The organism is Streptomyces sp. NPDC001902 (assembly GCF_042891295.1).
GTDB lineage: Bacteria > Actinomycetota > Actinomycetes > Streptomycetales > Streptomycetaceae > Actinacidiphila.
This window is the reverse complement of record NZ_JBIATA010000003.1, coordinates 352,492-407,165: the sequence shown is the minus strand read 5'-3', so window position 1 is coordinate 407,165 and position 54,674 is coordinate 352,492. Positions and strand designations below refer to the sequence as shown.

Below are 54,674 nucleotides of genomic sequence, written 5' to 3'. Positions count from 1 at the left end.
CTGCGGTGCCTGACGCACCGCCCACGAAAGGGAAGACACGCATCATGACGCAGCACGGACCGCTCGGGGTCGCCGTCATCGGCACCGGCAAGATGGGTGCCGACCACGTACGCCGCATCAACGACGTCGTGAGCGGCGCCCGGGTGACCGCCGTCGTCGACGTCGACGCCGAGCGGGTGAAGGCGGTCGCCGACGGCATCGAGGGCTGCACGGCCTACACCGACCCCGCCGCGGCGATGGCCGCGGCCGACGTGGACGCCGTCCTCATCGCCTCCCCCGGCCCCGCCCACGAGGCGGCGCTGCTCGCCGCCTTCGAGCACGACCTGCCGGTGCTGTGCGAGAAGCCGCTCACTCCCGACGCCGCGTCGGCGCTGCGCGTGATGGAGGCCGAGCAGAGGCTGGGGCACCGACGGGTGCAGGTCGGCTTCATGCGGCGCTACGACGCGGAGTACACGAAGCTCAAGGCCCTGCTGGACAGCGGTGAGCTGGGCCGGACGCTGATGCTGCACAACCGGCACCGCAACGCGAGCATCCCTCCCGGCTTCACCAACGCCAACCTCGTCAACGACTCGCTCGTGCACGAGATGGACGTGACCCGCTGGTTGCTCGGCCAGGAGATCACCGCCGTGACGGTGCTGCGCCCGCGCCCGTCCTCGAACGCGCCCGAGGGCCTGGACGACCCGCAGTTCGTGGTCTTCGAGACCGACGGAGGGGCCGTCGTCGACGTCGAGGTCTTCCTCAACTGCGGCTTCGGCTACCAGGTGCAGGCCGAGGCGGTCTGCGAGCGCGGCAGCGCCCGGATCGGCGACGCGCACGACCTGCTCGTCAACACCGCGGGCCGCTGGGGCGGCACGATCGCCCAGGACTTCGTGGAGCGCTTCGCCGACGCCTACGACCGCGAGGTCCAGGCATGGGTCGACGCCACCCGGCGCGGTGAGGTCACCGGCCCGAGCGTGTGGGACGGCTACGCCGCGGCGGCGATCTGCGAGGCCGGTGTCCGCTCGCAGAGCACGGGCGGACGCGTCGAGGTCGAGCTGGTCGACCGACCGGCGTTCTACCGCTGAGGGACGCACGTCCCCGGTCACCCCGGATCCGGCGCGGGCGGGGCGGTTACTCCCTGGCCGCCCTGCCCGCGCCTCCACCGCACCCGTGAGAAAGGCACCCCGTACATGCGCGTCGTCCTCTTCGGTGTCGGGCGCCTCGGTTCCTTCCACGCGGCCACCCTCCACGCCCACCCCGAGGTCTCCGAGCTGGTCCTCGCGGACGCCGACGCCGCGCGGGCCGCCGAGGCCGCCGCGCGGCTCGGTGCCGGTGCGCGGGCGGCGGCCTCGGTCGACGCGGCGTTCGCGGGCGGCGCGGACGCGGTCGTCATCGCCTCGGCGACCTCCGCCCACGCCGGGCTGATCTCCCGCGCCGTGCGGGCCGGGCTCCCCGCGTACTGCGAGAAGCCGGTCGCCCTCGACCTGGAGTCCACGGTCACCGCCCTGCGTGAGGTCGAGGAGGCCGGCTCCGTCCTCCAGATGGGATTCCAGCGCCGCTTCGACCCCGGCTACCGCGCAGCCCGCGAGGCGGTCCGGGCCGGCCGCCTCGGAAGGCTGCACACCGTACGGGCCCTGACCTCCGACATGGCGCCCCCGCCGCCGGAGTTCGTGCCGCTGTCCGGCGGGCTCTACCGGGACTGCCTGATCCACGACTTCGACGCGGTGCGGTGGGTGACCGGCCGTGAGGTCGTCGAGGTGTACGCCATGGGCGCCAACGGCGGGGCCGGCTTCTTCCGTGAGGCCGGCGACGTGGACACCGCGGCGGCGCTCCTCACCCTCGACGACGGCACCCTCGCGACCGCCACCTCCACCCGCTACAACGGCGCCGGCTACGACATCCGCATGGAACTCGCCGGTTCACTGGACCAGATCGCGGTCGGCGTCGGCCCCCGTACGCCGGTCACGTCGGTGGAACCGGGCGCGGCGCCGGGCGTGCCGGATCCGTGGACGGGGTTCGTGGACCGCTTCGGGGACGCGTACCGGGCGGAGATCGACGCCTTCGTGCAGGTGGTGGCGGGCCGGTCGGAGAACCCCTGCGAGGGGCGCGAGGCGCTCGACGCGCTGCTCGTGGCGGAGGCGTGCGAGGTCTCGCGCAGGGAGCGGCGGCCGGTCACGATCGCCGAGATGACCGAGGTCGCGGAGCGCGCCCGCAAGCGCGCGGGGTGACCGCACGCGGCACCGCGGGCACGTCACCCCCGCGGTCCGCCCCGGGTGGCGTGATCACGTACGCCGGTGCTTCCTGGGATGAGTCGGTCCCGGCTGTCCACGAGGGAAGAACCTTTCATGGCGATGAAGGTCCAGGCGCTGCGCACGCCTCGAGCGGCGGGGCTGGTGGGGATCGCGTTCGCGGTGCTGATCGGCGCCGCCATCGTCCTGGTCCGGGCCTCCATCCCCAGCGGCGAGGGCGCGCTGACCAGCTCGCCCCTCACCCTCTCCTCGCGCAGCGGGGTCCACACGGCGCTGGCCCTCATCCCCTTCGCCGGCATCTTCTTCCTCTGGTTCATGGGCGCGGTGCGCGCGCACGTCGGCCCGGGCGAGGACAAGTTCCTCTCGACGGTGTTCCTCGGCAGCGGCCTGGTGTTCGTCGCGACGCTCTTCGGCGCCGCCGCGGCGGCCGGCAGCCTGCTGGCCACCACGGAGGTGGCCTCGCCCGGCCCTCCGCGGGCCGAGTTGTCGTACTTCGGGCAGCACCTCACCTACAGCCTGCTGACGACGTACTCGATGCGGATGGCCGCGGTGTTCGTGCTGTCGGCCTCCACCGTCGCGCTGCGGCTGGGGACGTTCCCGCGCTGGCTGGTGCTGCTGGGGTACCTCGTCGGCGTCACCCTGCTGTTCGTCGTGCCGAACGTGCGGTTGGCCGAACTGGTCTTCCCCCTGTGGGCACTGGTCGTCAGCCTCCACATCGTGGTGGCCAGCTTCCGTGCCCGGCCGGCCGAAGCGCAGGCCTTCTGAGCGGTGCCGCTCAGGAGGTCGTGCGGCGCAGCAGCAGCGTGACGAAGCCGAGCGCGTCCCGGTAGCCGTGCAGCCACTCGGCGCGGTGGACGGCGGCGGCTTCGAGGGCGGCGCCGCTGTCGGGATCGGCGGGGTGGTCCAGGGCCCACTCGGCGAGGGAACCGGTCCAGGACCACTCGTAGTCGTCCCACTCGCGGACGGTGCTGACGTGGGCGAGGACCGGGGTCCAGCCGTCCGCGACGATCCGGTCCACGGTGCTCGCCAGGTCCTCGTACTCCCCCAGCATCTCGACGAGTTCCGGGGTGGGTTCGCGCTCCCAGAAGACGTCGCCGACGATCACGGTGCCCCCCGGGGCGAGGCGGGCTCGGGCCGCGTCGAGGGTCGGCAGGAGGCCGCCGAAGGCGTGTGCGGCGCCGACGCTGAGCACGACGTCGAAGGGGTGCGGCGAGGTGAAGTCGCCCGCGTCCTGTTCGTGGAGGGTCAGCCGGTCGCCGACGCCGAGCGCGGCGGCCTCGCGGACCGCCTTCCGCAGTGCCCCGGTGTCCAGGTCGACGCCCTCCGCGGTGACGTCCGGGCGGCCGTCGAGGGCCCGCAGCAGCCAGGCGCCCTCCCCGCAGCCGAGGTCGAGGACGCGTTCGTCGCCGCGGCGCAGCGCCCTGCCGAGCAGACTGCGCACGGTCGCGTCGTCCAGCGGTGCGGCGATGGGGTGGTGGGTGTGCGCGATGCGCGAGATGCGGCGTCGGTCCATCGGCGCAGCTTCGCAGGGCGGGCCCTTCACCGCATCCGGTTAATTCCGCGTGGCCGTGCAACGCGATCCGCGGCGGTGGCGGTTTCCCCGTTCGAAGGGCCGTCACGGGAGCACGGCCATCGCAGCCGTCAGGGCCGTCACGGGGAGAGGACGACCGAGATGGACAGCAAGACGGACACGAAGACGGACCGGAAGGTCCTCACGGCGGCGGGCCGGTGCGGTCCGCGGCTACAGGCCCCACTCCTCGCGCAGCGCGCCGAACACCTCGTGGAACTCGGGGAAGGTCTTCTTCACGCAGCCGGGTTCGTCGAAGGTCACCCCTTCCGTGCGGAGCGCGGCGACGGCGAAGCTCATCGCGATGCGGTGGTCGCCGTGGCAGGCGATCTCGACCGGGGCGGGGGTGCCGGGGTGGATCTCGATCCAGTCGCGGCCGGTCTCCACCCGGATGCCCTGCCGGCGCAGGTTGGTCGCGCAGACCTCCAGGCGGTCGCACTCCTTCACCCGGGTGTTGTAGACGTCCTCGATGCGGACCGGGCCGTCGGCGAACGGCGCGATCGCGGCGAGCGTCGGCATCGTGTCGGAGATGTCCCGCATGGTCGTGGTGATCCCGCGCAGGGTGCCGGTGCCGGAGACGGTGGTGGCGTCGGCGCCGGTCTCGACGCGGGCCCCCATGCGGCGCAGGACGTCGACGAAGCCCAGGTCGCCCTGGAGCGCTCCTGTGCCCAGGCCGGGAACGGTGACCTCACGGCCGGTCAGGGCGGCCGCAGCGAAGAAGTAGCTCGCGGTGGAGGCGTCGGGCTCGACGGCGTGGTCCGCGGCACGGTAGCCGCCGGGCGGGACGACGAGCACGCTGCCCTCGCGGCCGACCTCGACGCCGAAGGATCGCATCATGGCGATGGTGATCTCGACGTAGGGGACGGAGACCAGCCCGGTGACGTTGACGCGCAGTCCCTCGCGCATGAGCGGGCCGGCGAGGAGCAGTGCGGTGAGGAACTGCGAGGACAGGCTCGCGTCGAGGTCGAGCGCGCCGCCCTCGATGCCGTCGGCGGCGACGGTCAGCGGCAGGTGGCCCTCCGCCTCCTCGTGGCGCAGGGTCGACACCGAGCGTCCGCAGGGCGGTGGTGAGCGGGGCGACGGGGCGGCGGCGCATCTGGGCGGAGGCGTCGAAGCGGTAGGTGCCGTGCCCGGCCGCGGCGAGCGCCGGCAGGAACCGGGCCGCGGTGGCGGCGTCGCGGCAGTAGACGTCGGCCTCGGGGACCGCGGGTCCGGTCGGGCGTCCTTCGACGCGCCATACGTCCGGGCCGCGGTCCACGCGGTAGCCGAGCCGGAGCAGCCCCTCCGCGAAGCCGTCGGTGTCGTCGGAGAGCAGCGGCCGCCGCAGTGTGGTCGTCCCCTCGGCCGCCGCCGCCAGGAACAGCGCCCGGGCGGTGACGGACTTCGAACCGGGGACGGCGACGACGGTCACGGTGTTCTCCTGTGCTGCCTGACGTGCGGGGACGCCCTGGTGAGGGGCACCGACATTCTAGGCGCCGGGCGAGCCGGGGACCGTGGGCGTGAAGCGCACGGGGAGCCGGCGCACACCGCGCATGAGCATGCCGGGCAGCCAGTCCAGCTTCTCCGGATCGGCGTCGAGCGCGAGGTCGGGGCAGCGCTCCAGGAGGGCGCGGACGGCGATGCGTCCTTCGAGGCGGGCGAGCGGGGCGCCGAGGCAGTAGTGCAGGCCGTGCCCGAACGCGACGTGGCCCCGGGTGTCCCGGCGGATGTCGAAGCGGTCGGCCTCGGTGAAGCGGTCCGGGTCGCGGTCGGCGGAGGCCAGGGCGACGAGAACGGGTTCGCGGGCCGGTATGACGGTGCCGGCGACGTCGACCGGTTCGGTCGTGAAGCGGAAGGTGGCGGTCTCGACCGGGCCGTCGTAGCGGAGCATCTCCTCCACCGCGCCGTCGATGAGGCTCATGTCGGCCCGCAGGAGGGCCAGTTGGTCCGGGTGGGTGAGCAGCGCGCGGACGCCGTTGGAGACCAGGTTGACCGTCGTCTCGTGTCCCGCGATCAGCAGCAGGAAGGCCATGCCGCCGAGTTCGGAGCGCGAGAGCCGGTCGCCGTCCTCGGAGGTGGTGCGGATGAGCGCGCTCATCAGGTCGTCGCCGGGCGCGCAGCGCTTGTCCTCGATCAGCTCGTGCAGGTAGGCGGCGAGTTCCTCGAAGGCCCTGCGCTCGGCCTCCGGCCCGGTCGGTGCGACGACCTCGTTCGACCAGGCGCGGAAGGCCGCCCGGTCCAGGTCGGGCACCCCGAGCAGCTCGCAGATGACCGTGATGGGCAGCGGGTAGGCGAGCGCCTCGACGAGGTCGGCGGTGCCGTCCGGACGGGCCAGCATCGCGTCGAGCAGGGCTGCCGTGATCTCCTCCACGCGCGGCGCCAGCTCCTCGACCCGGCGCCCGGTGAACTCCCGGGCCACCAGTTTGCGCAGCCGGGTGTGCTCCGGCGGGTCGGAGACGAGCATGTGGCGGCCGAGGAGTTCCTCGTCGTAGGAGGTCCACCCGAGTGCGCGGGAGTCCTTGGCGAACCGGGTGTCGGCGAGCGCGGCCCGGGCCTGGTCGTGGCCGACGATCAGCCACAGCTCCCCGACGTCGGCGGTGCGCACGCGGTGCACGGGCCCCTTCTCGCGGAGCCTGGCGTAGACGGGATAGGGATCGGCGGTGAACTCCTCGCCGTAGACCGTGAGATCGACCGTGTCCATGTGCCGCACGGTAACCCGGGGGCCCGCCGCGACACGTCACCCTGCGGGACGAGACACCCCGGACGGTCTCATCCGAAGGGTTCAGCCGATCGTGGCGGTGCGCCAGGTCTCCTCGTCCGCCTCCAGCAGCGCGGCCAGGACGGCGGGGTCCGGCAGCGGCCCGTGGTCGGCCGGGACACGCAGGGCCGAGGCCGCGGTCAGATGGCCGAGCCGAAGGGCCCGCTCCACGGGCAGGTCCCGCAGCAGACCGCTGAGGAAGCCCGCGGCGAAGGCGTCCCCGGCGCCGACCGGCTCGGCCACCCGGACGGTGAGGGCGGGCACGCGGTGCGCGTCTGTCCCGGTGAAGGCCGTGGCCGCACGGGACCCGTCCTTGACGACGAGGACACCGGGCCCGGGCAGCAGCTCGCGGACCGAGCGCGCGTCGGTGATCCCCCCGCCCCACAGGGCCTGGGCCTCGTCGAGACCCACGAGGACGATGTCGGCCCGGTCGGCGAGCGGCCGCAGGACGTCCGCGGCGGAGCGGCCGGTCCACAGCGCGGGACGGTGGTTGACGTCGAAGCTGACGGGCCACGGGCGGTCGGGGCGCAGCGCCCGTTCGACGAGGGCGTGGCAGCCGGGCGAGAGGGCGGGCGTGATGCCGCTGAGGTGGACGAGCGCGGCTCCGTCCAGGGCCGGGTCGTCGAGCACGTCGGGGGTGAGCGCCGAGGCGGCCGACCCCGCGCGGTGGTAGTGGACGCGGGTGCCGTGCGCTCCCGGGTCCTTGAGCAGGAGCCCGGTGGGCCGTGCGGGGTCGGTGCGCACCCCGGTGACGTCGACGCCGCCCGCGGCGATCCGCGCGCGGACCCGCCGGCCGAAGGGGTCGTCGCCGAGCGCGGAGACCCATCGGGCGGGGATTCCGTGGTCGGCGAGGTACAGCGCGACGTTGGACTCGGCGCCCGCGATGTCGACGCGCAGCAGGTCCGCGTCGTCGAGCGGCCCGAGGGGGTCGGGGGCGAGGGCGGCCATGGTCTCGCCGACGCAGACCACGGGTCCGGGTCGCAGCGGCCGGGGGGTGCTCATGGGGGCTTCCTAGGGGGTGTCGGCGCGGTCCGCCGGGCGGTACGGGGCGGCCGGTGTGCCGGGGACGTCCACCCGGACGGCGAACACGGCGCCGTCGAGCGGTCCCGGGGCGGCCAGGCCGATGTGCGCGCTGGTGACGAGGAGGGTCCGGCCGTCGGGGCCGCCGAGGCAGAGTCCGGCGGGCTGTCCGGCGGGCAGGTCGACGATCCGGTCGAGGCTGCCGTCCGGGAGGTAGCGGTGGACCTGTCCGGTGCCCCAGACGGCGGTCCACAGCCCGCCCTCGCTGTCGGTGGTCATGCCGTCGGGGCTGCCGTCGGCGAGGGTGACGAAGGTGTCCGGCGTGCCGGGGTCGCCACTGGCGGGGTCGACCGGATAGCGACGGATGACGCCGCGGGCGCTGTCGGCGAGGTACATGACGGTGCCGTCGGCGGTGAAGGCCGGCCCGTTGGGGATCGTGATGTCCCGCAGCACACGGGTGACACGTCCGTCGCGGTCCAGGCGGTAGAGCGAGCCGGCGCCCTCGGTGGTGTCGTAGGCCATGCTGCCCGCCCAGAAGCGGCCGTGCGGGTCGGCGACGCCGTCGTTCATCCGCATCGGCACCAGGGCGTCGTCCTCGGGGCGGGCGATCCACTCGGCCCGGCCCGCGGGGTCGATGCGGCAGATGCCGGTGCCCGCGGCCGCGACCCAGTGGCCGGGGCGGCCCTGGACCGGTGCCACCGCACCCAGCGGGCACGGCAGTTGGGCGATCAACGTGTGCGGGGCGGCGGGGCCGTCGGAAGCGGCCAGCAGCCGGCCGCTGAGGATGTCGGTGAGCACGGCGCGGCCGTCCGTCCAGCGGATGCCCTCGCCGAGTTCGAGGCGGTCGGTCCCGAGCACCGCCGGGGACGCGGTGGCGGTCACGGGCGGTCCTCCGCGCGGACGACGTCCAGGAAGGTGCGGGCCCGTTCGCGCAGCGCGGTGACGCTGCCGCCCTCGGCGGCGTCGCCGATCAGGGGCGATCCGACGCCGACGGCGAGGGCGCCGCCCCGCAGGTACACCGCTGCGGCCTGCGCGTCCACTCCGCCGACGGGCACGAAGGGCAGGTCGGGGAAGGGGCCGCGCAGGTCCTTCAGGTACCCGGGGCCGCCGGCGCTGCCTGCCGGGAAGAGCTTGAGGGCGTCGGCGCCGAGCCGCAGTGCCTGGAGGATGTCGGTGGGGGTCATCACCCCGGCGAGGACCGGGAGTCCGAGCTCCCGGCCGGTGGCGATGCCCTCGCTGACCGCAGGGGTGACGAGGAAGGCGGCGCCGGCCTTGTGGGCGTCCCGTGCGTCCTCGGCGCTGAGCACGGTTCCGGCCCCGAGGGTCGCTTCCGGGCCGAGCGCTGCGCGCGCCCGGGCGATGACGTCGAGCGCGTCACGTCCGCTGAGGGACACCTCGATGAGGGTGATCCCCTCCTCGGCGAGGGTGAGCACGGTGGTCAGCGCGGCGTCCGGGTCGCTGCCGCGGACGATGGCGAGCAGCCGGTGGGCACGCAGCGCGGCGAGCAGGTCCATCCGACATCCCTTCTGGTGATGGGTGTTCAGGGGCGGCGGGTCGCGGTGACGGTGAGCCGCCAGGCGACCTCGCCGGAGGGCGGGACGACGACCGTGTCGTCGTCGTCCGCCCCGGTGCGGTCGAAGACGTGGCCGAGCATCGGCTCGACGCCGATCGAGCGGTACGACGCGTCCTGCGGGAAGCCGCCGAGGTTGCGCCACAGCGCGACCGCGACGGGCCGGCCGCCGGCCTCGACCGCCAGGTGCAGCGCGTCGGGGCCGTCGTGCACGGTCACCCGCGGGGTGAGGACGACGGCCCCGACGGCGGTCCCGTCGTCCGGGCCGAGCCGGTCGAGGGGGATGCCCTCGACGCGCGGCCACCGACCGGTGATCCACCCCGCGCCCTCGTCCGGGTAGAGCCGGGTCTCCGCTGCCGCGTCGATGCCGAGCCACGCGCCCGGGGAGAGTTCCAGCAGGGCGTGGGCGGCCCACACGAAGCGGTAGCCGGGCTCGGCGGTGAGCGTGTAGTCGACGACGGCGGCTCCCGCCTCCGTGCTCAGGCGCCGGGTCAGCCGGAAGTCGGGGCAGTCCACGACCTCCGCCTCCGCCTCCCGGCGCCAGGGCCGTGACCAGGCGTCCCCGTGGTCGGGCAGCCCGCGCACGGTGGGTACGCACTCCTCCAGGCCGCCGGCGTCGGCGAAGGGGTCGCCGGGCCGGACCCGGGGGCGGCGGGGCTCGTCGCGGTGCCAGAGCCACTCACGGCCGCCGGCGGTCAGCGAGGTCCAGCGCCCGCCGTGGTCCAGGTCGGTGACCACGGAGACCGGGATCCGGTTCCCGGTCACCATTCGGCGAAGGAGCCGTCGGCGTGCCGCCACACCGGGTTGCGCCAGGCGTGGCCGGAACGGTCCGCGGCGCGGACCGAGTCCTCGTCCACGGCGACGCCGAGTCCCGGCAGGTCGGTGCGGCGCGCCTGGCCGTCGACGAACCGGAAGGGCTCGGTGTCGACCAGGTAGGACAACAGGTCGGCGTCCTTGTTGTAGTGGATGCCCCGGCTCTGCTCCTGGATCAGGAAGTTCGGGGTGGCGAAGGCGACCTGCAGGCTCGCGGCCAGCGCGATCGGTCCGAGCGGGCAGTGCGGTGCCAGGTGCGCGCCGAACGTCTCGGCGAGCGAGGCGATCCGGGTGACCTCCGATATCCCGCCGGCGTGCGACAGGTCCGGCTGGGCCACGGCGATGCCGGCCGTCAGCACCGGGAGGAAGTCGGCCCGCCCGTAGAGCCGTTCACCGGTGGCGAGCGGCACGGACGAGGCCGCGACCAGGCCCGGGAGCAGGTGCGCCTGCTCGGGCAGGACGGGTTCCTCGACGAACAGGGGGTGCAGCGGGGCTATCTCGTGCAGCACGCGCCGCGCGTTGGCGGCGCTGAACCGTCCGTGGAAGTCCACCGCGACGTCCCGGTGCGGGCCGAGGGCCTCCCGGGCGGCGGCGACGCGCTCCACGACGGCGGCCGTCTCGGCGGGGCTGCCGAGCGGCGGGGTGCGCCCGGCGGCGTTCATCTTGACGGCCGTGAAGCCCGCCTCCACCTGGGCGGTGACCTCCTCCTTGAGCCGGTCCGGCTCGTCGCCGCCGACCCAGGCGTACACCCGGACCGAGTCGCGGACGGGGCCGCCGAGCAGGGTGTGCACCGGTACCCCGAGGGCCTGGCCGGCGATGTCCCACAGGGCCTGGTCGATGCCGGCCACGGCGCTGGAGAGCACGGGCCCGCCCCGGTAGAAGCCGCCCTTGGTGAGCACCTGCCAGTGGTCCTGGATCCGCAGGGGGTCCTGGCCCACGAGGTGTTCGGCGAGCACCTCCACGGCGGCCCGCACCACCTCGGCCCGGCCCTCCACCACCGGCTCGCCCCAGCCGACGACGCCGTCGTCGGTCTCGATGCGGCAGAACAGCCAGCGGGGCGGGACGAGGAAGGTCTCGACGCGCGCGATCTTCACTGTGCCTGGCCGTCCTTCTGTTCGGTGGAGCCGTCCGCGCCCTTGGGCGCCTGCGGGCCGCTGACCTTGTCGAGGTCGCGCGTCGCCTGGTCGAGCAGGGCGCGCATGGCGTGTTCCGCGGCGTCCGGGTCCCGGTCGCGCACGGCGTCGAGGACGGCACGGTGACTGGGCACCGGGTCCTCGCTGTGCGGGGCGCTGTGCACGAGCTGGTCGCGCTGGGCCAGGCCCGACTCGATGACCATCTCCATGCGTTCCAGCAGTTCGTTGTGGGTGGCCGCGAGCAGCGCCCGGTGGAAGGCGAGGTCGGCCTCGACGGCGTGGTTCGCGCCGCCCTCCTCGCCCATGGCCGTCAGTGCCGTCTCCAGCAGCTCCAGATCCGCGTCGGTGCGGCGGGCCGCGGCCAGCCGTACGGCGGCGGGTTCGATGATGCCGCGGACCTCGCCGAGGTTGCGCAGCAGCGCCAGGTCGGCGCCGGTGTCGCTGCCCTCGGAGAACTGCCAGCGCAGCACATCGGCGTCGAGCAGGTTCCAGTCCGAGCGGGGCCGTACGAAGGTGCCGCGCTTCTGCCGGGCATCGACCATGCCCTTGGCCGCGAGGACCTTCAGCGATTCGCGCAGGGCCGTCAGACTGACGTCCAACTCGCTCTGCAGGGCCGCCATGTCGAGCGTCGCTCCCTCGGGGATCTCGCCGCTGAGCACTCGGCGGGCGAGGGTCTCCACGGTCTGGCCGTGCACTCCGCGGCGCGCGTATGGCGTCATGTGTATGCCTTTCTTGCTGGTCGGTGGGGCTGGACCGTCGTCTCGGCCGTCTCCGTCGGGGCGTACCCGTCAGGCGGAGGCTTTGACGACGCTCCAGCCACCGTCGACGAGCAGGCTCGATCCGGTGATGTACGAGGCTTCTTCGGCGGTGAGGAAGGCGACGGCGGCGGCGACCTCCTCGGGGGTGCCGAAGCGGCCGGCCGCGGTCTCGGCGACGCTCTGTTCGCGTTCGGCCTGCGGCACCCGGTCCCAGGCGGCGGTCAGGATCGGCCCGGGGATCACCGCGTTGACGCGGACCTCCGGTCCGTACTCGACGGCGAGCTGGCCGCACAGCGACAGCAGCGCGCCCTTGCTGGCCGCGTAGGCCGGGTGACCGGGGATGCCCCGGTGGGCGTGGACGGAGGAGGTGAGCGCCACGGCGCCGCGCTGCTCGCGCAGGTCGGGCAGCACCGCCTTGAAGCCCAGGAAGGCGCCGGTGAGGTTGACCGACAGTTGCCGTTCCCAGGAGGCGAGGCTCGTCTCGTGCGCGGGGGCGACCTGCACCGTGTACGCGTTGCTGACCAGGACACCCACGGGCCCGAAGCCGTGGGCGGCGTCCGTGACCCGCCGCCAGTCGTCCTCGCTCGCGACGTCGGCGGCGACGAAGACGGCGCGCGCGCCGTCCTTGCGCAGCCGCGCGGCGGTCTCCTCGCCCCGGTCGGCGGCGATGTCGACGAGCACTACGGCCGCTCCCTCGGCGGCCAGGCGCGCCGCGGTGGCGGCGCCGATGCCCGAGGCGGCGCCGGTGACGACGGCGACGCGGTTGGTGAAGCGGGCCGCTGGGTTCATGGTGCTGGTCGTCTCCTGTTTCATCGCTGGTGTGCTGATTCTCGCCGTGCCGTCACTGCCGGGCCAGGACGACGAGTTCCGCGTCGTACTCCGCCGTCCACGCGAACGGCAGCCCGGAGTGGGCCAGATGGGCGCCGCTGTAGCGGGTGCCGGTGGCGGTGTCGGTGTAGACGGCGTCCGCTCGCAGACCGCGCAGGCGGAGCCGGGCGGCGCGGCCGGGCACCAGGGGCGCCCCGTCGAGGGGGCCGGTGTTCCAGGCCGTCACCACCATGCGGTCGCCGCCCGGTTCCTCGTACTGGATCCCGCACGTCGGGTCGGCGGGGCCGCCCAGCAGGTGGACCTCGCCGTGGTGGACGACGTCGCGGACCTCCTTGTAGCGGGCGATCCACCGCGCGGCCTCGGCCCGCTGTTCCGGCGTCCAGTGGCGGATGTCGGCGCCGATGCCGAGCACGCCCGCCATGGAGTTGACGAAGCGGAAGGCGAGCGAGCGGGGCCGCGGGTCGAAGACGCCGGGGGCGTCGGTGACCCAGGAGCTCATGGTGTGCGGGGCGTGCGCGTGGAGGTAGCCGTACTGGATGCGCAGCCGGTCCATGGGCGCGGTGTTGTCGCTGGGCCACACCACGTCGGTGCGGGCGATGGTGGCGTGCTCGACGCGGCCGCCGCCGCCCGCGCAGCCCTCGACGGTGACGTGCGGGTGCGCGGCGCGCAGGTGGTCCAGGACGCGGAGGTAGCCGGCGACGTGCGCGGCGTCGAGGTCCTGGCGCTCGGGGTCGGCGCCCGCCCGGTGGCCGGGGCGGCCGCGCTCGGTGGGCGGACGGTTCATGTCCCACTTGAGATAGCTGATGGCGTGGGAGCCGAGCAACCGGTCCAGGGTGCCGATGACGAATTCCTGGACGTCCTCGCGGCCGAGGTCGAGCAGCAGCTGGTTGCGCACGAGCGTCGCGGGCCGGCCGTCGATCCGGTACACCCACTCGGGGTGCTCGGCGTAGAGCTTCGAGCGGGGGCTGATGCCCTCGGGTTCGACCCACAGGCCGAAGTCCAGGCCGAGGGCGCGCACGTCCTCGACGAACCGGTCGAACCCGCCGGGGAATTCGGCCGGGTCCGGGTCCCAGTCGCCGAGGCCGCCGGTGTCGTCCGGCCGTCCGGTGAACCAGCCGTCGTCGACGACGAAGAGTTCGGCGCCGAGTTCGGCGGCGACCTTGGCGAGCTCCAGCTGGTTCCCGGCGTCGACGTCGAAGCCGGTGGCCTCCCACGAGTTGTAGAGGACCTTGCGGGGCCGCTCGATGCGCTCGCCGGTCAGATGCCGCTCGTAGCGGTGCCAGACGCGGGCCAGGCCGTCGAGCCCGTCCGGGCTGAACGCGCAGGCCAGCCGCGGCGTGACGAGGGTGGCGCCGGGGGCGAGGCGGACCGCGCCCTCGTGGGGCACCCGGCCGGCTCGGACGCGCACCGCGCCGCCGGGCTCGGCGTCGGCGGTGATCCGCCAGTTGCCGGACCACTCCAGGGCGATGCCGTAGGTGGGGGTGGCGCCCTCGGCGGGGGCGGCGGCGTCCTGGACGGCGAGCCACGGGTGGTACGCGTGCCCGGCGGAGCCCTGGGTGCTCTCCATCTCGAAGCGCCCGCGTTCCATTGCCACCTCCTTGAGCTGGAACTCCTGGGACCACTGGCCGGCCAGGTAGGTCAGCCGTGCGCCGCCCTGGACGGGCACGTTGACGGCGGCGGAGTCGAAGCGCTCCAGCCGCACCTCGTCCTCGCCGGTGCAGGTCAGCTCCGTCCAGCGCAGGACGACGTCGGTGCCGGGCACCGTCTCGTAGCACAGCGTGGTGCGCAGCCCGAGGAGGTCGTCGGCGAAGTCCAGGCGCAGGGCCCGGTCGCCGTCCTGGGTGGCGCCGTCGAACCGCCACCAGCTCCCGCGGTCGCCGCCGGGGCGGGAGGCGACCAGGTCGGCGCCGGTGAACGGCCGCAGTCCGTACGGGATGTACTCGGCCGGGGCGGCGTCGGCGGGGGTGATGAAGTGGGTGCGGCGCGACCACTCCATGGGCGACGGGCCGTCCTCGGCGCCGTGCGGCCCCCAGGCGGCGAGTTCGGCCCAGCGGCCGTCGCCGCCCAGGGTGACGGCGTAGGTGGTGGCGTCGGTGCGCAGCAGCCACCGGTCGTGCGTGGTCACTTGACGGCTCCGAGGTTGAGTCCCGCCACGAAGTGGCGCTGGAAGCGGAGGAAGACGGCCACCGTCGGGGCGGCGGCGATCACCGAGCCGGCCGCGATGACGTTCCACATGGAGACGTACTGGCCCTGCAGACCGATGAGGGACGCGGTGATGGGCATCTGGCTGTCGGTGCGCAGCACCGTGATCGCCCACAGCAGGTCGTTGAAGATCCAGGTGAACGACAGGGCGGTCAGTGCGGCCAGCGCCGGGCGGGCCAGCGGCAGGATGATCCGCCAGTAGATCTGCCAGGGGCCCGCTCCGTCGATGACGGCGGCCTGCTGGATCTCGCCGGGGATCGACCGCATGAAGCCGTGCAGCACGAAGACGTAGAAGCCGACGCCGAAGCCGACCTGCACCCCGATCAGGGCGTACAGCTGGTCGTAGATGCCGAGCACTTCGCTCAGCTTGGACACGGGGATCAGCAGGATCTGCGGGGGCAGCAGGTTGCCGCCGAGCATGAGCAGCAGCAGGACGCGCCGGAAGGGCAGGTCGTAGCGGCTGAGCGCGAAGGCCGCCATGGAGGCGAGGCCGAGCGAGAGCGCCACGGTGGGGATGGTGACCAGCATGCTGTTGATGAGCGCGCGCTGCTGGCCGCCGTCCACCCACGCCTGACGGAAGCTGTCGAAGGTGAAGGAGTGCGGCCAGCTGCCGACGCCGTGTGCGGCGATGTCGTCGAAGGTCCGGGTACTGGTGACCAGGACGAGGGCGATCGGCAGCAGCCACAGCGCGGACAGCAGACCCGCGGTGAGGTGGAAGCCGGTGGTGCGCAGGGCGCGGCCGCGCAGCGCGGGCCGACGGGGCGCCGCGGCCGGGAGCTTGGCGGTCCCGCCGTCGCGGCCGGCCGGGTCCTCGACGCGCGCCGAGGCTTGGGTGGCGGTCATCAGTCGGCCTCCCGGAAGGCGCGCACGAGGTAGCCCACGATGACGCCGAACGCCAGCACGAAGATGACGACGGCGAGCGCGGAGCCGTATCCCAGGCGCAGGGACTGGAACGCGGTGGAGTACATGTAGGTGCTCAGCAGTTCGGAGGAGTGGTAAGGGCCGCCGCGGGTGAGCGCCCACACCACGTCGAACGAGCGCAGCGAGTCGATGACGATCACCGACAGGACGACCGCATTGACGCTGCGCAGCTGCGGCAGCGTGATGTGCCGGAACTGCTGCCAGCGGGTGGCGCCGTCGACCTTGCCGGCCTCGTAGAGGGCGGGGTCGATGCCCTTGAGGCCGGCCAGGTACAGCACCATCACGTAGCCGACCTGGCGCCACAGCGCGGGCACGATGACCGCGTAGAAGGCGGTGTCCTGGTCGGCCAGCCAGGCGTGCTTCAAGCTGCCGAGGCCGACGCCGTCCAGCACGTTGTTGATCAGGCCGTCCGGCTGGTACATGGCCTGCCACACCAGGGCGGTGGCGACCAGCGAGAAGACCACCGGCAGGAAGAGCGCCGCCCGGTAGAACCCGATGCCGCGCCGCTCCTGCTGGAGCAGCAGCGCGGCACCGAGGCCCAGGGCGGCGGACAGCCCGCCGAAGAGCAGAAGCCACAGCACCGTGTTGATCGCCGCGGTGCGGAAGACCTCGTCGTGCAGCATCTCGCTGAAGTTGCCGAGGCCCACGAACTTCGGGGCCCCCAGGCCGTCCCATGACGTCAGGGAGAGGTAGAAGCCCTGGAGGGCCGGCCAGAAGACCCAGAAGGCCTCGGCGAGCAGCGGGATGAGGACGAAGGCCAGGACCACCGGGGGCACCCGAGTGGCCCTGGACCGTCGTGTGGAGCCGATCAGCGCCATCGTCACTGGCTCCAGATCTTCTGTGCGCTGCGCTGCCACGTGGTGAGGATGGAGCCGATCTCCTTGGGCTTGGCCAGGTAGTGCACCAGCGCCGTGTCGGCGGTCGGCTGGAGCGCGTCGCTGGAGTCCCGGTTGAAGAACTGCGTCACGTCGGCGGCGCTCTCGATGAGCTTGCGGCCCTTGACCACCAGCGGGGTGCCGGCGTCCTTGGCGTCCGGGTGGGTGGGCAGTGCGGTGCCGGAGGAGTTCTTGAGGTAGAGCTCCTGCGCTTCGGCGGTCGCCAGGTAGCTCAGCAGCTCCTTGACACCGTCGGTGTGCTTGCTGCGGGCGCTGGCGAAGTAGCCGTCGGTGGGCGCCTCCTCGGCGACCGGCACCTTGGGGTCGATGATGGGGAACTGGAAGAAGTCGATGTCGCCCAGGGCGTCCTTCGGCGCGGCGTCGGCGAAGAAGGTGCCGATGAGCATCATGCCGGTACGGCCCTGGAGGAGGGCGGTGGTGGCGTCCTGGAACGGTATCGCCGTGCCGTTGGGGTCGAAGAACGGCCGGGCCTGGTCCCACGTGTCGAAGACCTTGCGGACCTCGGGGTCGTCGAAGCGGTGCTGGCCCGCGAGCAGTTCGCGGTGGTACGTGGCACCGTTGACGCGGATGTTGAGGTAGTCGAACCAGGCGGAGGCGACCCACGGGGTGTCGCCGCCGGCGCCGAGGCCGATCGGGGCGACGCCCTTGCTCTTGAGCTTGTCGCACAGGTCGAGGAACTCGTCCCAGTTCTTCGGCTCCTGGACGCCCCACTTGGCGAAGTTGGACTTCCGGTAGAACATGCCCCACCAGTAGTAGCTGGTGGGCACGAAGACCTTCTTGCCGCTGGAGGCCGAGGTGCACAGCTTCTTCAGGGCGTCGCTGTAGCCGGACAGCTCGGGCTTGCCCCAGATGTCGTCCAGGTCGAGGAGCAGGTCCTTCTTGGCGTACGACTCGGCGACGGAGCCCGGGTACCAGGTGTAGATGTCCGGCGGGGTGGCCGAGGTGAGGTACGTCGGCAGCTGCGTGCGGAAGGTCTCCGACGCGACGGTGTTGAGCTCCGCCTCGGCGCCGCCGCGCTTGTTGAAGGCGGCCACGAGCTGCTGCATCGAGGTCTTCGCCTGCGGGGAGGAGAGGTTGGACTGCAGGGTCACCGGGCCGCCGGACTTTCCTCCGGAGGCGGACGGGCTCTGGGTGACGCAGCTGCTGAGCAGCGCGCCGGCGCCGACGGCGCCGGACACGGCGAGGAACCGGCGGCGGCTGGCGTTGAAGGCGGTCATCTGTGAACTCCCTTAGTGCCCACGGAACGGAGCTGAGGCCCCCTGACGGCCCGGCTCTGGGTGCGGCAGGCACAGCCTGTCGCAGGGGTCAGCGTCCCGTCAAGATTAATTAGTAATTTATTTTCGAGAGGGATGTGCCCTCGGCCGAACAAGGCCCGGGGGCACCCCTGTTGGCGCCGGATGGCATCGGTTGACGCAGGTGGAGCGGGATGGAACGGGGTGGAGCGCTGCGCTGCCAGACGCAGCGGACGGGTCGCGCACAGGGCTCGGAGCGCGGCCCGACGGACGCGGCCGTCCACCCCGCGGAGGGCGACGTGCCGGGCGCCGGTGCCACGGCGGAAACTGTGGCCGGGCCCCCGAAGCCTGTCAATATTAATTGCTAATTAACTTAAAAACGCGATCTTCCGGTGACCTGGACGGCGTCGCGGCACCGGCTTCCGTAGGATGCGGCGATGCCCCACCCCCGCCTGGTCGCCACCGATCTCGACGGCACGCTCCTGCGGAACGACGGCACGCTTTCCGCCCGCACGCTGGACGCCCTGCGCGCCACGGCCGGCGCGGGCGCGGAGGTCGTCCTCGTGACCGCCCGGCCGCCCCGCTACCTCGACGCGCTCGCCGCCGCCACCGGCCTCACCGGGACGGCGGTGTGCGCCAACGGCGCGATGGTGTACGACATCGGCAGCCGCACGGTCACGGGGTCCACCCCGCTCCCCGTCCCCGTCGCACGTCGGGTGGCCGCAGCCCTGCGGGACGCGGCGCCCGGCGTCGGCTTCGCCGTCGAGACGGGCCACCGGCTGCACTGGGCCCCGGGATACGGGCACCACCTGCCCGAGGACTCCGGTGCCGAGGTCCCCGTGCCCTCGCTCGCGCAACTGTGGGCGACGCCGGGCCCGGTCGTGAAGCTGCTCGCCTGGTCACCCGCGCTCGACGCGGACGCCCTGCTCGCCGTGGCCGAGCACGCGGCGGGCGGCCGGGCCCAGTTCACCCACTCCGGCGGCCGCGGGCTGCTGGAGGTCAGCACCCGGGGCGTCACCAAGGCGGCCGCCCTCGCGGCCCTGTGCGCGTCCCGCGGCATCGCCGCCGAGGAGGTCATCGCCTTCGGCGACATGCCCAACGACCTGCCGGTCCTCACCTGGGCGGGCACGGGCTGCGCCGTCGCCAACGCGCACCCGGCCGTGCTCGCGTCGGTCGCCCACCGCACGGCCTCCAACGAGGACGACGGCGTGGCCCGCGTCCTGGAGCGGCTCTACGGGACGCGGGCACGGGAACGCTGACGGGGCGCTGACGCACCGAAGGGCGGCGCCCGGTGGGACCGACCGGGCGCCGCCCCGAGGACGGTGGACGGGGCCGCGTCAGCAGCCGTGGTCGATCAGGTCGAAGGTCACGTAGTGGTCGGCGGTGTAGTAGTCCTCGTCGGCTCCCTGGCCGGTGACGATCCGCCGGGCGCCCCGGGTCGAGGAGCCGGGCGTCTTGACCGTGTACTCGTGGTAGTAGCCGTTCGCGTGGGCGGGCAGCACACCCTCGCGGTTCTGGAAGACCGTCCCGTCCTGGGGGTACGGGAACGGGCCGCCCTGGTCGATCAGCCGGAGCGTGGTGTAGGCCTGGGACGGCAGGTCGGAGTAGCAGATGTCACCGACCGACGCGGCCCGGACGACAGCCGCGGCCGCGGCGCCGGCGGGCGCCGGTGCGGCGGTCGCGACGGCCGGGCCGCCGACGAGAAGGGCCGAGGCGAGGGCGCCCAGGGCGCCGATGCGAAGGATCCGTGGGGGGATTCTCATGGCTCCAGGATGACGCGCGTAGAGCCTGTCATGTCAACGACAATCACGGGATGTTCCCCGGGAGTTCACACCTTCCGGTCACCCGCCGGATGGCGGCGCGCCCCGACGCGACCGTGGACGTGAGAGCCGCGGGCAATGTCCGCGGCCGAATCCGGAAAGCCGGTGGCAGCCTGCGGACGAATGGGCACCGGCGCACCCGTCCCTCGAACTTCTCGGCCGGAGAGGAATTTCCTCCGCCGTCCCCTTGCGATCGGCCTCGAGGATGACTCCGCGAGAGGGTCGGGTGAGGCGCTGACCTGCGCCGCGGCCGCACCCCAACTCCCCCACGGGGCGGGCCCCGGAGATGACGGAGGAGGCCGAACACGCGATGGCGGAACACTTTCCCGCAAAGGGCCGAATTCAGGGACCGGCTCTCCAGGGAATGGGGTGAATCAGGACCCTGCAGTGCCTTCGGCGTCGCCCGCGCCCTCGGCCGCGTCGCGCAGGGCGTCGAGGACCGGGCGGAGCAGGGGGTGGTCCTCGGCGCCGCGGCGGACGGCGGCGAAGACGCGGCGGGTGGCGACGACGTCGTCGACGGCGCGGACGGCGACGCCGGACAGGTCCATGTCGCGCAGGGCGCTGCGCGGGACGAGGGCCACGCCCGCGCCCGCGGCGGCGAGGGCGACGACGGCGCGGAAGTCGTCGGAGGAGTGCTCCAGGCGTGGCTGGAAACCGGCGTACTCGCAGGCGAGGACGACCACGTCGTGGCAGGGGTTGCCCGGGTAGGGGCCGATCCAGGTCTCGTCGGCGAGTCCCGCGACGCGCACGGTGCCGGTCCCGGCGTCGGCGAGGGGGTGGCCGGCCGGGAGCACCGCGTCGAAGGGCTCGGCGTACAGGGGGACGCGGGAGAGCCGCTGGTCGTCGGCGCTGGGGGCGCCGCGGTACTCGACGGCGACGGCGATGTCGGCGCGGCCGTCGAGCACCATGGGCAGCGACTCGTCGCCTTCGGCGTCCCGGACGCGGATGTGGATGCCCGGGGCGGTGCCGCCGAGCGCGGCGATGGCCGGGGCGAGCACGAGCGCGATGCCGGTCGCGAAGGAGGCCACGGTCACCTGGCCGGCGGCGCCGGAGGTGTAGGCGGCCAGCTCGGCCTCGGCGCGTTCGAGCTGGGCGAGGACCGTGTTGGCGTGGGCGAGCAGGATCTCGCCGACGGGGGTGAGCTGGACGCCGCGGCCGCCGCGTTCCAGCAGCCGGTGGCCGGTCTCGTTCTCCAGGGCGGCGAGCTGCTGGGAGACCGCGGAGGGGGTCAGGTACAGCGCGGCGGCCGCGGCGGTCACCGTACGGTGGTCCGCCACGGCCCGCAGGGTCCGCAGCCGTCGTGCGTCAATCACCCATTCATCCTGCCAGGGCCGCGCGCGCGGCGATGAATGCGTCCACCGCCTTGTCGACGTCCGCGGTGGAGTGGGCGGCCGACAGCTGGACCCGGATGCGGGCCTTGCCGTGCGGCACGACGGGGTACGAGAAGCCGATGACGTAGACGCCGCGCTCCAGCAGCAGCTCCGCCATGCGGCCCGCCTCCGAGGCGTCGCCGATCATGACCGGGGCGATGGGGTGCTCGCCGGGCAGGATCTCGAAGCCGGCCTCGGTCATCCGGGAGCGGAAGAGGGCGGTGTTCTCCGCGAGGCGGGTGCGCAGGTCCTCGGAGTCCTCGATCAGGTCCAGGACCTTGAGGGAGGCCGCGGCGATGACCGGCGCGAGGGAGTTGGAGAACAGGTACGGGCGCGAGCGCTGGCGCAGCAGCGCGACGATCTCCGCGCGGGCCGCGACGTAGCCGCCGGAGGCGCCGCCGAGGGCCTTGCCGAGGGTGCCGGTGATGATGTCGACCCGGTCCATCACCCCGTGCAGGGCGTGGGTGCCGCGGCCGCCGGGGCCGGTGAAGCCGACGGCGTGGGAGTCGTCGACCATGACCATCGCGTCGTAGCGGTCGGCGAGGTCGCAGATCTCGTCCAGCGGCGCGATGTAGCCGTCCATCGAGAAGACGCCGTCGGTGACGATGAGGCGGCGGCGGGCGTCGGACGCCTCCTTGAGGCGGGCCTCCAGCTCGGCCATGTCGCGGTTGGCGTAGCGCAGGCGGCGGGCCTTGGACAGCCGGATGCCGTCGATGATGCTGGCGTGGTTGAGCGCGTCGGAGATGACGGCGTCGTTCTCGTCGAGGAGGGTCTCGAAGACGCCGCCGTTGGCGTCGAAGCAGGAGCTGTAGAGGATCGTGTCCTCGGTGCCGAGGAAGGCGGACAGCCGGGCCTCGAGCTCCTTGTGGACCTCCTGGGTGCCGCAGATGAAGCGGACGGACGCCATGCCGTAGCCCCAGCGGTCCAGGGCCTCCTTGGCGGCGGCGGTGACCTCGGGGTGGTCGGCGAGGCCGAGGTAGTTGTTGGCGCAGAAGTTGAGGACGTCGCCGGGGACGCCGCCGGCAGTGACGGAGACGGAGGCGCTCTGCGGGGTGCCGATCACGCGCTCGGGCTTGAAGAGCCCGGCCTCGCGGATCTCGTCGAGGGTGCCGCGCAGGTCGTCGCGGACGGAGTCGAACATCGGGGTTCTCCCTGGGAAGCTGCGGGTGGTGCGGTGGGCCGTGCCTCGGGGGCCGGGAGGGGTCAGACGGTCCAGTCGAGGACGACCTTGCCGCAGCGGCCGCTCGCGGCGTCGTCGAAGGCGGCGTCGAAGTCGCGGTAGGAGTAGCGGCCGGTGACCACGGGGGCGATGTCGAGACCGCCCTCCAGCAGCACGGACATGGCGTACCAGGTCTCGAACATCTCGCGGCCGTAGATGCCCTTGATGGTGAGCATCGACGTGACGATCTTGGCGAAGTCCACGGAGAAGTCCTCCGCGGGCAGGCCGAGCATCGCGATGCGGCCGCCGTTCGTCATGTTGGCGATCATGTCGCGCATGGCCTCGGGGCGGCCGGACATCTCCAGGCCGATGTCGAAGCCCTCGCGCAGGCCGAGCTCGCGCTGGCCGTCGGCGATGGTGGTCTCGGCGACGTTGAGGGCGAGGCTGACGCCGACCTTGCGGGCGAGCTCCAGGCGGTACTCGCTGACGTCGGTGATGACCACGTTGCGCGCGCCGGCGTGCTTGGCGACGGCGGCGGCCATGATGCCGATCGGGCCGGCACCGGTGATCAGCACGTCCTCGCCGACCAGGGGGAAGGACAGCGCGGTGTGGACGGCGTTGCCGAAGGGGTCGAAGATCGCGGCGATGTCGAGGTCGACGGGGACCCGGTGCACCCACACGTTGGAGGCGGGCAGCGCGACGTACTCGGCGAAGGCGCCGTCACGGCCGACTCCGAGGCCGATCGTGTTGCGGCACAGGTGGCGGCGGCCGGCCAGGCAGTTGCGGCACTTGCCGCAGACGAGGTGGCCCTCGCCGCTGACGCGGTCACCCGGCTTGATCTCGTCGACGTCCGAGCCCACGGCGGCGACCTCGCCGACGAACTCGTGGCCGAGCACCAGGGGGGTGCCCACGGCCTGCTGGGCCCAGCCGTCCCAGGCACGGATGTGCAGGTCGGTGCCGCAGATGCCGGTCCGCAGCACCTTGATGAGGACGTCCCCGGGACCGATCTCCGGCTCCGGGACGTCCCGCAGCCACAGGCCGGGCTCGGCCTTCTCCTTCACCAGTGCCTTCACTCTTGCGACTCCTGCCGGCAGACGATGTGGCCCGGCCCGCGCGGGGGGACGCGGACCGGGCACGAGGGAGCCCGGGCGGAGCGGTGGCGCCCGTCGGCGCCGGCTCGCGCGATGCGCCGGGCACACAGCAATCTGCCCGGCTTCGAGCGTTCAGTCCATCGATCTTTTCTTAAGCTCGGCAACAGCGCAGCTTCACGCTCGGCCGGAAGGGTGGCGCGGGCCGCTCCGGCCCGGCGTCGCCCGGCTCAGCGCGGGGCGAGCGCGGGGCGAGCGCGGCCAGCTGCGCGGTGATGGTGTCGGTGTCCTGGAAGGTCAGCCCGATGCGGGCGACGTGCTTCCAGCGCACGATGCCCTCCGCGTCCACGATGAAGACCGAGCGCTTCAGGCCGAGGCCGGGCATGGTGATGCCGTAGGCCTTCGCCACCGTGCGCTCGGTGTCGGCAAGCAGCGGGAAGCGCAGGTCGCGCTTGCGGGCGAAGTGCTCGTGGCTGTCGAGGTCGCTGAAGTTGACGCCCCACACCGTCGCCCCGAGGTCGCGGAAGCGGTCCAGGTCGGAGGTGTAGGAGCAGAGCTGCTTGGTGCACACCGCCGAGTCGTCCCCGGGGTAGAAGGCGAGCACGACGGGGGCGCCGCGGTGCGCGGACAGGGAGTACTCGCCGCGCTCGGCGTCGCCCGAACCGGTGAGCAGGACTCCCGGGAGGGTGAAGTCGGGGGCGGGGGCGCCGGTCTCGGGCACGGGCATGGCGGGGTCCTCTCACAGGGGGCGGGCTCAGGTCGTCGGGGAGTGACGATACAGAACGTTCTTTCTTGCCGCGACGCTACGCGGTGCCGTCCGCTACCGTCAAGGACATGAGTGCCGCCGTTCCCCTGGTCACGTACGCCGCCGCGGACGCGCCGCCGCGTGACCGCATCCTGGCCACCGCGGCCCGGCTGTTCTACGCCGAGGGGATCCACGCGGTGGGCATGGACCGGATCGTCACGGAGGCGTCCACCACCAGGGCCACGCTCTACCGGCACTTCCTGGGCAAGGAGCAGCTCGTCCTGAGCTACATCCAGGCCACCGACGAGCAGATCCGCACCTTCACCGGGGCCGCGCTGGAGGGCCTGGGCGCACGGGAGGCCCTGGCGGGGGTGGCCGGAGCGCTCGGCGACCAGCTCTGCTCACCGGGCTTCCGCGGCTGCCCCTTCCTCAACGCGGCCGCGGAGTACCCGGACCCGGCCGACCCCGTCTCGCGCGCGATCGTGGCCCACCGGGACTGGCTGCGGGAACTGGTCGCCCGGCTGCTCGCGGAGGCGGGCGCCCCCGAGCCCGCCGAGGACGCGGCGACGCTGATGATGCTGCGCGACGGCGCCGTGATGACCGCCGCGCTCGGCGACCCGGACGCGGTGCGGGCCTCGCTGGACCGGGCGGTGCGGCGCGTGCTGGAGGCCGCCGGGGTGGCGTGAGGGGGGCCTGCCACGCCCTCGCGGCACCCGACGCTCGGCGTGCGTCCCGCCGCTGCCGCGCGCACGCCTCCTATGTGGGCGCGGGACGGCGTCAGCCGGCGTGGGTGGAGAAGAGGCCGCCGGTGGGGCCCTGCTTGTCGCCGCCCTGGGCCTTCTTGAGCGCGTTGGCCAGGCCCTCGATGGTCATGGACTGCAGGATGACGCGCCCGTTGCCCTCCAGGGTCGCCAGCGACAGCCCCTCGCCGCCGAAGACGGCGTTCATGATCCCCTGCCGGTTGAGCCCGCCGATGCGCTGCACGCCGTAGCGGACCCCGTCCTCGAAGGCGACGATGCAGCCGGTGTCGACCTCGATGCGGCCGCCGAAGTCGGCGGGGTTGAGGTCGATGAAGTTCCCCGCGCCCGCGATGATCACCGTGCCGCGGCCGGTGAACTTCTCCAGGACGAAGCCCTCGCCGCCGCTGGTGCCGGTGCGGCCGCCCTGGAAGGCGATGCCGAAGTCGACGGTCGATTCGGCGGCCACGAAGGCGTCCTTCTCCGCGTACCAGGCGCGCGATCCGTCCAGTTCCAGGGCGCGCATCTCCCCGGGCAGGACGCCCGCGAAGCCCACGGTGCCCTCGCCGCCGCTCGCGGTGAAGTACTGGAAGGCGATGCTCTCGCCCGCCAGCATCCGCTGGCCGACCTGCATCGCCGTGCCCATCGCCTGGCGGAGCATGCCGCCCATGCCGCCGCCCGCCGCGCCGCCCTGGGCCTCGCGCTGGGCGCCGGGACCGGCCAGGCGGGTGTCCATGCTCACGTTCGCGGTCTTGAACAGGAACTTCCCCGCCTCGCAGTAGACGGTCTGGCCGGGCTGGAGGGTGCACACGGCCATCTGCATGGCGTTGCCGACGATCTGCTGCTTCAGGGTCACTGCGGTGCTCCGGGTGGTCTCGGGACGTCCTCGTTCAGACGGATGTACCCGACAACGAACGACCCGGACGATTCGGTTCCGCTTGCTCCTCCGGGCGTGCGGCGGGGGCGGTCGGGCGGCCGCCGGCGTCGAGGAAGCGGGCGAGCGGCAGGGTGGCGGCGCCGACCGTGACCGCGTCCGTCCCGAGCCGGCCCAGCTCGATGGAGGTCTGCGCGCAGGGGTGGTGCAGCGCGTAGGCGGCGGTGGCCTCGCGGACCGCGTCGAGCAGCCGTGGGCCGATCATCAGGCCGGTCCAGCCGGACAGCACGATGCGCTCGGGGTTGAAGAGGTTGACGAGGTCGGCGATGCCCGCACCGAGGTACTCGGCGGTCTCGTCGAGCAGCGCGACGGCGGCCGCGTCGCCGGCCTCGGCGGCGTCGAGGAGGGCGGCGATCGCCGCCTCCTCGCTCACCCCGGTGGGCGCGTCCCAGCGTTCGATGAGCGCCTCGGCGCCGACGTAGGCCTCCAGGCAGCCACGGGCGCCGCAGCGGCAGCGCCGCCCGCCGACCTGGAGGGTGGTGTGGCCCCACTCCCCCGCGCTGCTGCTGGCGCCGCGGTACGGCTTGCCGTCGGCGACCACGCAGGCGCCGACCCCGGAGCCGAGCAGCGCGATCACGGCGTTGCGGGCGCCGCGCCCGGCGCCGAACCACATCTCGGCCTGGCCGAGGGTCTTGGCGCCGTTGTCGATGTGGAGCGGCAGGGCGGTGCCCTCGGCGAGCAGCGCGCCGAGGGGGACGGCGTCCCAGTCGATGGTCTGGCCGTGGACGACCGCGCCCGCGCCGCCGGTGCCCTGCTCGACGATGCCGGGCACGCCGATGCCCACGCCGAGCACGAGGGCGGGATCGACGCGGCTGTCCTCCAGGACGACGGACAGGCCGTCGAGGATGAGCTGGACGACCAGGGCGACGTCGTGACCGCTGTCGGCCAGCGGGCGGTCGGTGGAGGAGAGTTCGGTGAGGGCGAGGTCGAAGAGGGTGACGCGGACCCGGGTCTCGCCGACGTCGACGCCGATGAGGAAGCCGTGGCGGGGGGCGACCTTGAGCATCACGCGGGGGCGTCCGCCGTCGGACTCGACGGAGCCGGCCTCCTCGACGACGCCGTCGGCGATGAGCTCGGCCACGACGTTGCTGATGGAACCTGTGCTCAGTCCGGTGTCCCTGGCCAACTCCTGACGGCTGAGGGGTCCTTCGAAGTACAGGTGACGCAAGAGCGCCGAACGGTTGCCCCGCCGCAGGTCGCGTACGGTCCGCTTGCCTCGGTCTGCCATGGTGCTCCCTCCCCGGCTGAATCTATCGCTGCGCCAAGTCTTGACGCCAGGTTTTCTCAGACGTTAAATCACGCCTTGAATTAAGGCGTGACGTTCTTCACTTCCCGAAGGCACCCACCCTGGAGAGGGATCCCCGGTCATGCACATCACCCGTACCACGGCCGCCGTGACGCTCGCGGCCGCGCTCATCGCCTCCGCCACCGCGTGCGGCGGCGGCTCCTCGACCGACGGCAGCGGCAACGGCAGCCCCAAGGAGCTCACCTACTGGGCCAGCAACCAGGGCGCCAGCCTCGAGGCGGACAAGGCCACCCTGACGCCCGAGCTCAAGAAGTTCGAGAAGCAGACCGGGATCAAGGTCAAGCTCGAGGTCATCCCGTGGTCCGACCTGCTGAACCGGATCCTCGCCGCGGCCACCTCCGGCCAGGGCCCCGACGTGCTCAACATCGGCAACACCTGGTCCGCCTCGCTGCAGGCCACCGGCGCGCTGCGCCCCTTCGACGCCAAGGCCTTCGACGCCATCGGCGGCAAGGACCGCTTCGTCTCCTCGGCCCTGGGCGCGACGGGCGCCGAGGGCAAGGACCCGGCCGCGGTCCCGCTGTACTCGCTGGCGTACGGCCTGTACTACAACAAGAAGATGTTCGCCGACGCGGGCATAGCCAACCCGCCCGCCACCTGGGACGAGCTCGTCGCCGACGGCAAGAAGCTCACCAAGGGCGGCAAGTACGGCCTCGCCGTCGAGGGCGGCAACCTCTCCGAGAACGTCCACCACGCCTTCGTCTTCGGCAAGCAGCACGGCGCCGACTTCTTCGACGCCTCGGGCAAGCCGACGTTCACCACCCCCGAGGCGGTCGCGGCCGTCAAGCAGTACATCGACTTCATCGCCAAGGACAAGATCGCGGCCCCCGGCAACGCCGAGTACGCCGCCAACCAGTCCGTCGCCGACTTCGCCACCGGCAAGGCCGCCATGCTGCTGTGGCAGGCCGCCGGCTCCTCGCTGAAGTCCCACGGCATGAAGCCCGAGGACTACGGCGTCGCCCAGGTGCCGTTCCAGGCCGCGGGCGCCTCCGGCGACACCGCCGTGAACTCGATGGTCGCGGGCATCAACCTGGCCGTCTTCAAGAAGACCGACAACGTCGACGGCGCGCTGAAGTTCGTGAAGTTCATGACCAGTGACGACGAGCAGAAGCTCCTCAACGGCACCTACGGCTCGCTCCCGCCGGTCAAGGCCGCCCAGTCCGACCCGGCCTTCGCCACCCCGGACCTGAAGGTCCTCGCGGACGCGCTCGCCAACAGCGCGGCGCCGCTGCCGCAGGTCGCCAACGAGAGCCAGTTCGAGACCGCCGTCGGCACCGCGATGAAGGACCTGTTCGCCGACGCCGCCGCCGGCAAGCCGGTCACCACCGAGAGCGTCAAGGCCGCCCTCGAAAAGGCCCAGCAGCAGATGCCGGCGTCGTGAGCGTGAAGGAACCGATGACCGCCACCGTGCCGCCCGTCCGGCACAGCTCCAAGACGCCTTCCCCCGGCGGCCGGCGTGCCGCCGGGGGGAGGGCCCCGCTGTCGCGGCTGCGCCTTCCGGCGCGGCTGCGGCGCGCGTCGCTCCCGTACGTCCTGCTGCTGCCGGCCCTCGCGCTGGAACTGCTGATCCATCTGGTGCCGATGGTCGTCGGCGTCGTGATGAGCTTCAAGGAGCTCACGCAGTTCTTCATCAGCGACTGGTCCGCCGCCCCCTGGAAGGGCCTGGACAACTACCGCGTGGCGGTGGACTTCAACGCCCCGGTCGGCGAGGACCTCCTCAAGTCCTTCCTCGTCACCTGTGAGTTCACGGTGCTGGCGGTCGGGCTGTCCTGGCTGTTCGGCACCGCCGCCGCGATCCTCATGCAGGACGCCTTCCGCGGCCGGGGACTGCTGCGCGCGGTCTTCCTGGTGCCGTACGCGCTGCCGGTCTACGCAGCGGTGATCACCTGGTCGTTCATGTTCCAGCGGGACACCGGCATGATCAACCACGTCATCCACGACCAGCTGCACCTCACCGACGGCCGGCCCTTCTGGCTGATCGGCGACAACAGCTTCTACGCGCTGGTGACGGTGTCGGTGTGGCGGCAGTGGCCGTTCGCCTTCCTGTGCCTGATGGCCGGTCTGCAGAACATCCCGCGCGAGCTGTACGAGGCGGCCGCGATGGACGGCGCCGGGATCTGGCAGCAGATCCGCAGGATCACCCTGCCGTCGCTGCGCCCGGTCAACCAGGTGCTGGTGCTGGTGCTGTTCCTGTGGACGTTCAACGACTTCAACACGCCCTACGTGCTGTTCGGGCGGGCGGCGCCGGACGCCGCGGACCTGATCTCGATCCACATCTACCAGTCGTCCTTCGTGACCTGGAACTTCGGCTCCGGCTCGGCGATGTCCGTGCTCCTGCTGCTGTTCCTGCTCGTCGTGACGGTGCTCTACCTGCTCGCGACCTCCCTGAGGAGGAAGGATGCCTGACGTCCGCAGCCCCATGGCCGCGCCGCGCTCCTTCGTGTGGACCCGCCGGATCGTGCTGACCGTGCTGACGGCCTTCGCGCTGGCGCCGGTGTTCGTCATGGTCGTCTCGTCGCTGAAGCCGCTGCAGGACGTGCAGGGCCCGTTCCGCTGGTTCCCCAGCGGCTTCACCCTGCGCCCGTACGCCGACATCTGGCACACCGTGCCGCTCGCCCGGTACTTCGTGAACTCGCTGCTCGTGGCGGGCGGGGCGACGCTGTGCTCGGTCGCGGTGGCGATCTTCGCGGCGTACGCAGTGAGCCGCTACGACTTCAAGGGGCGCCGCTTCTTCTCGGTGACGATCCTGTCCACCCAGATGTTCCCCGGCATCCTCTTCCTGCTGCCGCTCTTCCTGATCTTCGTCAACCTCGGGAACGCGACGGGCATCGCCCTGTACGGCAGCCGCGGCGGCCTGATCCTGACCTACCTCACCTTCTCGCTCCCCTTCTCCATCTGGATGCTGGCGGGCTACTTCGACTCGATCCCCCGGGACCTGGACGAGGCCGCCATGGTCGACGGCTGCGGGCCGCTGGGCGCGCTGTTCCGCGTGGTCGTCCCCGCCGCCGTGCCCGGCATCGTCGCGGTCTGCGTGTACGCCTTCATGACGGCCTGGGGCGAGGTCCTGTTCGCCTCCGTCATGACCAACGACACCACCCGCACGCTCGCCGTCGGCCTGCAGGGCTACGCCACGCAGACCGACGTGTACTGGAACCAGGTCATGGCCGCCTCGCTCGTGGTGAGCGTGCCCGTGGTCGCCGGGTTCCTGCTCCTGCAGCGCTACCTCGTCGCCGGGCTGACCGCCGGCGCCGTCAAGTGAGCCCCACCGCCCCTCAGCGTCCCCCGAACGAAAGGCAGTCCGTGACCCTCGACCTCAGCGCCCTCCCCGACGGATTCGTGTGGGGCGCCGCGACGGCCGCTTACCAGATCGAAGGAGCCGTGGCCGAGGACGGCCGTGCACCATCCATCTGGGACACCTTCTCCCGCACGCCGGGGAAGGTCGCGAACGGTGACACCGGTGACGTCGCCTGCGACCACTACCACCGCGTGCCGGAGGACATCGGCCTGATGGGCCGGCTCGGCCTGGACGCGTACCGCTTCTCCCTCGCCTGGCCGCGTGTGATGCCGCAGGGCGGCGGGCCGGTCAACCCCGCGGGCCTGGCCTTCTACGACCGGCTGGTCGACGGCCTGCTGGAGGCGGGCATCACCCCCTTCCCCACCCTGTACCACTGGGACCTGCCCCAGGCACAGCAGGACCGCGGCGGCTGGCCGGAGCGCGAGACCGCGCTGCGCTTCGCCGACTACGCGGCCGTGGTGGCCGAGCGGCTCGGGGACCGGGTCACCCACTGGGCGACGCTCAACGAACCGCTATGCTCGGCCTGGATCGGCCACCTGCAGGGCGTGATGGCCCCCGGCCTCACCGACCTGACGGCCGCCGTCCGCGCCTCGTACCACCTGCACCTGGGCCACGGCCTGGCGGTGCAGGCGCTGCGCGCCGCGGTCCCGCACGCGCAGATCGGCATCGTCAACAACCTCAGCCCCTGCGAGCCGGCCTCCGACCGCCCCGAGGACGTCGCCGCGGCGCTGCGCTCCGACGGCCACACCAACCGCTGGTGGCTGGACCCGATCCACGGCCGCGGCTACCCGCAGGACATGCTGGAGCTGTACGGGGTGGAACTGCCCGTGCAGACGGGCGACATGGAGACCATCGCCGCGCCGCTGGACTGGCTGGGCCTCAACTACTACTTCCGTGACATCGTTGCCGACGACCCGTCGGGGCCGGTCCCCCACACCCGTGCCGTACGCGTCCCGGACGTCCGCCGCACCGCGATGGACTGGGAGGTGCACGCCGGCGGTCTGGAGCGGCTGCTGCTGCGGCTGACCGAGGAGTACGGCGCCCGCAAGATCTACGTCACCGAGAACGGCTCGGCGTACGAGGACCACGTCGGCCCCGACGGCCAGGTCCACGACCCCGAGCGCACCGCCTACCTGGAGGAGCACCTGGCGGCCTGCGCCCGTGCCGTGCGCGGCGGCGCCCCGCTCGCCGGCTACTTCGCCTGGTCGCTGCTGGACAACTTCGAGTGGGCGTACGGCTACGCCAAGCGCTTCGGCCTCGTCCACGTCGACTACGAGACCCAGCGCCGGACCGTGAAGGGCAGCGGCCGCCGCTACGCCGACATCATCGCCGCCCACCGGCGCCGCGCCCGCAGCGCGGCCTGACCTCCCTCGCCATCCCGTCTCCACCCCCCACACAGGAGATCCGCGATGCCACACTCCCCCCACGTCAGACGCCTGGTCGCCGTGCTCGCGGCGGTCGCCGCGGCGTTAGCCGGGTTGGTGCTCGCCGGACCGGGAGCGGCCGCCGCCACGGCCGTCCAGGTCACCATGACCACCACCTCCGACGGCAGGACCGTCGTCAAGGGCCTGCAGGCGCAGACCCCGGCCGCCTTCGAGGCGGGCAACGGCAGCGGCGGCACGGTCATCACGGTGGACCCCGCCGCCCGCTACCAGCCCTTCGAGGGCGGCGGGGCGTCCTTCACCGACAGCGCCGCCTGGCTGATGAACTCCTCCGGCGCGCTGCCGGCGGCCACCCGTGACGCCACCATGCGCAAGCTGTTCTCCCCCACGGAGGGCATCGGCCTGGGCTTCCTGCGGAACCCCATGGGCGCATCCGACATCGCCCGCAGCCACTACACGTACGACGACACCTGCTGCGACCTGGCCGACTTCTCCATCTCCCGGGACCTGGCCGACGTCCTGCCGCTGACCCAGCAGGCGCGCCGGCTCAACCCGGACCTGAAGGTCATGGCGGTGCCGTGGTCGGCGCCGGCGTGGATGAAGGACAACGGCAAGCTGACCCAGATGGGCAAGCTGAAGCCGGAGTTCTACGACACCTACGCGCAGTACTTCGTGAAGTACCTGCAGGCGTACGAGCAGCGCGGCGTCCACGTCGACTACGTCTCGGTGCAGAACGAGCCGCAGTGCTGCGGCGCGAACAGCGGCTACCCCACGATGGAGTGGACGGCGGCCACGCTGCTGGACTTCACCAAGAACCACCTCTTCCCGGCGTTCCGTTCGGCCGGGATCACCACCAAGGCGCTGATCCACGACTGGAACCACGGCGACTGGAACACCACCGGCGCCGGTCAGCTCGCCGACGCCGCCCTGCGCGGCGACCCGCTCTTCGGCGGCGTCGCCTGGCACGGCTACGCGCCCACCCCGCCGGACTACGCGCTGGGCAGCACCGTCCAGAGCCAGTACCCGGGCGTGGCGCAGTACGAGACCGAGCACTCCGGCGGCACCTGGGTCACCGACCAGCAGCTGGAGGACCTGCGCGACATCACCGGCTTCACCCGCAACTGGGCCCGCTCCTACGTGAAGTGGTCGCTGGCGCTGGACCAGGCGATGGGCCCGCACGCGGGCGGCTGCGGCACCTGCACCGGCCTGATCACGGTGCACAACGGCGACGCGCGCAGCGGGCAGGTCGACTACACCGTCGAGTACTACACGATGGGCCAGCTGACGAAGTTCGCCCGCGCGGGCGCGGTGCGGATCGGCAGCAACGCCACCGACCCGGTGTGGAACACGGCCTTCGTCAACACCGACGGGCAGCGGGTGCTGGTCACCCACAACTCCTCGTCGTCCGCCCAGCAGGTCACGGTCCGCGAGGCCGGGCAGCACTTCTCGTACAGCCTGCCCGCCCGCGCCACGACCACGTTCACCTGGCCCGGTGCGCCGACCGGCGGCGGGGGCGGCGACGGGGACGGCATCAGCACCTCCGCCTGGTACCAGGTGGCCGGCGCCGGCTCCGGCAAGTGCGTGGACGCCAAGGACCGGGGCACCGCCAACGGCACCGCGGTGCAGCAGTGGAGCTGCGTCGCCGGGCAGGCCAACCAGCAGTGGCAGTTCCGCCCGACCGACGGCGGCTACTACCGGGTGGTGAACCGCAACGCGACCGCCACCGAGCAGGTCTGGGACGTCACCGGCGGGGCGTCGGCGACGGCTGACTCCGTGCCGGTGCAGACCTGGCAGTGGTCCTCGGGCGCCAACCAGCAGTGGAAGCCGGTGCTCCAGGCGGACGGGTCGTACGTCCTCACGGCCCGGCACAGCGGCAAGTGCCTGGACGTCACGGCGGCCTCGACGGCCGACGGCGCCCTGCTGCAGCAGTACACCTGCAACGGCACCGCCGCCCAGTCCTTCCGGCTGACACCGGCGGGCTGACCGACCCCGTGCGGCGCCGGCGTACGAGGCAGACGCCGGTGCCGCGCGGCACCAACCCCCCTCCGGGGCACCGGGGCCCCGGAGGGGCGCACTGTCGGCGCCGCGCGCCATACTCACGCCATGGACGCCTTCACGCCCGACGTCTCCGCGGCGCCCCGGCCTGCCCCCGCGTGGGTGGAGTCGATGGGCGGCCCGCTGATCGTCGTTCCCGTCTCCGCCCTGTCCGCCTGGGGCGGCTGCACGGAGCAGGGGGTGGTCGTCGGTGACGGGGACGTCCCCGACGACTACGACCGGGCCTGCGCCGTGGACGACCTCGCGGGGGTGATCCCCGTCGGCCGTGACGGCGGACAGGGGCTGGTCCTCGGGGACATGCCCGCCAGGACGTGCTACCTCCCGGCGCACCGGGCCTTCCTGCGCTGGGGCGGCGCCGACTCCGAGGCCGAACTGGTCGCGGCGGCCGAGGCGGTTCTCGCCGATCCCGCCGTCGAGTGGGAGGCGTCCGGGACGTGGCGGACCGACGGGCCCGCGGTGCTCATGGACTCCGCCGAGGCGGGGGGCCTGCTGGGCGTGGAATACCCCGGCGGAGGCAGGCCCGAACAGGCCCCCGTCCCGCTGCCTCCCGGGCACTGGGCGGTACGCGCCGTCCAGACGAGGGCCGGCGACCGCACCTCGCTCGGTCTGGTGCGGCTCGTGCCCGCCGCCTCGTGAAGCCCGTCAGGCCAGCGTGTCCCACCGCCGGGTGAGGCGGTCGGCGCCCGTGTCGGTCAGCGAGCCCCACAGGCGCAACCGGGCGATGCCGCCGTCGGGGTAGGTCTCCAGGCGCACGTGGGTGGCGGGCGGGACGTCGACCACGAAGCGGTGGACGGTGTCGGGCTGCAGGGGGGTGCGGGGCAGGATCTCGAACCAGTCGCCGTCCTCGCCGTCGCGGCCGAGCAGGGCGGCCCAACCGGGGGCGTTGCCCTTGTAGTAGCCGGTGTCGATCTCGGCGGCGCGGACGACGCCCTGCCCGGCGAGGCGGTAGCGCGCCCAGTCGTGGCCCTTGTCGCGGCGGCGGCGGGTCTCCCAGCCGTCGCCCATGCGGCGTGACGTGCCCGGCAGGATCGGGTTGAGCGGGGAGGAGTAGAAGCGGTCGGAGACGTCCTCGGCGGTGCCGCCGTTCTCCAGCGCGACCAGGTCGAAGGTGCCGAGCGCGGTCAGCCACGCCGGGTCGGGGACGACCTCGCCGTGGACGCGGAGCCGGGCGATGCCGCCGTCGGGGAACTGCTTGAGCCGCAGGTGGGTGAAGCGGCGCTCCACGGCCACCTCGAAGCCGTTGGCGGCGTGGCCGCCGACGGCCGTGCGGGGCACGAGTTCCGTCCACCGCACGCCGTCGGCGAGGAGGTCCGCGGGCGCGGCGGCCAGGGGCGCGCAGGTGGCCTCGACGGCGATCTGCTGGGGGTGGTTGCCGCGGAAGTGGGCGGTGTCCACGACCAGGCCGCGCACGACCCCGGGGGCGGCCAGGCGGATCAGCGCCCAGTCGTGGTCGGCGTCGGCGGGGTGCGGGTCGGCGGCGTCGGTGCCGCGGCGGCGGCGGGTCTCCCAGCCGTCCATGACCTGGCCCTTGTGGCCGAAGTGCTCGGCGCGGAACTCGGGGCGTCCGGGGACGAGCAGGTTCTCCCGCTCGGCGAAGAACTCGTCGTTGGCGGCGATCACCCCGGCGCCCAAGCGCCGGTCGGCGAGGTCGACGAGGCCCGTGAAGGGCAGGTCGGCGCCGCGGTAGTCGGCGTAGGGGTCCCCTCCGGGGTACGGCTGGGCGGCGCCGGTGTACCGGGGTGTGGCGGTCACGCGTTCTCCCTTGTGATGAGGCGGCCGGAGGGGTGGGCCGGGGTGCCGTGGTCGGCGATCCGCTCGCCGCGCAGCCAGGTGCTCCGTACGACCCCCTGGAGGGTGCGGCCCGCGTAGGCGGTGACCCGGTTGCGGTGGTGCAGCGCCGACGGGTCCACGGTGAAGCTCTCGTCGGGCGCCAGGACGGCGAAGTCGGCGTCGTGGCCGGGCGCGACGGCGCCCTTGGTGGTGAGTCCGGCCAGGCGCGCCGGGCCCCTCGCCATCCAGCGGACCACGTCGGCGAGCGTGGCGCCACGCCGGCGGGCCTCGGTCCAGATCGCGGGCAGGCCGAGCTGGAGGGAGGAGATCCCGCCCCAGGCGGCGCCGAAGTCGCCGGTGTCGAGGTGCTTGAGGTCGACGGTGGAGGGCGAGTGGTCGGAGACGACGCAGTCGAGGGTGCCGTCGAGCAGGCCCTGCCACAGGGCCTCCCGGTTGCCCGCCTCGCGGATCGGCGGGCAGCACTTGAACTGGGTCGCGCCGTCCGGGACCTCCTCGGCGGTGAGCGTCAGGTAGTGCGGGCAGGTCTCGGCCGTCAGGCGTACGCCGTCGCGGCGGGCGGCGGCGATCAGGGGCAGGGCCTCGGCGGAGGACAGGTGCAGGACGTGCACCCGGCAGTCCAGGCGGCGGGCGAGGGCGATCAGCGACTCGACGGCGGCGTTCTCGGCGGCGCGGGGGCGGGAGGCGAGGAAGCCGGCGTACGCGGGCCCGGAGGGCTGCGGGGCGCCGTCGATGAGCCGGGGGTCCTCGGCGTGGACGATCAGCAGCCCGTCGAAGCGGGCGATCTCGCGCATCGCCTCCTCCAGTTCGGCCGGGGCGAGCTGCGGGAACTCCTCGACGCCGGAGGGCAGCAGGAAGCACTTGAAGCCGAAGACCCCGGCGTCGTGGAGCGGGCGCAGGTCCTTGGTGTTGCCGGGGACGGCGCCGCCCCAGAAGCCGACGTCGGTGTGGATCCGGCCGCGGGCGGTCGCGCGCTTGACCTCCAGGTGGGCGGTGGTGGTGGTCGGGGGGACGCTGTTGAGCGGCATGTCGACCAGCGTCGTGACGCCGCCTGCGGCGGCGGCCCGGGTGGCGGTCTCAAAGCCCTCCCACTCGGTGCGGCCGGGGTCGTTGACGTGCACGTGGGTGTCGACCAGGCCGGGGAGCAGGGCGTCCGCGCCGAGGTCGACCAGGCGGGCGCCGGGAGGGGGCTCGGTCCCGTACGGCAGGACGGCGGCAATCCGGCCGCCGGCGACGGCCACGTCGGCGGGGCGCTCGCCCTGCGGTGTGACCACCCGTGGTGAACGCAGCACCAGTTCGATCCCGTCAGCGGCCTCGGACACGCGTTCCCCTTCCACCGGCGCCCCACAGAAATTCAACGTTCTGTTGAAATGCATCCTCCGCTCGCGCGCGAGCCCGCGTCAACCCCTGCCCGGGCACCACGGGAGGCTCCGGCAGTACAGTTGGAGAATTCCACCCAATGGAATACGTTTTCCGCGTCCACCGGCCACCGCCGCGCCCACGACCGCCCCGAACGGCGATCGCATGCCTGGTCAGGGTCGGTAGGCTGCACCACTACACCGTCCGCCTGGGGAGGAAACGTGGCGTCAGACCGCGCCGGGGGCGTGCAGTCCCTCGAACGCGCCTTCGACCTGCTGGAGCGGATGGCCGACGCGGGCGGGGAGGTGGGCCTCAGCGAACTGTCCGCGAGCAGCGGGCTGCCCCTGCCCACGATCCACCGCCTGATGCGCACCCTGGTCGACTGCGGCTACGTGCGCCAGCAGCCCAACCGCCGCTATGCGCTGGGACCCCGGCTGATCCGCCTCGGCGAGAGCTCGGCCCGCCTCCTGGGCACCTGGGCCCGCCCCTACCTGGCGGAACTGGTCGAGGCGACCGGCGAGACCGCCAACATGGCGCTCCTGGACGGGGACGAGGTCGTCTACGTCGCCCAGGTCCCCTCGCGGCACTCGATGCGGATGTTCACCGAGGTCGGACGGCGCGTCCTGCCGCACTCCACCGGCGTCGGCAAGGCCCTGCTGGCGCACGTCCCGCCGGAGGAGGTACGGGCCCTGCTGGCCCGCACCGGGATGCCGGCGGCCACCGAGCGGACCATCGTCGACCCGGACGCCTTCCTCGCGGAACTGGAGCACATCCGCGCCCAGGGCTACGCCGTGGACGACAACGAGCAGGAGGTGGGGGTCCGCTGCCTGGCGGTCACCGTCCCCGACTCCCCCACGGCCGCCGCCATCTCCATCTCCGGACCCGCCGGACGGGTGACCGAGGCGGCCACGGAGAAGATCGTGCCGGTGCTGCAGGGCGTGGCACGGCAACTGTCGTCCGCGCTGGCCAGCAACGGCGCCGCCTGAGGCGGGGCGTCACGATTCCGCCCGTCGGGTCCGGTGTCCGTGCGGGCGGTGACGGTGCCCGCGGTGGCCGCCCTCCTGGTGCTCGCGCCCGGGGCGCCGCCGGCACCGCGTGAGGCCGCGCCGCCGGACACGGTGCCGCCGAGCGGCGGGGCCGGCGTCGCGGCCGTCGGGGTCGCACCCATCGCGCTCGCGCTGCGGATGCCGCCCGCCCAGGCCCTCGCGCGCGACGTCGAGGCGACGCGGATGCGCCGGGCCGGCCGAGGTGATCCGGTGCCGATCTCCGTCGACGTCGACGTCGGCGTGATGCCGACCGGGCGGAAGACGTCCGTGGGCGAACTCGCGGACCGCGTCGGGATCAGGCCCGCCAACCGGACAGTGCTCAAGAAGCGCCGCACCAGGGCGGCGCGCGTCGCGACGCTCGCCGCGCTCCGCGAGGTGCTGGAGGGCCGGCCGGGCGACGTGCCGCGCCGGGAGGCCGAGGACCCGTGCGGGTCGGCGCGGAACCGGTGCGAAGGCCCGCCCAGGGCGGCTCGGGGCACCTCACGGCGGTCTCACGCGGCTTGACCTCGAGCGCACTCCAAGGCCTACGGTCGTCACCGTAGCGACCACGACCCCGGACGGGGAGAACCATGCAACTGGGCCTGCACCTCACGAAATTCGACCACCCCCAGGGACCCGCCGGGCTCGCGCCCGCGCTCGCCGCGGCCGGTGAGGCCGCCGAGTCGGCCGGCGCGGGCTGGCTGTCGGTGATGGACCACTACTTCCAGATGGAGAACAACGGGGGCGCCGAGGCGGCCATGCTGGAGGCCTACACGACGCTGGGCTTCCTCGCCGCCCGCACCTCCTCCGTACGGCTGGGCGTCCTCGTCACGGGGATCACCTACCGCCATCCCGGCCTGCTGGCGAAGATCGCGACCACGCTCGACGTACTGTCCGGCGGCCGGGCGACCCTGGGCCTCGGCGCGGCCTGGTACGAGCGTGAGCACCTGGGCCTGGGCGTGCCCTTCCCGCCGCTCGCGGAGCGCTTCGAGCGGCTGGAGGAGACGCTGCGGATCTGCCTGCAGATGTGGGACCAGGACGACGACGGCCCCTTCAAGGGCACGCACTACTCACTGGCCGAGACCCGCTGCACGCCGCCCCCGGTGAGCACCCCCCGCCCCGAGATCATGATCGGGGGCGGCGGCGAGCGGAAGACGCTCCGCCTGGTCGCCCGGTACGCGGACGCCTGCAACCTCTTCGCCTCCTCGACCGCCGACGTCGCGCACAAGCTGGACGTGCTGCGCGCGCACTGCGACGAGGCCGGACGCGACTACGCGCGGATCCGCAAGACGATGCTCTTCGTCGGCGACTCCCTCCGCGCCGGCGACACCGACGCCTTCGTCGCCGAGATGGCCGGTTACGCCGAACTCGGCATCGACACGGTCATCGTGGTGCCGCCGGACGCCGAACCGGCCGGCTGGATCGACAGCCACTGCGCGCCGGCCGTCCCCCGGCTGGCCGAGCTCGGCTGACCGGCCCCGCGGGCACCCCGCGTCACTCGGGACGCGGGGTGCCGAACAGCTCGATCGCCCGCCGGACCTCGGTGAGGGCACCGGCCAGGGCGCTGACGGAGCCGAGCGCCCCGGCGATCACGAGCAGGCCGCGACGCAGCCGCAGGACGTCCGGAACGCCGGCGGCCGCGGCGGCGGCCAGCGCGGAGAGCTCGTCCTCGGCGATGTGCCGGTCCGGTAAGTTGGCGCGGTACCCGGCGAGTTCACGGCGACACCGGGCGACCGCGGCCCGCAGGGCGGTCACCCTCGGGTCGAGGGTCCCCTCGTCGTCGACCGCCGCGCGGGCGGCCATGTCCTTCACCACAGATACGTCCCCCACAGGTAGGCCCCCGGTGATTCCCATGGACGGCCGGCCCCATCCGGTCCGCCGTATCGGGGAGGACAGTAAACGCGACGGAGCGCTTCCCTCGCTATACGGAGAGCGAAATCCGCCGTAACTTCCTGCCTCACGTGACGACTTGCCGACATTAACGTCCGGGGGCCGCGGTTCGGTTCCAGTCCACGAGTTCCCAGTGCCCCGCGCCGTCACGCCGCCACCGGGCCATCGAGGCGTTGACCACGCGCGCGTCACCCGGCGGCGGCGGCCCGAGCAGCCGGCGCAGCGCCAGCACCACCGCGTCGTGCGTGACGAGCAGCAGGGGCGGCCCCGGGCGGGCGACGGCGTCCGCAAGGAAGTCCCCGACGCGGGCCTCGACGTCCCGCGGCGACTCCCCGCCCGGCGGGCGGTAGGCCGCCTCGCCCTCGCGCTCGCGCCGCCGCGCCTCCTCGGGGAAGCGCTCGCGGACCCCCTGCGGGGTGAGCAGTTCCAGCAGGCCCATGCCGCGGTCCCGGAGGCGTTCGTCGTAGGTGACGGGCGGCCGTTCGCGGCCCGCGGCCGTACCGGCCTCCTCGACGGCGCGCAGGGTCTGCCGGGCCCGCTCGAAGGGTGAGCATCGCACGCGGCCGGGCGCCTCGGCGCCCGGCAGGGCCAGCAGGTCGCGGCCGAGCCGGGCCGACTGCTCCTGCCCGAGCGCGGTCAGCGCCACATCGGCGTCCCTGACCCCGTCCAGGGACCTGCCGCGGGCGAAGGCCGCGTTCGCCTCGCTCTCGCCGTGACGTACGGCGATGATCCAGCGCGTCATGGCCGGTCCTTTCCCCCGCTCCCCGTCCACGGTATCCAGGGAGCATGGAACGTGACGCGGGCACGGGCGCCGTCGCCGGGCTGCTGCTGGCGGCCGGCGGCGGCAGGCGGCTGGGCGGCCGCCCGAAAGCGCTGCTGGAGTACGACGGCCGGCCGCTGGTCGAGCACGCGGCGCGGGCCCTGCGCGCCGGCGGCTGCGGCCCGGTGCACATCGTGCTGGGCGCGGCCGCCGCGCAGGTGCGCCGACAGGCCGCCCTGGACGACTACGGCGTCACCGTGAACCCGCACTGGGAGCAGGGCATGGGCTCCTCGCTGCGCGCCGGCCTGGAGGCACTGGCGGGCACCGGCGCGCCGGCCGTGGTCGTGGCACTGGTGGACCAGCCCGGGATCGGCGCCACGGCGGTGGCCCGGGTGGTGGCCGCCTACGCCTCGCCGCTCACCCTCGCCTGCGCCACGTACGGCGGCAGGCGGGGCCACCCGATCCTGCTGGGCGCGGCCCACTGGGCGGCGATCGCCGCGAGTGCGGCCGGGGACCAGGGGGCACGCTCCTACCTGAGGCGGCACGAGGAGGCGATCGCACGCGTCGAGTGCGGGGACGTCGCGGTCCCCGCCGACATCGACACCCCCGACGACCTGTGGCTGCTGGCGCACCCGCCGGAGCCCCCTGCACCGGGTGCCACAAAACGTTGAACTTCCACCATGCAAAAACTATGCTCCACCCAGCAGAAGCGCCCGTACGGTCGGCGCGCCTCGCAGCCGAAAACCGCCCCGTCCGGCACCCCGTGCCAGGGCCGGAACGCGGAGGCCGCCCGGCTCCCCCGGCCGCACGGCACCCCTCATCGGCAAGAGGAGAGTCAGGTTCATGTCCGCACCAGGGACCGCACCGCACGCCGTCGTCGCCGACACCGCACCCCCCGTCGAGCGCGCGGAGGAGGTGCTCACCGACGCGGCGCTCGCCTTCCTCGCCGAACTGCACCGCCGGTTCGCGCCCCGCCGCACCGAACTCCTCGCCAAGCGCAAGGACCGCCGCGCCGAGATCGCCCGCACCGGCACCCTGGACTTCCTCCCGGAGACCGCCCACATCCGCGAGGGCGACTGGCGCGTCGCCGACGCCCCCGCCGCGCTCGACGACCGCCGGGTGGAGATCACCGGCCCCACCGACCGCAAGATGACCATCAACGCCCTCAACTCCGGCGCGCGGATCTGGCTCGCCGACTTCGAGGACGCCTCCGCCCCCACCTGGGAGAACGTCATCGGGGGCCAGGTCAACCTCATCGACGCCTACGAACGCCGCATCGACTTCACCTCCCCCGAGGGCAAGACTTACGCCCTGAAGGACGAGACGGAACTCGCCACCGTCGTCACCCGCCCCCGCGGCTGGCACCTCGACGAGCGCCACCTGACCGTCGACGGCGAGCCCGTCCCCGGCGCCCTCGTCGACTTCGGCCTGTACTTCTTCCACAACGCACGGCGCCTGCTCGCCAAGGGCAAGGGCCCCTACTTCTACCTCCCCAAGACCGAGTCCCACCTCGAAGCCCGCCTGTGGAACGACGTGTTCGTCTTCGCCCAGGACCACCTGGGCATCGCACAGGGCACCGTCCGCGCCACCGTCCTCATCGAGACGATCACCGCGGCCTTCGAGATGGACGAGATCCTCCACGAGCTGCGCGACCACGCCTCCGGCCTCAACGCGGGCCGCTGGGACTACCTGTTCTCCATCGTCAAGAACTTCCGCGACGCCGGCGAGCGCTTCGTCCTGCCCGACCGCAACGCCGTGACGATGACCGCGCCCTTCATGCGCGCCTACACCGAACTACTGGTCCGCACCTGCCACAAGCGCGGCGCCCACGCCATCGGCGGCATGGCCGCCTTCATCCCCTCCCGGCGCGACGCCGAGGTCAACGCGGTCGCCTTCGAGAAGGTCAAGGCCGACAAGGACCGCGAGGCCCACGACGGCTTCGACGGCTCCTGGGTTGCCCACCCCGACCTGGTGCCGATCGCCCGCGCCTGTTTCGACGCCGTCCTCGGCGACCGGCCGAACCAGAAGGACCGGCTGCGCGAGGACGTCCACGTCACCGCCGCCGACCTGCTGGCCGTCGACTCCCTGGAGGCGAAGCCCACCTACGAGGGACTGCGCAACGCCGTCCAGGTCGGCACCCGCTACATCGAGGCATGGCTGCGGGGCATGGGCGCCGTCGCCATCTTCAACCTCATGGAGGACGCCGCCACCGCCGAGATCTCCCGCTCCCAGATCTGGCAGTGGGTCAACGCGGGCGTCGTCTTCGCCGACAACGGCGAGAAGGCCACCGCCGACCTCGTACGCTCCCTGGCCGGCCGGGAACTCGCCGCCATCCGCGAGGACATCGGCGAACAGGCCTTCGCCGCGGGCCGCTGGCAGCAGGCCCACGACCTGCTGCTGAAGACGGCGCTCGACGAGACCTACGTCGACTTCCTCACCCTGCCCGCGTACGAACTGCTCGACTGACCCTCCCGCGCGGGACCCCGGCCGCACCCGCCGGGGCCCGCGCGTCACCCCCGCCGCACGTGCCGGCCGTCCCCGGGAAAACACACGCACCGGGCCAGGGGGCGCTGGCATGATCGTCGGCATGCCAGCACCACGACCGCGCGCCGTGCGGCCCAGCCTGCACATCCCGGTGGACGTCGAGGCGGACGGGCCCATCCCCGGCCCGTACCCCATGCTCAGCCTCGACGCCGCCGAGGGCAGCGAACCGGCCGCAGCGACGGCCGACTCCGGCCGCCTCGACATGAAGACGCGGTACGCGGCCAAGGCCGGCGTCCCGCTGCGCGCCCTCGCCAAGGGCACGGCCGAGCTCTTCGCCGACCTCACGGCCTGGAGGGGGACGCCACATGCCCTTTGACCACAACGACCACTACCACCGGCTGCTCCTGCGCAAGGTCCCGCCCGGCGCCCTCACCGCCCTGGACGTCGGATGCGGCACCGGCCGCTTCGCCCGCCGCCTGGCCGCCCGCGGACTGCGGGTCGACGCGATCGACGCCTCCCCGGAAGCCGTGGCCGCGGCCGGGACCGCGCCCGGGGTCACCTTCCGCGTCGCCGACATCACCCGCGTGGACCTCCCCACGGCCCACTACGACCTCATCACCTGCCTGGCCAGCCTGCACCACGTGCCCTTCGGCACGGTCACCGCGCTGCGCGCCGCGCTCGCCCCCGGCGGGACCCTGCTCGTCCTGGGCTGCTACCCCGAGCGCACCCCCGCCGACTGGGCGGTCAGCCTGGCCGCCGTCCCCGTCAACGCCGCCGCCCGGCTCGCCGTCGCCACCGCCGACCGGATCCGCGGCCACCACCCGCAAGCAGTCCGGGCACCCGTACACCCACCGGGCACACCCCTGCCGCAGATCCGCACCGAAGCGGCACAACTGCTGCCGGGCAGCCGCATCCGACGCCTGCTGTTCTGGCGCTACCTGCTGGCGTACCGCGAAGGGACGGGCGGCTGAACCGCCCGGCCGGCCCGCTCAGGCCTGGCCGGTGTCGAAACGGCTGACCTTGCCGTCGTCCACGGTGAAGCGCCACTTGGTGCGCATCTCGCCCCACGCGTCGTTGCGGTAGTCGGCGATCAGGGTGAGCCCCGCCGAGTCCTGGGACTGCACGTCCATGTGACCGTGGGACTCGAAGATCTCGCGGTCCGCCCACTCCTTCAGGTTGCGGTCGGAGCCGTCGTCGGACATCGTCGCGTTCTCGGTGAGCGCGGCCTCGAAGGCCTCGCGGTCCCCGGCGTTCACCGCCGAGACGAAGGCGCGGACGGCCGGCTCGTTGAGGGCGTCGGTGCGGATCATCGCTGCTGCTCCCTGTGCTCACGGGTCGTGCCCCCAGCCTCGCCCGAGCGGCCACGGCGCGCTACCCGGAGCCCGGCGGCCACCCCGCCGTTCACCCGCGGGGACCGCCACGGCTGGCCCGGCGACGGGACCACGGGGACCCTTGGACCCAGTCCGGCGACCCGAGAGCGACGGCAGGAGCACACGCGTGGCGAGTGGGGGCGAGGACCTCACCGACGAAGGACGCGACGTACTGCGGTACGTCCGGCTGCTCCCCGTCGTGCTGCTCGTCGGCGGCTTCCTGGTCGACTACCTGACCCCCGCCCAGTTCAGCGCCACCGCCTTCTACTCCGTGGCCCCCATGCTCGCGGCCCCCCTGATGTCCCTGACCGGCACCGTGCTGGTCGGGCTGGGCGCCGTCGCCGCCGACGCGGGCATCCTCAGCCACTTCGGCTACATCAGCGGCCCCGGCGGCATCAGCGAACTGCTGTCGATCAGCGCGGTCGCCGTCGTCGCCGTGTTCATCAACCGCCTGCTCCACATCCGGGACGTCCGGCTGCGCTCCGCACGCAGCGTCGCCGCCGCCGTGCAACGGGCCGTGCTGCCCGAACCACCGCGGCGCGTCGGGCCGTACCGCATCGCCGCCCGCTACGAGACCGCGGAGGCCGAGGCGGAGATCGGCGGCGACCTCTACGCCGTCCAGGAAACGCCCTACGGGCTGCGCTGCATCATGGGCGACGTGCGCGGCAAAGGCATGGCGGCCGTGGAGGCGGCCACCGTGGTGCTCGGCGCGTTCCGCATGGCCGCCGACGAGGAACCCACCCTCGCCGGGGTGGCGACACGGATGGACCGGGCGCTGTGGCGCGAGGCCGAACGCCGCGAGGGCATGGACCGCCTGGAGTGGTTCGCCACCGCCGTCCTCGCCGAGTTCCCGCCCGGCGGCACCGCACTGCGCCTGGTCAACCGCGGCCACCCGCCCCCGCTGGTCCTGCACCACGGCACCGTGCGCTACGCCGAACCCGCCGGTCACGCCCTGCCCCTGGGCATGGGCCTCGGCGACGTGACCGACGAGGCCGACACGGTCCCCTTCCCGCCCGGCTCGGCCCTGCTGATGCACACCGACGGCGTGACCGAGGCGCGCGACGCCGACGGCACCTTCTACGACCCCGTCACCCGGCTGGCCGGGGTGCCGTTCACCGGCCCCGCCGAGCTGCTCGACGCCCTCCTGGACGACGTCCACGCGCACACCGGCGGCCCCCGCAACGACGACATGGCGCTCCTGGCGGTCTGCCGGGACTGAACCGCCCGGCTCCGTGGCCTGGGGCGCCCGCGGCGCGCGCTGTTCTCGACCCTCGCATTACTTTTCCCCACCCGTCTGTCAGCGCCGGCCCCTACCCTGCTGCCGTGAACGCGCCCGCCCTCCGCCAGCTCCGCGCCGTCCTGGAACGTGCCCTCGCCGACCCGCACATCGCCACGTCCCGTTCCCGGGAGGAACGGCTGAGGAAGGCCACCGCCGTGCTGGAACGGGCGGCCGCCGACGTACCGTCGCAGGCGCTGCGCAGCCTCGACGGCCTGTTCGACGACGCCGTCCTCGGCCACCCCGGCCGGCCGGAGACCGTGCTCGGACGCATCGCGGCAGGCCTGTACCGCACCCGGGCCGGGCAGGTGGGCAGGGAGCTCACCCCGGCGAGCCAGCGCGACATCATGGACGGCATCGCCGACCTCAACCGGGCGGCCGGGCGCCCCCCGTTCGGGTGGCAGGCCCGCGGGATGCGCCCGTGGTCCAAGCACACCAAGGAGCCCCTGGACTTCACCGGGCACATCGTGCTGCGCCGGGCGCTGAGCACCCCCGTGGAGCCGCGCCGCGAGCCGTACCGGCTGCGGCTGCTGGCGGCGCTGGAGGTGCTGTGGGCGACGGCGGTGCCCCGCGAGGGCCTGGTGGCCGCCGACGTCACCGACCTGTCCGCGCAGGAGTCCCGCATCCGGCTCACCGTGAACCTGCCCGGCCGGACCGCCGCGACCCGGCAGGAGTTCACGCTTCCCCGGTCGGCCCGGGCCGCGCTGCGGCTCTGGCTGCCGGTGCGCCGGGAGGTCGTCGCCCTGCACTTGGACGCCGGACCCGACCACCCTGCCAACCAGGCCCTGTTCGTCACCCTGCGGCACACCGTGGCCGAGCCGGCCTCGGGCGCCGCCCGGATGGTGCCGCCCGGCATCCGCATCACCGGGAACGGTCTGGAGACCGACTACAGCAAGTGGGCCCGCAGGCTCAACGGCGACCACGCCGGGCAGAAGGGCTGGCCGGTGCCGACGGACCTCTACACCGTCGCCCGCGGCGGCGCCGTCCGGCGCGAGGCCCAGGGCCGCTCCCAGGGCCGCGGCCCGGCGGCCCGCTAGACCGGGCACAAGCGGCCCCGGCGCAGGCGGCCGGGGCACGCCGAACGCCGGGCCCCGCCGGGCAGGGCGGGGCCCGGCACCGGCCGGGGGGCCGTCCCTCCCCCGGCCGGGGTCAGCGCAGGACCGCGGCGGTCAGCCCGCCAGGCCCGCGATCCGCGCAAGCCGCCGGGCCTCGTCACGGGTGGCGCGCGCGATGGCCTGTTCGTCGGCGGTGACGAGCCGGCCGTCCTCCACCACCGGCCGGCCGTTCACCAGGGAGAGGGTGACGGGGGCCGCCGCGCCGAGGACCAGCGCGGTGACCGGGTCGGCGATCGAGGAGTGGGCGAGGGTGTCCATCCGCCACAGGACGAGGTCGGCGAGCTTGCCCGGCTCCAGGGAACCGATCTCCGCGGCCCGGCCGAGCACCTGGGCGCCGCCGTACGTGCCCAGCCGCAGTGCCTGACGGGCGGTCAGTGCGGCCTCGCGGTGGGCGCCGAGGCGGTTGATGAGCAGCGCGTTGCGCAGCTCGGTGTGCAGCTCGCCCGATTCGTTGGACGCGGTGCCGTCCACGCCGAGGCCGACCGGGACGCCGGCGGCGAGCATGTCGGGGACGCGGGCGATGCCGGCGGCCAGGCGGGCGTTGGAGGACGGGCAGTGGGCGACACCGGTCCGCGTGCGGGCGAAGGCGGCGATGTCCGAGTCGCCCATGTGGACGCAGTGCGCCATCCACACGTCCTCGCCGAGCCAGCCGGTGGACTCGAAGTAGTCCGTCGGCCCCATGCCGAACAGCTCCTTGCAGAACTGCTCCTCCTCCACCGTCTCGCTGCCGTGGGTGTGCAGCCGCACGCCCTTGCGCCGGGCGAGTCCGGCGCCCTGGCGCAGCAGTTCGGTGGAGACCGAGAACGGCGAGCACGGCGCGACGGCGATCTGCGTCATGGCGTCGGGGGAGGCGTCGTGGTGCCGGTCGATCGTCTCCTCGGTGGCGGCGAGCGCCTCGTCGAGGCTCTCGACGGCGAAGTCCGGGGGCAGGCCACCGTCGGACTCGCCGCGGTCCATCGAGCCGCGGGCGAGGGTGAAGCGCACACCCATGTCCGAGGCGGCCCGGATGATGGAGCCGGACAGGTCGCCGGTGCCGCGCGGGAAGACGTAGTGGTGGTCCATGGCGGTGGTGACCCCGCCGCGGGCCATCATCGCCAGGGAGCCCTGGGCGGCCGCGTGGGTCATCCGCTCGTCGATGCGGGCCCAGACGGGGTAGAGGGCGACGAGCCAGTCGAAGAGGTTGTGGTCGGTGGCCAGGCCCCGGGTGAGCCACTGGTAGAAGTGGTGGTGGGTGTTGACCAGGCCGGGGGTGAGCAGGTGACCGGTACCGTCCACCCTCCGTACGACGCCGTCGAGTGCGGCGGGGGCGGGGCCCGCGCCGACGGACTCGATGCGGTTGCCGGCGACGACGACGTGGCCGGCCGGGTGCTCCGTGCCGTGCGCGTCGACGGTGGCGACGGCGCAGTTCTCGATGACGATGCGCTCTGCTGCGGCGGTCATGGCGGGCCCTCTCAGTCCGTCACCGGGATGCGGGGCTCGGTGCCGGCGCGCAGGACCGTGCCCTCGATGAGGCCGTAGGGGCGGTCGGCCGCGAAGTACACCGCGCTGTCGGGGGTGTCGTTCTTCAGGCCGAACGGCTCGAGGTCGACGAGGAAGTGGTGCTTGTTGGGGAGCGAGAGCCGCACCTCGTCGATCTCGGGACGGTGCTCGACGACCCGGTCGCCCATCGCGTACAGCGTCTGCTGCAGGGAGAGCGAGTAGGTGCCGGCGAAGGCGTCGAGGAGGTGGCGGCGGACCTCGGGCCAGGACTCCTCCCAGGGCGGGGCGGGGTCCTCGTCGCTGGTCCAGCCGAACCGCCAGCGGGCGCTGACCTCGGTGGCGAGGACGCGGTCACGGGTCTCCGGCAGCGTGGTGTAGCGGTCCTTGACGAAGCCCCAGAACTCGGAGTCGGTGGTGTTCATGACCACGAGGTCCTTCAGTCCGGAGACGACCTGCCACCGCCCGCCGTCGAAGGTGACCTCGGTGGTGCGGGTCTCCCGGCCGCCGCGGACGAAGGAGTGCTCCTGCGTGATCCGCTCCCAGGCGTACTCCTCGATGCGGATCCTGGCCCGCTCGATGGACCCCTGGCTCGTGACGAAGTGCCGGGCGAGGTGGATGCCGAACTGCTCGGGGGAGTCGATGCCGTACTGCTTGGCGAAGGCGAAGACGGTGTTCTTGGTGGTGTCGGTGGGCAGTACGGCGGCGTTGCTGCCGGACGTGTGGACGTCGTCCATGGCGCCGGAGAGGGCGACCGAGACGTTGAGGTCCCTGACGTGGTGGGTCCCGCCGTCGCGGGTGACGCGGACGACGCGGGTCTCCGCCTTGCCGTACTGGTTCTGGCCGAGTCGGGTGGGCGACATGTCGGTGCTAGCTCCCTCGGTATACGGAGTAGCCGAACGGGTTGAGCAGCAGCGGTACGTGGTAGTGCTCGCCCGGCTCGACGGCGAAGACGATCGCCACCTCCGGGAAGAAGGCTCCGCTGTCCCTGGTGCGGGGGGCGTCCTGCTGGTCCTCGGCTCGACTGCGGTGGGCGGTGCTCTGACGGGAGAGGTAGGGCTCGGTGGCGAACTCCAGCCGTACGTGGCTCGTGCCCTCCGGCGGGTCGGGCAGGTCCTTGCAGCGGCCGTCGGCGTCGGTCGCCGAGGCGCCGTGCGGCACCCAGGGGGCCCCGCTTCCGGTGCGCACCGACAGGGCGACGGCGACGTCCCGTGCGGGGCGGCCGGCGCTGGTGTCCAGGACGTGCGTGGAGACGGAGGTCATGAGGGGTCCTCTGCGGCGGTCTCGACGAGCCGGGTGAGCCTGATGCGGTTGATCCTCCCCAGTTCGGTGCGGACGATCTCGCGTTCGGTGCCGGTGTCGTTGCCGGTGCGCTCCTTGAGCGCGGCCAGCATCTGCTCCCCGGTCCTGCCGGTGGCGCAGATGAGGAAGACGTGGCCGTGCCGCTCCTGGTAGGCGAGGTTCAGTGCGAGCAGTTCCTCGCGTTCGGAGTCCCGCACCCCGCCCTGTTCGCGGGCGGAGACCGGGTCGCCGGGCCGGGGGCGGCCGATCGGCGGGTGTCCCGCCATCGCCTCGGCCAGGTCGCCTGCGGTGAGGCCGGCCGTCGCGGTGTCGGAGGCGGCGAGCAGCGCGTCGAGGGTGTCGTACGGGCGGGCCGCCATGACGGCGGCGCCCCAGGAGCGGCTGGCGCAGACCTCGTGCAGCAGCGCGACCGCCTCCGGTCCGCCGGCGGCGTTGAGCCGGGCCAGGCCCGGGGATGGGCTGGAAGTCACAACGGCACGCTAGGAGCCCGCACCACGTGACGTCAACAGTTTGTTGAAAAATGGCGCCGATGACGCCCGGACGGACGCCTCGGGACGGCTAGCGGCCTTCCTTCGCCGCGTTCTCCCTGTTGAGGTAGTTGTAGACGGTGAAGCGGCTCACGCCGAGCGCCGACGCGACCGTCTCCACCCCGTGCCGCACCGAGAAGGCGCCGCGCTCCTCCAGGATGCGGACGACCGTCTGCTTCTCCTTGCGCCCGAGCTCGGACAGCGCCTTGCCGTGCCGGCGCTCGAGGTCGGCCAGGATGTGGTCGAGCGAGTCCGCGAGGTGCGGCAGCCGTACGGCGACCACCTCCGCGCCCTCCCAGCTGAGCACGACGTCGTCACCACGCGCCTCGCCCGGGGGCACCAGTTCGGCGCCCATGGCGTCGGCGAGCGGCTTGATCGCCGCGCTGAGCGGATGCTCGACCGGCCCGGTCACCGGTCCGCCTCCCCCACGACGTTGACCTGCAGCGACACCCGGGTCGCGCCGGCCTCCAGGGTGCGCCGCAGCAGATCGCCGACCACGGCGACCACCTGCTCGGTGCCGCCCTCGGCCGAGTTGCCGAAGGGCCCGACGTCGACGGCGTCCAGCCCGGCCGCCTCCAGGACCTCACGCCCCACCACGGCGTGCCGCGGGGGCTCGTCCAGGTCGAACGGCTCGGTGGTGAATTCGAGTTTCAGGCGCACGTCCACAACCTAGCTGGTCAGGGGCTTTCCGGAACATCCCCCTTGACAGCCGCCCGCCGGCTCATGGAGTCTTCCGTTAAGTAGAAACTACTTTCCGCAATACGGAAGGGCGCATGTGATGGGCTTCGACTCCACGCGCTTCGATGTGAACCTCTCGATCCTCTTCACCGAACTCCCGCTCCTGGAGCGCCCCGCGGCGGCCGCCGCGGCCGGCTTCTCCGCGGTCGAGCTGTGGTGGCCGTGGACCCGGATGCCGACCCCTCCGCAGGCCGAACTCGACGCGCTGCGCGGCGCGCTGGAGGAGGCCGGCACCCAGTTGGTGGGGCTGAACTTCTACGCGGGCGAACTGCCCGGCCCCGACCGCGGCGCCCTGTCCGTGCCGGGCGAGGAGTCCGCGCGCTTCCGCGCCAACATCGACGTCGCCGCCGACTTCGCCCGCTCGGTGGGCTGCACGGCGCTCAACGCGCTGTACGGCAACCGGGTGGACGGCGTGAGTCCCGAGGCGCAGGACGAACTCGCCCTGGAGAACCTGGTGCGGGCCGCGCACGCGGCCGACCGGGTCGGCGCGGTGCTGCTGGTCGAGGCCCTCAACAAGCCCGAGTCGCCGCGCTATCCGCTGGTGAGCGCGGCCGCCGCGGTCGAGGTGGTCGACAAGGTCAACGCCGAGACCGGCCTGGGCAACGCCAGGTTCCTGCTGGACCTGTACCACCTGTCGATGAACGGCGAGGACCTGCCCGCCGTCATCGACGCCTACGCGGACCGCACCGGCCACGTCCAGATCGCCGACGACCCCGGCCGCGGCGCGCCCGGCACGGGTTCCCTGCCGCTGTCCGCCCTCCTGGACCGGCTGCGCGACCGGGGCTACGACGGCTGGGTGGGGCTGGAGTACAAGCCGGGCGCGCAGGGCAGCGCCGCCTCCTTCGACTGGCTCGCCGACGCCGACAAGTAATCCGGAGAGGACATCATGACCACCACACTTCCCGCGGTCGCGTGGATCGGCCTCGGCATCATGGGCTCCCCGATGTCGGAGAACCTCATCAAGGCCGGGTACTCCGTCACCGGCCACACCCTGGAGCAGGACAAGCTCGACCGCCTGGCCGCGGCCGGCGGCACGCCCGCCGCCTCGGTCGCGGAGGCCGTGAAGGACGCCGACGTGGTCGTCACCATGGTCCCCGCCTCCCCCCAGGTGGAGGCCGTCGCCTACGGCGAGGACGGCATCCTGGCGAACGCCCGGCCGGGCGCGCTCCTGATCGACATGTCGTCGATCACCCCGCAGACCTCCGTCGACCTGGCGAAGGCCGCGGCCGAAAGGCACATCCGGGTCCTGGACGCCCCCGTCTCCGGAGGCGAGGCGGGAGCCGTCGAGGCGGTGCTGTCGATCATGGTCGGCGGGGCGCGGGCCGACTTCGACGAGGCGCGGCCCCTTTTCGACGCCCTTGGCAAGACCGTCGTCCTGTGCGGTCCGCACGGCGCCGGCCAGACCGTGAAGGCGGCCAACCAGCTGATCGTCGCGGTCAACATCCAGGCGTGCGCGGAGGCCGTGGTCTTCCTGGAGAAGTCCGGCGTCGACCTCACCGCGGCCCTGGAGGTGCTGGGCGGCGGCCTGGCCGGATCCACGGTGCTGACCCGCAAGAAGCGCAACTTCCTCGACCGCGCGTACGCCCCCGGCTTCCGCATCGACCTGCACCACAAGGACATGGGCATCGTCACCGACGCCGCCCGGAACGTCGGCGCCGCACTGCCCGTCGGCTCGGTCGTGGCGAACCTCGTCGCCTCACTGCGGGCCCAGGGCGACGGCGGCCTGGACCACTCCGCCCTGCTGCGCGGCGTGGAGCGCCTTTCCGGTCTCCCGGTCACCGGCTGACCCCCGACTTCCGGGCGGCGGCGCCCCGACCTGTCCTGTCGCGCCCGATGGGGCGCCGCCGCCCGGAACCACGAACGTCCGCGCCGCCGAGAACTTCTGAGGGGTAGGTCGAGGCGGCGCGGACCGGTCCCCGCCCGGGGACCCGTTCCGCGGCCGGGCCGGACGCGGAGCGGGTCCCCGGGCGGCTGCGTGCACCGGCGCGACCGGGACGGCAAGACGGGTGCACGACGGGCTCCCCGTGCGGGACCATGGACGGCAGGACCGTCCCGGCGAGCACCCTGCGCCGCCGCACCGCCGCACCGCCCAGGAGTCGCGAACCATGGCAGAGAGCGTGCCCGTGCGCTGTCCGGCCTGCCGCCGGGAGCACGCCTACACCGCACCCACCTTCCCCTGCGCCTGCGGCACACCGCTGGCCCTGCCGATCCTGCGCGGCGGCATCCCGCTGCAGATCCGCCACCGGTCCTGGGACGACTCGTGGGTGGCCATGCGCTGCCCGGACTGCGGCCGCGACGAGCAGTGGCCGCAGCCCGAACTCGGCTGCGACTGCGGGGCGGTGGTCCGGCTGCCGGTGGACACCCGGGCCCTGCGGATGCCCGAGCGGCGCCCCGTCCCGCCGGTGCGGCAGCCCGGCCCCGGGCCCGTGGCGCGCGCGCCGCGGCCGCCGTTCCGGCCGGTGACCATCCGTACCGCGCGGGACGCGGTCACCGCCGCCGCGCAGTACCTGAAGTGGCTCGGCTTCGCCGGCGTACGCTCCGCGGAGGACCGCTCGGCCAACGGCATCGACCTGCGCGGTGAGGGTGTCGTGGCCCAGGTCGACCCGACGACGCGGCCGACACCGCTGCGGGAGGTGGAGACCCTCTGGCTCAACTGCCTCAACGAGGACTCCACCGGCGCCTTCTTCTCCCTGGCGGGCTACGCCCATGACGCGCGGCTGCGCGCGGACCGGCTGGGGGTGCCGCTCTTCGTCATGGACCTCACCGGCACGCCGCAGCCGGTCAACGACGCCGCCGACGTCCTGATCAGGACGGGCCCGCACGCCACGCCCTGAGCCGGGACGAGCTCAGCCCCGCCCTTCACCGTCCGTGGTCACTCGGGTCGCGCGACCGCCGCTCCCGGGGGAGTATCGAGAGGTTCCCCCTCCGTACGGCAACCCCAGGACTACGTCAAGGACGCAGCGATGTCTACGGCCCTTCTGAAGCGCAAGCTCGACAAATCCTTCCGCCGTCTGGACACGGACGGCAACGGATATGCCGAGCGCGCCGACTTCCAGGACGTCGGCGCGCGGCTGATCCACGGCTTCGGCATGTCCCCCACCTCGCCCAAGGGAAAGGCGGTGGCGGTACGGCTCGACGCCGTCTGGGCGGAGCTGGCGGCGTACGCCGACAGAGACCGCGACGGCCGGCTGTCCTCCGCGGAGTACCACCACGGCATGACCAAGGCCTTCATCGAGGGACCGGCCTTCGACCCGGTCTTCCACCCGGCGGCCGAGGCCGTCGCCCATCTGTGCGACACCGACGGCGACGGCCACGTCGTGCGCGGGGAGTTCGAGGTCCTGCAGCGGGCCTTCAACACGCCCGTCACGGACATCGCCGCCGCCTTCAACCGCATCGACACCGACGGCGACGGGTGTGTGAGCACGGCCGAGCTGGTGGCGGCCATCCGCGCCTACTACATCGGCACCGACCCCGAGGCCCCCGGCAACTGGCTGTTCGGGCCGCTCTAGCGAGCCGCCGGGGCCCTCCCGGGGCGGTCGTGGAGCCCGGCCGCCGCGCCCGGGAGGTCAGGGCGGGGCGGCCGGTGGCGCGGTCGGGCCCGGGCTCAGGTGCCCGTGAGCGGGATGATCTCGGTGGGCGCGTGACCGGGTTCGGTGGCCAGCTCCTCGAACTCCACGACGTTGCCGATGTCGTTGGTGACGCTCATGGCGATGTTGGTGACCCGTTCCAGGATCGCCTCGACGACGACCGGCACCCGGTACTCGGCCGCGA

General features: G+C 73.3%; 57 protein-coding genes and 2 pseudogenes (2 of these 59 only partly in view). 26 read left to right on the top strand and 33 right to left on the bottom strand.

The genetic code is table 11. The annotated features are described in order from the left end of the window. The 4 genes from ACFYYN_RS08100 to ACFYYN_RS08085 form a co-directional block, all read left to right on the top strand. Positions 1-13, top strand: partial view of a sugar phosphate isomerase/epimerase family protein gene (locus tag ACFYYN_RS08100; RefSeq protein WP_500321624.1) — the end only. Its footprint begins 899 nt before the window's first position; only the last 13 of its 912 coding nucleotides appear in the window; the start codon falls outside the window, past its left edge; it ends in the stop codon at positions 11-13. A gap of 31 nt (positions 14-44) precedes the next feature. Beyond that, positions 45-1,064 carry a Gfo/Idh/MocA family protein gene (locus ACFYYN_RS08095; RefSeq protein WP_500545114.1) on the top strand — a complete coding sequence of 340 codons (1,020 nt, stop codon included), beginning with the start codon at positions 45-47 and terminating at the stop codon, positions 1,062-1,064. Between the two features lie 105 nt (positions 1,065-1,169). After that, positions 1,170-2,207 (top strand): Gfo/Idh/MocA family protein, encoded by a 1,038-nt coding sequence (locus ACFYYN_RS08090; RefSeq protein WP_500321626.1) that lies wholly within the window; start codon positions 1,170-1,172, stop codon positions 2,205-2,207. A gap of 117 nt (positions 2,208-2,324) precedes the next feature. Continuing rightward, a complete protein-coding gene (locus tag ACFYYN_RS08085) occupies positions 2,325-2,993 on the top strand; it encodes a hypothetical protein (protein WP_500545113.1) in 669 nt (222 codons plus the stop codon). A 10-nt stretch (positions 2,994-3,003) separates the two neighbouring features. Here the strand turns inward: ACFYYN_RS08085 and ACFYYN_RS08080 are convergent, their stop codons facing one another. Continuing rightward, positions 3,004-3,741: an SAM-dependent methyltransferase gene (locus ACFYYN_RS08080; RefSeq protein ID WP_500545112.1), complete on the bottom strand. Its 738-nt coding sequence runs from the start codon at positions 3,739-3,741 to the stop codon at positions 3,004-3,006. Between the two features lie 228 nt (positions 3,742-3,969). Beyond that, positions 3,970-5,158: pseudogene (gene aroA / locus ACFYYN_RS08075) on the bottom strand (3-phosphoshikimate 1-carboxyvinyltransferase). Here aroA and ACFYYN_RS08070 point away from each other — a divergent pair. Next, positions 5,094-5,228, top strand: a complete 135-nt coding sequence (locus ACFYYN_RS08070) for a hypothetical protein (protein ID WP_500545206.1) — start codon at positions 5,094-5,096, stop codon at positions 5,226-5,228. The pseudogene aroA and the gene ACFYYN_RS08070 sit on opposite strands and share 65 nt — an antisense overlap. 35 nt (positions 5,229-5,263) lie before the next feature. Here the strand turns inward: ACFYYN_RS08070 and ACFYYN_RS08065 are convergent, their stop codons facing one another. The 12 genes from ACFYYN_RS08065 to ACFYYN_RS08010 all read right to left on the bottom strand — a co-directional run bounded on the left by ACFYYN_RS08065 (position 5,264) and on the right by ACFYYN_RS08010 (position 17,890). Further along, a complete protein-coding gene (locus tag ACFYYN_RS08065; RefSeq protein ID WP_499514761.1) occupies positions 5,264-6,475 on the bottom strand; it encodes a cytochrome P450 family protein in 1,212 nt (403 codons plus the stop codon). A gap of 81 nt (positions 6,476-6,556) precedes the next feature. Then, positions 6,557-7,534, bottom strand: coding sequence for a sugar kinase (locus ACFYYN_RS08060; protein ID WP_500545111.1), 978 nt, complete (start codon positions 7,532-7,534; stop codon positions 6,557-6,559). Positions 7,535-7,543: 9 nt separating this feature from the next. Next, the gene (locus ACFYYN_RS08055) at positions 7,544-8,434 is read right to left on the bottom strand and encodes an SMP-30/gluconolactonase/LRE family protein (protein WP_500545110.1); all 891 of its coding nucleotides are present in this window, start codon (positions 8,432-8,434) and stop codon (positions 7,544-7,546) included. Next, positions 8,431-9,066 carry a bifunctional 4-hydroxy-2-oxoglutarate aldolase/2-dehydro-3-deoxy-phosphogluconate aldolase gene (locus ACFYYN_RS08050; protein WP_500545109.1) on the bottom strand — a complete coding sequence of 212 codons (636 nt, stop codon included), beginning with the start codon at positions 9,064-9,066 and terminating at the stop codon, positions 8,431-8,433. The genes ACFYYN_RS08055 and ACFYYN_RS08050 overlap by 4 nt, the downstream gene beginning before the upstream one ends. A gap of 26 nt (positions 9,067-9,092) precedes the next feature. Then, on the bottom strand, positions 9,093-9,890 hold the full coding sequence (locus tag ACFYYN_RS08045; protein WP_500545108.1) for an aldose epimerase family protein: 798 nt from the start codon (positions 9,888-9,890) through the stop codon (positions 9,093-9,095). Further along, positions 9,884-11,029 carry a galactonate dehydratase gene (gene dgoD / locus ACFYYN_RS08040; RefSeq protein WP_500545107.1) on the bottom strand — a complete coding sequence of 382 codons (1,146 nt, stop codon included), beginning with the start codon at positions 11,027-11,029 and terminating at the stop codon, positions 9,884-9,886. Before dgoD ends, ACFYYN_RS08045 begins: the two co-directional genes overlap by 7 nt. Next, complete coding sequence (locus ACFYYN_RS08035) at positions 11,026-11,787, bottom strand: FadR/GntR family transcriptional regulator (protein WP_500545106.1); 762 nt, start codon at positions 11,785-11,787, stop codon at positions 11,026-11,028. Before ACFYYN_RS08035 ends, dgoD begins: the two co-directional genes overlap by 4 nt. 69 nt (positions 11,788-11,856) lie before the next feature. Continuing rightward, on the bottom strand, positions 11,857-12,615 hold the full coding sequence (locus ACFYYN_RS08030) for an SDR family NAD(P)-dependent oxidoreductase (RefSeq protein ID WP_500545105.1): 759 nt from the start codon (positions 12,613-12,615) through the stop codon (positions 11,857-11,859). Between the two features lie 52 nt (positions 12,616-12,667). Beyond that, entirely contained in the window at positions 12,668-14,779 is a 2,112-nt protein-coding gene (locus ACFYYN_RS08025; protein WP_500545104.1) for an alpha-galactosidase, read from the bottom strand. Further along, complete coding sequence (locus ACFYYN_RS08020; protein WP_500545103.1) at positions 14,776-15,699, bottom strand: carbohydrate ABC transporter permease; 924 nt, start codon at positions 15,697-15,699, stop codon at positions 14,776-14,778. Before ACFYYN_RS08020 ends, ACFYYN_RS08025 begins: the two co-directional genes overlap by 4 nt. Further along, on the bottom strand, positions 15,699-16,595 hold the full coding sequence (locus ACFYYN_RS08015) for a carbohydrate ABC transporter permease (RefSeq protein WP_500321989.1): 897 nt from the start codon (positions 16,593-16,595) through the stop codon (positions 15,699-15,701). Before ACFYYN_RS08015 ends, ACFYYN_RS08020 begins: the two co-directional genes overlap by 1 nt. 2 nt (positions 16,596-16,597) lie before the next feature. Continuing rightward, on the bottom strand, positions 16,598-17,890 hold the full coding sequence (locus ACFYYN_RS08010) for an ABC transporter substrate-binding protein (protein WP_500545102.1): 1,293 nt from the start codon (positions 17,888-17,890) through the stop codon (positions 16,598-16,600). A 452-nt stretch (positions 17,891-18,342) separates the two neighbouring features. On the opposite strand from ACFYYN_RS08010, the gene ACFYYN_RS08005 reads away from it, so the two are divergent. Continuing rightward, entirely contained in the window at positions 18,343-19,164 is an 822-nt protein-coding gene (locus ACFYYN_RS08005) for an HAD family hydrolase (RefSeq protein WP_500545101.1), read from the top strand. 78 nt (positions 19,165-19,242) lie between these two features. Here the strand turns inward: ACFYYN_RS08005 and ACFYYN_RS08000 are convergent, their stop codons facing one another. The 5 genes and pseudogenes from ACFYYN_RS08000 to ACFYYN_RS07980 all read right to left on the bottom strand — a co-directional run. After that, positions 19,243-19,668 (bottom strand): guanyl-specific ribonuclease, encoded by a 426-nt coding sequence (locus ACFYYN_RS08000; RefSeq protein ID WP_500545100.1) that lies wholly within the window; start codon positions 19,666-19,668, stop codon positions 19,243-19,245. A 431-nt stretch (positions 19,669-20,099) separates the two neighbouring features. Next, positions 20,100-21,038 carry a LysR family transcriptional regulator gene (locus ACFYYN_RS07995; protein WP_500545098.1) on the bottom strand — a complete coding sequence of 313 codons (939 nt, stop codon included), beginning with the start codon at positions 21,036-21,038 and terminating at the stop codon, positions 20,100-20,102. Positions 21,039-21,042: 4 nt separating this feature from the next. Next, on the bottom strand, positions 21,043-22,236 hold the full coding sequence (locus ACFYYN_RS07990) for a PLP-dependent aspartate aminotransferase family protein (protein ID WP_499514748.1): 1,194 nt from the start codon (positions 22,234-22,236) through the stop codon (positions 21,043-21,045). Between the two features lie 62 nt (positions 22,237-22,298). After that, positions 22,299-23,327: an L-threonine 3-dehydrogenase gene (gene tdh / locus ACFYYN_RS07985; protein WP_500545097.1), complete on the bottom strand. Its 1,029-nt coding sequence runs from the start codon at positions 23,325-23,327 to the stop codon at positions 22,299-22,301. 268 nt (positions 23,328-23,595) lie between these two features. Further along, a pseudogene (locus tag ACFYYN_RS07980) lies at positions 23,596-24,069 on the bottom strand (peroxiredoxin); the annotation flags it as partial. A gap of 107 nt (positions 24,070-24,176) precedes the next feature. Between ACFYYN_RS07980 and ACFYYN_RS07975 the strand changes: the two are divergent. After that, positions 24,177-24,773, top strand: coding sequence for a TetR/AcrR family transcriptional regulator (locus tag ACFYYN_RS07975; RefSeq protein ID WP_500545096.1), 597 nt, complete (start codon positions 24,177-24,179; stop codon positions 24,771-24,773). Between the two features lie 91 nt (positions 24,774-24,864). Here ACFYYN_RS07975 and ACFYYN_RS07970 read toward each other — a convergent pair whose 3' ends face one another. After that, positions 24,865-25,680, bottom strand: a complete 816-nt coding sequence (locus ACFYYN_RS07970; protein ID WP_500321647.1) for an AIM24 family protein — start codon at positions 25,678-25,680, stop codon at positions 24,865-24,867. A 34-nt stretch (positions 25,681-25,714) separates the two neighbouring features. Further along, positions 25,715-26,986 carry an ROK family transcriptional regulator gene (locus ACFYYN_RS07965; protein WP_500545095.1) on the bottom strand — a complete coding sequence of 424 codons (1,272 nt, stop codon included), beginning with the start codon at positions 26,984-26,986 and terminating at the stop codon, positions 25,715-25,717. Between the two features lie 139 nt (positions 26,987-27,125). On the opposite strand from ACFYYN_RS07965, the gene ACFYYN_RS07960 reads away from it, so the two are divergent. The 6 genes from ACFYYN_RS07960 (at position 27,126) to ACFYYN_RS07935 (ending at position 34,429) form a co-directional block, all read left to right on the top strand. Next, positions 27,126-28,442, top strand: a complete 1,317-nt coding sequence (locus tag ACFYYN_RS07960; RefSeq protein WP_500321649.1) for an ABC transporter substrate-binding protein — start codon at positions 27,126-27,128, stop codon at positions 28,440-28,442. Between the two features lie 14 nt (positions 28,443-28,456). Next, on the top strand, positions 28,457-29,467 hold the full coding sequence (locus tag ACFYYN_RS07955; RefSeq protein ID WP_499516975.1) for a carbohydrate ABC transporter permease: 1,011 nt from the start codon (positions 28,457-28,459) through the stop codon (positions 29,465-29,467). Next, on the top strand, positions 29,460-30,320 hold the full coding sequence (locus ACFYYN_RS07950) for a carbohydrate ABC transporter permease (RefSeq protein WP_499514741.1): 861 nt from the start codon (positions 29,460-29,462) through the stop codon (positions 30,318-30,320). Before ACFYYN_RS07955 ends, ACFYYN_RS07950 begins: the two co-directional genes overlap by 8 nt. 41 nt (positions 30,321-30,361) lie before the next feature. After that, entirely contained in the window at positions 30,362-31,720 is a 1,359-nt protein-coding gene (locus tag ACFYYN_RS07945) for a GH1 family beta-glucosidase (RefSeq protein WP_500321650.1), read from the top strand. Positions 31,721-31,765: 45 nt separating this feature from the next. Beyond that, positions 31,766-33,721 carry an RICIN domain-containing protein gene (locus ACFYYN_RS07940; protein ID WP_500545094.1) on the top strand — a complete coding sequence of 652 codons (1,956 nt, stop codon included), beginning with the start codon at positions 31,766-31,768 and terminating at the stop codon, positions 33,719-33,721. 120 nt (positions 33,722-33,841) lie between these two features. Further along, a complete protein-coding gene (locus tag ACFYYN_RS07935; RefSeq protein ID WP_500545093.1) occupies positions 33,842-34,429 on the top strand; it encodes an Imm21 family immunity protein in 588 nt (195 codons plus the stop codon). 6 nt (positions 34,430-34,435) lie between these two features. Here the strand turns inward: ACFYYN_RS07935 and alc are convergent, their stop codons facing one another. Both alc and allB read right to left on the bottom strand, forming a co-directional pair. Beyond that, positions 34,436-35,545, bottom strand: coding sequence for an allantoicase (alc, locus tag ACFYYN_RS07930; protein ID WP_500545092.1), 1,110 nt, complete (start codon positions 35,543-35,545; stop codon positions 34,436-34,438). Beyond that, the gene (gene allB / locus ACFYYN_RS07925) at positions 35,542-36,903 is read right to left on the bottom strand and encodes an allantoinase AllB (protein ID WP_500321654.1); all 1,362 of its coding nucleotides are present in this window, start codon (positions 36,901-36,903) and stop codon (positions 35,542-35,544) included. The genes alc and allB overlap by 4 nt, the downstream gene beginning before the upstream one ends. 258 nt (positions 36,904-37,161) lie before the next feature. Here allB and ACFYYN_RS07920 point away from each other — a divergent pair, with 258 nt between their 5' ends. The 3 genes from ACFYYN_RS07920 (at position 37,162) to ACFYYN_RS07910 (ending at position 39,437) form a co-directional block, all read left to right on the top strand. Next, complete coding sequence (locus ACFYYN_RS07920) at positions 37,162-37,926, top strand: IclR family transcriptional regulator (protein ID WP_500365251.1); 765 nt, start codon at positions 37,162-37,164, stop codon at positions 37,924-37,926. Positions 37,927-38,196: 270 nt separating this feature from the next. Next, the gene (locus ACFYYN_RS07915; RefSeq protein ID WP_500545201.1) at positions 38,197-38,490 is read left to right on the top strand and encodes a helix-turn-helix domain-containing protein; all 294 of its coding nucleotides are present in this window, start codon (positions 38,197-38,199) and stop codon (positions 38,488-38,490) included. 65 nt (positions 38,491-38,555) lie between these two features. Next, positions 38,556-39,437: an LLM class F420-dependent oxidoreductase gene (locus ACFYYN_RS07910; protein WP_500321656.1), complete on the top strand. Its 882-nt coding sequence runs from the start codon at positions 38,556-38,558 to the stop codon at positions 39,435-39,437. A 22-nt stretch (positions 39,438-39,459) separates the two neighbouring features. Here the strand turns inward: ACFYYN_RS07910 and ACFYYN_RS07905 are convergent, their stop codons facing one another. Continuing rightward, the gene (locus ACFYYN_RS07905) at positions 39,460-39,768 is read right to left on the bottom strand and encodes a DUF5955 family protein (protein WP_499514733.1); all 309 of its coding nucleotides are present in this window, start codon (positions 39,766-39,768) and stop codon (positions 39,460-39,462) included. Positions 39,769-39,943: 175 nt separating this feature from the next. Then, complete coding sequence (locus ACFYYN_RS07900) at positions 39,944-40,597, bottom strand: histidine phosphatase family protein (RefSeq protein ID WP_500545090.1); 654 nt, start codon at positions 40,595-40,597, stop codon at positions 39,944-39,946. A 44-nt stretch (positions 40,598-40,641) separates the two neighbouring features. Here ACFYYN_RS07900 and ACFYYN_RS07895 point away from each other — a divergent pair, with 44 nt between their 5' ends. The 4 genes from ACFYYN_RS07895 to ACFYYN_RS07880 all read left to right on the top strand — a co-directional run bounded on the left by ACFYYN_RS07895 (position 40,642) and on the right by ACFYYN_RS07880 (position 44,070). Next, the gene (locus ACFYYN_RS07895) at positions 40,642-41,286 is read left to right on the top strand and encodes a nucleotidyltransferase family protein (protein WP_500545089.1); all 645 of its coding nucleotides are present in this window, start codon (positions 40,642-40,644) and stop codon (positions 41,284-41,286) included. A gap of 172 nt (positions 41,287-41,458) precedes the next feature. After that, positions 41,459-43,081, top strand: a complete 1,623-nt coding sequence (aceB, locus tag ACFYYN_RS07890) for a malate synthase A (RefSeq protein ID WP_500545088.1) — start codon at positions 41,459-41,461, stop codon at positions 43,079-43,081. A 121-nt stretch (positions 43,082-43,202) separates the two neighbouring features. Next, the gene (locus tag ACFYYN_RS07885) at positions 43,203-43,475 is read left to right on the top strand and encodes a hypothetical protein (RefSeq protein WP_500545087.1); all 273 of its coding nucleotides are present in this window, start codon (positions 43,203-43,205) and stop codon (positions 43,473-43,475) included. Further along, complete coding sequence (locus tag ACFYYN_RS07880) at positions 43,465-44,070, top strand: class I SAM-dependent methyltransferase (RefSeq protein WP_500545086.1); 606 nt, start codon at positions 43,465-43,467, stop codon at positions 44,068-44,070. The genes ACFYYN_RS07885 and ACFYYN_RS07880 overlap by 11 nt, the downstream gene beginning before the upstream one ends. 18 nt (positions 44,071-44,088) lie before the next feature. Here the strand turns inward: ACFYYN_RS07880 and ACFYYN_RS07875 are convergent, their stop codons facing one another. Further along, positions 44,089-44,409 (bottom strand): nuclear transport factor 2 family protein, encoded by a 321-nt coding sequence (locus tag ACFYYN_RS07875; RefSeq protein ID WP_500365265.1) that lies wholly within the window; start codon positions 44,407-44,409, stop codon positions 44,089-44,091. A gap of 187 nt (positions 44,410-44,596) precedes the next feature. Between ACFYYN_RS07875 and ACFYYN_RS07870 the strand changes: the two genes are divergently transcribed. Further along, a complete protein-coding gene (locus ACFYYN_RS07870; protein ID WP_500545085.1) occupies positions 44,597-45,688 on the top strand; it encodes a PP2C family protein-serine/threonine phosphatase in 1,092 nt (363 codons plus the stop codon). 104 nt (positions 45,689-45,792) lie between these two features. After that, on the top strand, positions 45,793-46,782 hold the full coding sequence (locus ACFYYN_RS07865; protein WP_500545083.1) for a hypothetical protein: 990 nt from the start codon (positions 45,793-45,795) through the stop codon (positions 46,780-46,782). Between the two features lie 132 nt (positions 46,783-46,914). Here ACFYYN_RS07865 and ACFYYN_RS07860 read toward each other — a convergent pair whose 3' ends face one another. From ACFYYN_RS07860 to ACFYYN_RS07835, 6 genes are all read right to left on the bottom strand, one after another. Beyond that, the gene (locus ACFYYN_RS07860) at positions 46,915-48,300 is read right to left on the bottom strand and encodes an 8-oxoguanine deaminase (protein ID WP_500545082.1); all 1,386 of its coding nucleotides are present in this window, start codon (positions 48,298-48,300) and stop codon (positions 46,915-46,917) included. An 11-nt stretch (positions 48,301-48,311) separates the two neighbouring features. After that, a complete protein-coding gene (gene pucL, locus ACFYYN_RS07855; protein ID WP_500545081.1) occupies positions 48,312-49,199 on the bottom strand; it encodes a factor-independent urate hydroxylase in 888 nt (295 codons plus the stop codon). Between the two features lie 7 nt (positions 49,200-49,206). Beyond that, positions 49,207-49,599 carry a hydroxyisourate hydrolase gene (gene uraH, locus ACFYYN_RS07850; RefSeq protein WP_500545080.1) on the bottom strand — a complete coding sequence of 131 codons (393 nt, stop codon included), beginning with the start codon at positions 49,597-49,599 and terminating at the stop codon, positions 49,207-49,209. Further along, positions 49,596-50,108, bottom strand: coding sequence for a 2-oxo-4-hydroxy-4-carboxy-5-ureidoimidazoline decarboxylase (uraD, locus tag ACFYYN_RS07845; RefSeq protein ID WP_500545078.1), 513 nt, complete (start codon positions 50,106-50,108; stop codon positions 49,596-49,598). Before uraD ends, uraH begins: the two co-directional genes overlap by 4 nt. An 88-nt stretch (positions 50,109-50,196) precedes the next feature. After that, positions 50,197-50,577 (bottom strand): helix-turn-helix domain-containing protein, encoded by a 381-nt coding sequence (locus ACFYYN_RS07840; RefSeq protein WP_500545077.1) that lies wholly within the window; start codon positions 50,575-50,577, stop codon positions 50,197-50,199. Then, positions 50,574-50,825, bottom strand: a complete 252-nt coding sequence (locus tag ACFYYN_RS07835) for a YkoF family thiamine-binding protein (protein WP_499514719.1) — start codon at positions 50,823-50,825, stop codon at positions 50,574-50,576. Before ACFYYN_RS07835 ends, ACFYYN_RS07840 begins: the two co-directional genes overlap by 4 nt. A gap of 118 nt (positions 50,826-50,943) precedes the next feature. Between ACFYYN_RS07835 and ACFYYN_RS07830 the strand changes: the two genes are divergently transcribed. From ACFYYN_RS07830 to ACFYYN_RS07815, 4 genes are all read left to right on the top strand, one after another. Next, positions 50,944-51,774: a TIM barrel protein gene (locus ACFYYN_RS07830; protein WP_500545076.1), complete on the top strand. Its 831-nt coding sequence runs from the start codon at positions 50,944-50,946 to the stop codon at positions 51,772-51,774. Positions 51,775-51,789: 15 nt separating this feature from the next. Next, positions 51,790-52,689, top strand: coding sequence for a 2-hydroxy-3-oxopropionate reductase (locus ACFYYN_RS07825; RefSeq protein WP_500321672.1), 900 nt, complete (start codon positions 51,790-51,792; stop codon positions 52,687-52,689). Between the two features lie 319 nt (positions 52,690-53,008). Further along, the gene (locus ACFYYN_RS07820) at positions 53,009-53,737 is read left to right on the top strand and encodes a hypothetical protein (protein ID WP_500545074.1); all 729 of its coding nucleotides are present in this window, start codon (positions 53,009-53,011) and stop codon (positions 53,735-53,737) included. A gap of 129 nt (positions 53,738-53,866) precedes the next feature. Next, on the top strand, positions 53,867-54,412 hold the full coding sequence (locus ACFYYN_RS07815) for an EF-hand domain-containing protein (RefSeq protein ID WP_499514715.1): 546 nt from the start codon (positions 53,867-53,869) through the stop codon (positions 54,410-54,412). A gap of 95 nt (positions 54,413-54,507) precedes the next feature. Here ACFYYN_RS07815 and gcl read toward each other — a convergent pair whose 3' ends face one another. Continuing rightward, positions 54,508-54,674 carry the 3' end of a glyoxylate carboligase gene (gcl, locus tag ACFYYN_RS07810; protein ID WP_500438002.1) on the bottom strand. The gene runs 1,621 nt beyond the window's last position, so 167 of the gene's 1,788 nt are visible here — the last part of the coding sequence; its start codon lies beyond the right edge, outside the window; its stop codon occupies positions 54,508-54,510.

Excerpts from the sequence above, each read along its gene's own strand:
- ACFYYN_RS07935 (WP_500545093.1), top strand. The coding sequence starts at position 33,842 with ATGGACGCCTTCACGCCCGACGTCTCCGCGGCGCCCCGGCCTGCCCCC.
- ACFYYN_RS07990 (WP_499514748.1), bottom strand. The coding sequence starts at position 22,236 with ATGTTCGACTCCGTCCGCGACGACCTGCGCGGCACCCTCGACGAGATC.
- ACFYYN_RS08035 (WP_500545106.1), bottom strand. The coding sequence starts at position 11,787 with ATGACGCCATACGCGCGCCGCGGAGTGCACGGCCAGACCGTGGAGACC.
- ACFYYN_RS07950 (WP_499514741.1), top strand. The coding sequence starts at position 29,460 with ATGCCTGACGTCCGCAGCCCCATGGCCGCGCCGCGCTCCTTCGTGTGG.
- ACFYYN_RS07955 (WP_499516975.1), top strand. The coding sequence starts at position 28,457 with ATGACCGCCACCGTGCCGCCCGTCCGGCACAGCTCCAAGACGCCTTCC.
- ACFYYN_RS07885 (WP_500545087.1), top strand. The coding sequence starts at position 43,203 with ATGCCAGCACCACGACCGCGCGCCGTGCGGCCCAGCCTGCACATCCCG.
- ACFYYN_RS08005 (WP_500545101.1), top strand. The coding sequence starts at position 18,343 with ATGCCCCACCCCCGCCTGGTCGCCACCGATCTCGACGGCACGCTCCTG.
- ACFYYN_RS07895 (WP_500545089.1), top strand. The coding sequence starts at position 40,642 with ATGGAACGTGACGCGGGCACGGGCGCCGTCGCCGGGCTGCTGCTGGCG.
- ACFYYN_RS08010 (WP_500545102.1), bottom strand. The coding sequence starts at position 17,890 with ATGACCGCCTTCAACGCCAGCCGCCGCCGGTTCCTCGCCGTGTCCGGC.
- ACFYYN_RS07940 (WP_500545094.1), top strand. The coding sequence starts at position 31,766 with ATGCCACACTCCCCCCACGTCAGACGCCTGGTCGCCGTGCTCGCGGCG.
- ACFYYN_RS08020 (WP_500545103.1), bottom strand. The coding sequence starts at position 15,699 with ATGACCGCCACCCAAGCCTCGGCGCGCGTCGAGGACCCGGCCGGCCGC.
- ACFYYN_RS07975 (WP_500545096.1), top strand. The coding sequence starts at position 24,177 with ATGAGTGCCGCCGTTCCCCTGGTCACGTACGCCGCCGCGGACGCGCCG.
- ACFYYN_RS08015 (WP_500321989.1), bottom strand. The coding sequence starts at position 16,595 with ATGGCGCTGATCGGCTCCACACGACGGTCCAGGGCCACTCGGGTGCCC.
- ACFYYN_RS08085 (WP_500545113.1), top strand. The coding sequence starts at position 2,325 with ATGGCGATGAAGGTCCAGGCGCTGCGCACGCCTCGAGCGGCGGGGCTG.
- ACFYYN_RS08090 (WP_500321626.1), top strand. The coding sequence starts at position 1,170 with ATGCGCGTCGTCCTCTTCGGTGTCGGGCGCCTCGGTTCCTTCCACGCG.
- ACFYYN_RS07900 (WP_500545090.1), bottom strand. The coding sequence starts at position 40,597 with ATGACGCGCTGGATCATCGCCGTACGTCACGGCGAGAGCGAGGCGAAC.
- pucL (WP_500545081.1), bottom strand. The coding sequence starts at position 49,199 with ATGTCGCCCACCCGACTCGGCCAGAACCAGTACGGCAAGGCGGAGACC.
- ACFYYN_RS07905 (WP_499514733.1), bottom strand. The coding sequence starts at position 39,768 with ATGGCCGCCCGCGCGGCGGTCGACGACGAGGGGACCCTCGACCCGAGG.
- ACFYYN_RS07820 (WP_500545074.1), top strand. The coding sequence starts at position 53,009 with ATGGCAGAGAGCGTGCCCGTGCGCTGTCCGGCCTGCCGCCGGGAGCAC.
- ACFYYN_RS08060 (WP_500545111.1), bottom strand. The coding sequence starts at position 7,534 with ATGAGCACCCCCCGGCCGCTGCGACCCGGACCCGTGGTCTGCGTCGGC.
- ACFYYN_RS08050 (WP_500545109.1), bottom strand. The coding sequence starts at position 9,066 with ATGGACCTGCTCGCCGCGCTGCGTGCCCACCGGCTGCTCGCCATCGTC.
- ACFYYN_RS08045 (WP_500545108.1), bottom strand. The coding sequence starts at position 9,890 with ATGGTGACCGGGAACCGGATCCCGGTCTCCGTGGTCACCGACCTGGAC.
- ACFYYN_RS07830 (WP_500545076.1), top strand. The coding sequence starts at position 50,944 with ATGGGCTTCGACTCCACGCGCTTCGATGTGAACCTCTCGATCCTCTTC.
- ACFYYN_RS07875 (WP_500365265.1), bottom strand. The coding sequence starts at position 44,409 with ATGATCCGCACCGACGCCCTCAACGAGCCGGCCGTCCGCGCCTTCGTC.
- ACFYYN_RS08000 (WP_500545100.1), bottom strand. The coding sequence starts at position 19,668 with ATGAGAATCCCCCCACGGATCCTTCGCATCGGCGCCCTGGGCGCCCTC.
- ACFYYN_RS07880 (WP_500545086.1), top strand. The coding sequence starts at position 43,465 with ATGCCCTTTGACCACAACGACCACTACCACCGGCTGCTCCTGCGCAAG.
- ACFYYN_RS07960 (WP_500321649.1), top strand. The coding sequence starts at position 27,126 with ATGCACATCACCCGTACCACGGCCGCCGTGACGCTCGCGGCCGCGCTC.
- ACFYYN_RS08095 (WP_500545114.1), top strand. The coding sequence starts at position 45 with ATGACGCAGCACGGACCGCTCGGGGTCGCCGTCATCGGCACCGGCAAG.
- ACFYYN_RS07815 (WP_499514715.1), top strand. The coding sequence starts at position 53,867 with ATGTCTACGGCCCTTCTGAAGCGCAAGCTCGACAAATCCTTCCGCCGT.
- ACFYYN_RS07825 (WP_500321672.1), top strand. The coding sequence starts at position 51,790 with ATGACCACCACACTTCCCGCGGTCGCGTGGATCGGCCTCGGCATCATG.
- ACFYYN_RS08030 (WP_500545105.1), bottom strand. The coding sequence starts at position 12,615 with ATGAACCCAGCGGCCCGCTTCACCAACCGCGTCGCCGTCGTCACCGGC.
- ACFYYN_RS08065 (WP_499514761.1), bottom strand. The coding sequence starts at position 6,475 with ATGGACACGGTCGATCTCACGGTCTACGGCGAGGAGTTCACCGCCGAT.
- uraH (WP_500545080.1), bottom strand. The coding sequence starts at position 49,599 with ATGACCTCCGTCTCCACGCACGTCCTGGACACCAGCGCCGGCCGCCCC.
- ACFYYN_RS07910 (WP_500321656.1), top strand. The coding sequence starts at position 38,556 with ATGCAACTGGGCCTGCACCTCACGAAATTCGACCACCCCCAGGGACCC.
- ACFYYN_RS07965 (WP_500545095.1), bottom strand. The coding sequence starts at position 26,986 with ATGGCAGACCGAGGCAAGCGGACCGTACGCGACCTGCGGCGGGGCAAC.
- ACFYYN_RS07860 (WP_500545082.1), bottom strand. The coding sequence starts at position 48,300 with ATGACCGCCGCAGCAGAGCGCATCGTCATCGAGAACTGCGCCGTCGCC.
- aceB (WP_500545088.1), top strand. The coding sequence starts at position 41,459 with ATGTCCGCACCAGGGACCGCACCGCACGCCGTCGTCGCCGACACCGCA.
- ACFYYN_RS08080 (WP_500545112.1), bottom strand. The coding sequence starts at position 3,741 with ATGGACCGACGCCGCATCTCGCGCATCGCGCACACCCACCACCCCATC.